Here is a 57,671-nt window from a genome sequence, read left to right on the forward strand (position 1 = left end):
GGTGCCATGTGGCCGGGGGGGTGTGGGGGGGCGGGGGGGGGGTGGGGCGTTGCCCCCCCCCCCCCCACGCCGGCTCCACAACGGAGCCGGGGCCGTGTCACGCCGCCGTCAGCGCTGCAGTGTCAGCAGACCCGGACGGTAGGGCAGGAGGCCGTAGTCGCCGCCGGAGTTGGGGCTGCGTCCTTGGTAGAGCAGCTGCAGATTGCAGGGATCGACGGTCATGGTCTGATCGGCGCTGGTGCGGAGCAGTTCGCCGTGGCTGATGTCATTGGTCCAGGTGGCGCCGCTGTTGGCCTTGCCGGCGAAGGGGTTGCTCTCGGTCGCGGCCTGGGGTGTCCACGAGCCGTTCAGGCTGGTGGCGGTGAACGAGCGGAAGTAGCGGCCCTGCGAGCCGATCGCCTCGACCATCATGAGGTAGCGGTTCTGGCCCTGGACTTTGTAGACCTGCGGGGCTTCGAACAGGTTGTTCGTCGTATCGCTCATGACCACGGTCGAGTTCGCGCCGAAGCTGCTCGGGAAGTTCCCGATCGGCATGCTGGCCCGGTAGATCTTGCCGTTGTCACCGGCGAAGAACAGGTACATGTTCGTCCCGTCACCGATCAGCGTCTGGTCGATGGGTCCTGTTCCGGAGCCGGTGATGCTTCCGGAGAAGAGCACCTGCGGTGATGACCAGCCGTTCGGGTTGGTGGGGTCGCTCGATGTCCGGTAGGAGAAGGCGGTCCCGCCCCACTGGTAGGTGAGCACCCAGATGTTCTTCGGCGCGAAGTAGAAGAGCGTGGGCGCGACGGTGGCGGAAGACATCGTGTTCTGGCCGGCCGATGACATGTCCGACCAGTTGGTGAACAGACCGAAGTTCATCGAACCCCAACTCGTCCCCGTGTCGTGCGTCGTCGCGTAGACGAGCTGCTTGCCGTTGTACGGGACGACGGTGAAGTCCTTGAGCGAGGCCCAGCCCGGCTTGGGCTGCGCCAGCGCGCCCGTGGAGCTCCAGCGGTACGTCGACGGAAGATCGCAGGCGCCGGGAGTGTCCCCGCCGACCTTGACGAGCTTCCACTGCTGGTTGGTGCCGCCCCAGTCGTCGTACTGGACGATGTTCGCGCCGTCGGCGGTGGAGGCGCCTTGTACTTCGAGGGCTTTGTTGCTGTGGCGCGAGATGAGCCTGACGTAGCCGTCCGAGCTGTCGGCCAGCCGCCACTGCTGATTCGTGGCGTTCAGGTCGGTCCACTGGACGAGCGCGCCGCCGTTCGCGGTGGACCAGTTGTGGACGTCCAGCACCTTGCCCGAGTGGCGGGACCTGATGCGGTAGTAGCCGTCCCCGGAATCGACGAACTGCCATTGCTGCTGGGGCTGATCGTTCCTGGCCCACTGAGTGATGCGGGCGCCGTCGCCGGTCGCCAAGTCGTAGACGTCCAGGGCCTTGCCGCTGTTGCGGTTGACCAGCACGTACGAGGCGTTGGGGGCTACGGTCGCCGCGCCGGCGGGATGGGCACCGAGGAAGGTGGCCACGAGCAGCAAGGGGGTAAAGACGGCGAGTAAGCGTCTCAGGCGGACCGGGGGCGGATGGCGGAACCACATCACAGAGACTCCTTGAGAGGCGGGGGCGGGGGCGGGGGCGAGGCGGCCCCGATGAACCGCGGAGCGGTCATGGGTAGGGGGCGAGAGCCATCCCGAAAATATTTCGGAAAGTTCCCGGATTCATTGACGCCACAAGCTAGGAATGCGAGACCCTCCGGTCAAGGCCTGGCGCCGGTCTGTCCATAAACGGCGCCTCCCGCCTTGGGTTGGTCAGGCTGGCGCGCCGACCGGAAATACCGCGCACAGTGCCGCAACCCGGCCGTGTGGCGTCCATCGGCAATAACGTCAGGAGTTCGCCGCCAGCTGGCTGGGCTTCCGGAAAGTTTCGGGAGAGGAACGGAAACTTCTTCTGCGGGGAGTATTGACGAGCCGTCGTCAATACCTCAATCATCACCATCCGAGGCATCAGTCAGAGTCCGGCATTTCGGCCTTGGACGCCCTGTGCTGCACAGCAGATCCATGTCCCCGCACAACTGCACGGCAGATCCGCGCACCACAGCACCTGCGCCGCCCCGTTTCGTTCCGGTGAGGTTCGCACCCACGCATCCCGGCTCTTCGCGCAGTTGGAGAGGTACGCGACGCCGCGTGGCGGTCCCCCGGCTGAGCCGCGATGGAGTCCTTCCGTGCCGGTCGACCCCTGCGCGTCAGTCCTTCCGTGATTTCTACCTTGGAGGCACAGTCATGGGCTCGTACGCCCTTTCCAGACCCGATATCCGCCGGAAGACCCGCGGTCTGCTGTTGGCGCTGGTCGTCGGCGTCCTGGTTGCGGCCGGCGCGCTGGTCGCCCCACCGAGAGCGCAAGCCGCCGAGAGCACGCTCGGTGCCGCGGCGGCGCAGAGCGGCCGCTACTTCGGCACCGCCATCGCTTCGGGCAGGCTGGGCGACTCGGCGTACACGTCGATCGCGGGCCGTGAGTTCAACTCGGTGACGGCCGAGAACGAGATGAAGATCGACGCCACCGAACCGCAGCGGGGCCAGTTCAACTTCGCCGCGGGTGACCGCGTCTACAACTGGGCGGTGCAGAACGGCAAGCAGGTACGCGGCCACACCCTGGCCTGGCACTCCCAGCAGCCCGGCTGGATGCAGAGCCTCAGCGGCAGCACCCTGCGCCAGGCGATGATCGACCACATCAACGGCGTGATGGGCCACTACAAGGGCAAGATCGCCCAGTGGGACGTCGTGAATGAGGCCTTCGCCGACGGCAGTTCGGGCGCCCGGCGCGACTCCAACCTGCAGCGCACCGGCAACGACTGGATCGAGGCCGCCTTCCGCGCCGCGCGCGCCGCCGACCCGGCCGCCAAGCTCTGCTACAACGACTACAACGTCGAGAACTGGACCTGGGCCAAGACCCAGGCCATGTACGCCATGGTCAAGGACTTCAAGCAGCGCGGCGTGCCGATCGACTGCGTCGGCTTCCAGTCGCACTTCAACAGCGGCAGCCCCTACAACAGCAACTTCCGCACTACCCTGCAGAACTTCGCCGCCCTCGGTGTCGACGTGGCCATCACCGAACTCGACATCCAGGGCGCCTCGTCCACGACCTACGCCAACGTGACCAACGACTGCCTGGCCGTCTCGCGCTGCCTCGGCATCACCGTCTGGGGTGTGCGCGACACCGACTCCTGGCGCCCGCAGGACACGCCACTGCTGTTCAACGGCGACGGCAGCAAGAAGCCCGCCTACACCGCGGTCCTCAACGCACTCAACGGCGGCTCCACCACGCCCCCTTCGGGTTCCGGACAGATCAAGGGCGTCGGGTCGGGCCGCTGCCTGGACGTGCCCAGCAGCAGCACCACCGACGGCACCCAGCTCCAACTCCGGGACTGCAACAACGGCACCAACCAGCAGTGGACGTACACCGACGCCGGTGAGCTCAAGGTCTACGGCAACAAGTGCCTGGACGCCGGCGGCACCGGCAACGGCACCAAAGTCCAGATCTACAGCTGCTGGGGCGCCGACAACCAGAAATGGCGCCTCAACGCCGATGGATCCATCGTCGGCGTCCAGTCCGGCCTCTGTCTCGACGCCGTCTCGGCCGGCACCGCCAACGGCACCTTGATCCAGCTCTACACCTGCTCGAACGGCAGCAACCAGCGCTGGACCCGCACCTGATAAAGACCTGCGGCGCGGCTCCCGCCCCTCCACGAAGGCATCGCTGATGGTCCCGGGTCGCCGCCATGGTGGTGGCGGCCCTCGGGAGCGGCCTGCTCACCGCGGTCGACGCCGGCCGCGGCGCGGATCCAGTCGAGGCGGTCGCCGTCCGGGACGAGCGGACGGTAACCGTGAAAGGTCGCGGTAACGGCAGCGGCCGACGGCTACCTGTCCCGGATGGCCGGCCAGGGCTACGCGGTGCCCGTCCCGGCGACGGCTACTTCTGGGGCTCGAACGGCGAGGTCGCCGACGACGCGATCGTCCTGGCCGTCGCCGAGGAGCTGACCGGCAACGAGCGCTACCGCACCGGCGCGCTGGAGACAGTGGACTACCTGCTGGGCCGCAACGCCATCGGCCAGTGCTACGTATCCGGCTACGGCGAGAAGTCCTTGCGCAACCAGCATCACCGTTTCTGGGCACACCAGTTGGACGCCTCGCTACCCAATCCTCCGGCGGAACCCCTGGCGGGCGGGTCCAACAGCGCGCTCGACAACGCCGCCAGATCACACGCAAGTTTCGACCCCACTCTTGACAGGTGCACCCCGCTACAGCACTTTGGGAGCGCTCCCACGACTTTCGGAGAGAGGAACCAGCATGACGCTGGCGCCCATAACCCCCGCCCGAAGACGGGCGTCTCGGAGCATCGCCGCCCTGATCGCCACCCTCGCCCTCGCGGCGGCCGCGATCGGGCTCACGTCGTCGACGGCGTTCGCGGCCGAGCCGCCTACGCTGCATCAGCTCGCCGACGCCAAGGGCAGGTACTTCGGCTCGGCGACCGACAACGGGGAGCTGTCCGACGCCCCGTACACCCAGATCCTGGGTTCCCAGTTCGGGCCGATCACCCCCGGCAACTCCATGAAGTGGGACAGCACCGAGCGCACCCAGGGGCAGTTCAGCTTCACGGGCGGCGACCAGATCGTGAACTTCGCCCAGGCGCACGGCCAGAGCGTTCGCGGCCACGCCCTGGTGTGGCACAGCCAGTTGCCCGGCTGGGTGGGGCAGCTGCCCGCCGCGCAGGTGCGCCCCGCCATGGAGAACCACATCGCCCATGTCGCCGGCCACTACCGCGGCAAGGTGTTCGCCTGGGACGTCGTCAACGAGCCCTTCGACGAGGACGGCAGCTTCCGCAACTCGCCGTTCCACAACGCCATGGGCAAAGACTTTATCGCTCACGCCCTGCGCGCCGCCCGGGCCGCCGACCCCGACGCCAAGCTGTACATCAACGACTACAACGTCGAGGGGCTCGGCGCGAAGAGCGACGCCCTCTACGCACTCGCCCGCGACCTGAAGGCGGCAGGCGTGCCGCTCGACGGCGTCGGGCTGCAGGCACACCTGGCGATCCAGTACGGATTCCCGAACCAGATGCAGCAGAACATCCAGCGCTTCGCCGACCTCGGCCTCGACGTGGCCGTCACCGAGCTCGACGTGCGGATGCAGTTGCCGAAGGACTCGGCGAAAGAGGCCACCCAGGCCGACTACTACCACCGGGTCACCGAGGCATGCCTGGCCGTCACCCGGTGCGTCGGGATCACGGTCTGGGACTACACGGACAAGTACTCCTGGATCCCCGGCGTCTTCGACGGCGAGGGCTCGGCCCTCCCGTGGGACGGGAACCTGCAGCCCAAGCCCGTCGTCATGGACGCGATCCGCAAGGCCCTCGGCGACACCGGCGCGGTCGACACCCAGGCCCCGAGCGCGCCGTCGGTGCTGCGGGTGACCGGCACCACCTCGGCCTCCGTCTCCCTGGCGTGGAACGCCGCCACCGACGACACCGGCGTCACCGGGTACGACGTCTTCCGCGGGGGCACGAAGGTGGGGACGGCCTCCGGTGCGTCCTTCACCGACAGCGGGCTCGCCGCTTCCACCACGTACGCCTACACGGTGCGGGCCCGCGACGCCGCCGGGAACGTCTCGGCGCAGTCCGCTCCGGTGAGTGCCTCGACGCAGCCTGGGGGGACAGGCGGCGGTGCTCTCAAGGTTCAGTACAAGAACAACGATCAGTCCGCCGGTGACAACTCGATCAAGCCCGGGCTGCAGTTGGTCAACACCGGCGACTCGGCCGTCGATCTCTCCGAGGTGACCGTCCGCTATTACTTCAGCGGCGAGTCCGGCGCCACGACGTACAGCACCTGGTGCGACTGGGCGGTGCTCGGCTGCGGGACGCTCACGCACCGGGTCGTCGCGATGAGCAGCCCGACGGCCGGCGCCGACCACTACCTGGAGGTGGGCTTCGCCGCCACGGCGGGCAGCCTCGCCCCCGGGGGCTCGAGCGGTGAGGCGCAACTGCGGTTCAACAAGAGCGACTGGTCGAACTTCAGCGAGGCCGACGACTACAGCCGCGGTACGAACACGTCCTTCGCGGACGCGTCGAAGATCACCGTCCACCTCGACGGTCGGACGGTCTACGGCACCGCCCCCTGAACCACGTTCCGGGCGGGCGGCAGGCCCCGCCCGCCCGGAACGTGCAACCACTCCCACCCGGACCCCTCTTGGAGGACTTGTGTCCGCACACCCCGAAGTGCCCGAAAGATCCGAAAGATCCGCGTTACTCTCCCGGCGTTCCTTCGTCGGCGTGACCGGCGGCGCACTCGTCGCCCTCGGCGCCGGTCAGGCGTTCGCGCAGGCTGCCGAGGCCCCGGCCGGGTCCGCCGCACAAGCGGCCGCCGCCGACGGCCCCTACACGGAGGCCTTCCTCACTCAGTACAACAAGATCAAGAGCCCCGACAGCGGCTACTTCAGCCCGGACGGCATCCCCTACCACAGCGCCGAGACCCTGATCGTCGAGGCTCCCGACCACGGCCACCAGACGACCTCCGAGGCGTTCAGCTTCTGGATCTGGCTGGAAGCGGCGTACGGCCGGGTGACCGGCGACTGGGCCCCGTTCAACAAGTCCTGGGAGGTCGCCGAGGCCTCGATCATCCCGCCGCACATCGACCAGCCCACCAACGACTCGTACACCCCCTCCAAGCCCGCCACCTACGCGCCCGAGCACCCGCAGGTCACCAGCTACCCGTCCGAGCTGAACTCCTCCGTCTCCGTCGGCTCCGACCCCATCGCCGCCGAACTCGCCTCCGCGTACGGGACGATGGACGTCTACGGCATGCACTGGCTGATGGACCTCGACAACGTCTACGGCTTCGGCAACAAGCCCGGCACCGGCGACGAGCTCGGCCCCGGCAAGATGGCGTCGTTCATCAACAGCTACCAGCGCGGCGCGCAGGAGTCGGTCTGGGAGACCATCCCGCAGCCCAGCACCGACCTCTTCAAGTACGGCGGCCCCAACGGCTACCTCGACCTCTTCGTCAAGGACTCCTCGTACGCGAAGCAGTGGAAGTACACCAACGCCCCCGACGCCGACGCGCGCGCCGTGCAGGCCGCGTACTGGGCGCTGACGTGGGCGACGGCGCAGGGCAAGGCGAGCCAGGTCTCCTCCTCCGTGGCCAAGGCCGCGAAGATGGGCGACTACCTGCGCTACTCGATGTTCGACAAGTACTTCAAGAAGATAGGCAACTGCACCAGCCCCACGGGCTGCCAGGCCGCCTCCGGCCGCGACGCGCAGCACTACCTGCTGTCCTGGTACTACGCCTGGGGCGGCTCCGCGGGCACCGGCGGCGGCTGGGCCTGGCGCATCGGCGACGGCATCGCCCACCAGGGCTACCAGAACCCCCTCGCCGCCTGGGCGCTGTCCACCATCCCCGCCCTCACCCCCAAGTCACCGACGGCGAAGGGCGATTGGCAGAAGTCGCTCACCCGGCAGCTTGAGTTCCTGCGCTGGCTGCAGTCCTCCGAGGGCGGGCTCGCCGGCGGCTGCTCCAACAGCTGGGACGGCCAGTACGGCACCCCGCCGGCCGGCACACCGACCTTCTACGGCATGGCGTACGACTGGCAGCCCGTCTACCACGACCCGCCGAGCAACAACTGGTTCGGCTTCCAGGTCTGGTGCATGGAACGCGTCGCCCAGTACTACTACGTCACCAACAACGCGACCGCCAAAGCGGTCCTCGACAAGTGGGTGGCCTGGGCCTCCGAGGAGACCACCGTCGGCGCCGACGGCAGCTACCGCTTCCCCGCCACCCTGCGCTGGACCGGTGCCCCCGACACCTGGAGCGCCGCGAACCCCGGTGCCAACACCGGCCTGCACGTATCGGTCGTCGACTACGGCGACGACGTCGGTGTGGGCGCGGCGCTGTCCATGACGCTGATCTATTACGCCGCGAAGTCCGGGGACGCCGACGCTGCCGGACTCGCCAAGTCCCTGCTCGACGCCATGGCCGAGCACGCCGACGCCAAGGGCATCGCCGTCCCCGAGACCCGCCGCGACTACGACCGCTTCGACGACCCGGTGTACGTCCCTGCGGGCTGGTCCGGCACCTCCCCGCAGGGCGTGAAGCTGGGCTCCGGCACGACCTTCATCGGGATGCGGCCGTGGCTCAAGCAGGAGCCGGGCTGGTCGAAGGTGCAGACGTACCTCGACGGCGGCGCCCCGCCGGTCTTCACCTACCACCGCTTCTGGGCGCAGGCGGCCCTTGCGCTCTCCTTCGCCTCGTACGCCGAGCTCCTCGGCGACGAGGGCGGCCCCGGCGGCGGTGACACCACCGCGCCGACCGTCCCGACCGGCCTGACGGTGACGGCGACGACCGGTACCAGCGTGTCGCTGAGCTGGACGGCGTCCACCGACGACACGGGCGTCGCGGCGTACGACGTCTACCGCGACGGCACCCCGGTCGGCACCCCGACCGCGACCACCTACACCGATACCGGGCTCTCCGCGTCCACCGCCTACCACTACCGGGTCGCCGCCCGCGACGCCGCGGGCAACGCCTCCGCACTGTCCGCCGAGGTCACCGGCACCACCAAGGCGGGCGGCGGTACGGGCGGGGCCAAGGTCCAGTACAAGAGCACCGACCCCAACGCCACCGACAACGCCATCCGTATGTCCCTGAAGGTCGGCAATACCGGCGGCGGCGCGCTCAGCCTCTCCACGGTGACCGTCCGCTACTACTTCACCGGCGACGGCGGCCCGTCCACGTACACCACCTGGTGCGACTGGGCGATGCTCGGCGCCGCCAACATCACCCACCGGGTGGTCGCGATGAGCAGCCCCAAGGCGGGCGCGGACCACTATCTGGAGGTCGGCTTCAGCGCCGGCGCGGGCAGTGTCGCCGCGGGCGGCGACTCCGGCGAGATACAGCTGCGCGTGCACAAGAGCGACTGGTCGAACTTCAACGAGGCCGACGACTACAGCCGCGGCATCAACTCGTCCTTCGCGGACGCCTCCAAGATCACCGCGTATGTCGGCGGCGAGCTCGTCTGGGGGACGGCGCCGTGATGGGACGGCACCTGCGCGGCGCCCTCGCCGCCACCGCCGCGGGCGTCCTGCTCGCCGGGCTCGCGCTGTTCACCGGCGCGGGCCCGGCGGCGGCCGCGCCGGTCACCGACTGCACCCAGTGGGGCACCACCGAGATGCAGGACGGCGCGTACACGTACCAGCAGAACGAGTGGAACTCCTCGGCCCGCCAGTGCGTCAGCGTGGACACCACGACCGGCGCCTGGAAGGTGACCGAGGCGAACTTCTCGCTCACCACGGCGGGGCCGCCCGCCACCTACCCGTCCAGCTACAAAGGCTGCCACTGGGGTGCGTGCACCGCGAACAGCGGCCTGCCGATCCGGGTGAGCGAACTGGGCAGCGCCCGCTCGACGTTCGACACCACGCAGGTCGCCTCCGGTGCCTGGAACGCCGCGTACGACCTGTGGTTCAACTCCACGCCCACCACCGACGACCAGCCGGACGGCACCGAGGTGATGATCTGGATCAACCACCGCGGAGGAGTCCAGCCCATCGGGTCCCGCACGGCGACGTTCACCGCGGACGGCCGGACGTGGGACGTGTGGACCGGTCCCGGCGCCTCCGGGTGGAAGGTCATCTCGTACGTGCTGCAGGGCGGCGCCACCGCGGTGGCCGACCTCGACGTGAAGCGCCTCGTCGACGACGCCACCGCACGTGGCCAGATCAATCCCGCGCACTACCTGATCGACGCCGAGGCCGGCTTCGAGATCTGGCAGGGCGGCCAGGGTCTTGGCGTGAACTCCTTCTCGTTCGACGCCAGTAAGGGCTCGGGCGGCGGGGACACCACGCCGCCGATCGCGCCCCGCAACCTGCGATCCACCGGGGCGAGTTCGTCGTCCGCCTCGCTGGCCTGGGATCCCGCCACGGACGACGTCGGCGTCACGTCGTACGACGTCTACCGCGGCGGCACGCGCGTCGGCTCCACGGGCGGCACGACGTACACCGACACGGGGCTGACGGCGTCCACCGCGTACAGCTACACCGTGCGCGCCCTGGACGCGGCCGGGAACGCCTCGCCGCCCACCGGCCCGGTGACCGTCACCACTGAGCCCGGCGGCGGGACCGGCACCGGCAATCTGAAGGTGCAGTACAAGACGAGCGATACGAGCCTGACGGACAACGCCATCGGGATGAACTTGCAGTTGGTCAACACCGGGAGCAGTGCGCGGAGTCTGAAGGATGTCGAGATCCGTTACTGGTTCGACGACTCGGCGTCCTCGTACACGACGTGGTGTGACTGGGCGCAGATCGGCTGCTCGAGCCTCACCCACTCGGTGTCGACGAATGGCACGACGACCGGGGCCAACCGCTACCTGAAGGTGAACGTCACCGGCGGCACGCTCGCCGCGGGTGCCTCGACGGGCGACCTTCAGTTGCGGCTGCATCGCAGCGACTGGTCGAACTTCAACGAGGCCGACGACTACAGCCACGGCACCGCGACCTCGTACACGGACGCACCGAAGATCGGCGTCTACTCCGACGGCCGGCTCCTGTGGGGCACCGCCCCTTAACCCGCAAGGCCTGACTCACGTACGGCGCGACGCGCCCCCGGAGCTTCTTCGCTCCGGGGGCGCGTGCCACAACTGGCGCTCAACTGTGCGCCTGCCGGCCGCGTGCGGGAGCGTGAACCACCTGCTGGTCACCTCGCTCGCACCGCGCCCAACTGGGGGCGGTCCAGGCCGGGATCGGTGAAGCCGCGGGCAACGGTGTGCAGCACTCGGGCCATCGCCTGGGCTGCGGGGGTGACGGCGCGCTGGGCCGACCTGGCCAGCAGAATGCGGCGGACCGGAGGGACTTCACCGGCCGCCTGCTCCTGGGGGGAACGGGCAGTGACCGTGGGAGACAGGGGAAGGAGACGTACATCGCTGCGTCGGTTGGTCAGGGCCAGCCGGGGAGCGAGGGCCAGGCCGAGCCCGGCGGCCACCATGGCCTGTGCCTCTTGGTAGTCGTGGGAGGCGTAGGCAATGCGCGGCTCGAACCCCGCTTGCCGGCAGGCCCGGCGCAGTACGTCCGCGACGGGATGGTTCTCCGCGCGGATGATCCACTCCTGGTCCGCCAGGTCGGACAGCCTTACGTGATCGGAGCTGACCAGTGGGGAACTGGTGGGCACGACGAGCACCGTCGGGTCCTCGAGAAGCGGCGTGAGGATCAACTGGTCGTCGTCGACGCGGTTCCAGTCGTAGTCCCACAGCAGCGACAGCTCCACCTCGCCGATGTGCAGCATCTCCCGCAGCTGCGCGAGAACCCCCGCACGCACGACCGTGCGCACCTGCGGGTGGGCTCGGCGGAAGCGGGTCAGGGCCAGCGGGAGCAGGGAGGCGCTGGCGGTCGGGAAGGAGCCGAGGGTCACCACACCCCGGTCCAGATGACCGAAAGCCTCCAAATCAGCTTCCGCCGCCTGCATTTCACGGCGGATGGCGCGGCCTCGCTCGACCAGCGCCGCACCTGCCGCGGTGGGGCGCACGCCGCGTGGCAGTCGCTCGATCAGCGGTTGTCCGGCCTCGCGCTCGAACAGGGACATCTGCTGGGAGGCCGCTGAAGTGGTCATGGACAGTGCCTCGGCGGCCGCGGTCAATGAACCGCGCTCGGCAACCTCAGCGAGGAGCAACAGGCGGCGAACGTTGAGCATGAAGTGAGTTTAGCTCAGCTAAACCCTACTCAAGAAACGAGACATTGTGCTCAAGCCAAAGGCTCTGCGAGAGTCTGCGCAACGCAGCGGCCCCGCACCCGATGCGCTGAGAGAAGGACGCTCTGACATGCACGTTCCCGCAACCCTGGTACGAGGTGGCACCAGCAAGTGCTGGCTCTTCCCCCAGGTCCACATGCCCACCGACCGCGACCGGATCGAACGCATCCTGGTCGGCGCCTACGGTGCGGAAGACCCCGTTCAACTCGACGGCATCGGTGGCGCCACCCCCACTACGTCCAAAGCGGCCATAGTGGGAGCGAGCGCCTGCGAGGGCGTCGACATCGACTACCTCTTCGCCCAGGTCGGCATCGGTACCGGCACGGTCGAGTGGGGCAGCAACTGCGGCAACTGCGCGACGGCCATAGCCCTCTACTCGGTGGCCGAGGGTCTGGTGCCGCTCAAGAAAGACCGCACCCCAGTCGTCATGCGCAACATCAACACGGGCGCGGTACTGGAAGCCGAGGTGGACACACCGGGTGGCCGGGTCCAGGAGTTCGGCGACCGCACGGTCCCGGGCACCCTCGCCGGCGGTGTGCCGGTGGGACTCTCCTTCCGCCATCCCGCGGGGGCAGCGACGGGCCTCCTCTTGCCGACCGGTCTGCCGGCCCAAGAACTTGCGGTCGGCGAGCAGCTGCTGAATGTGAGCATGGTGGACGCCGGGGCCCCGGTCGTCCTCGTGGACGCGCTGCGAGCCGACCGGACCGGAGTCGAGACGCTGGAGCAGGTACGCGCCGAGGTGCCCTGGCTGCGCGCGGCGCGGCATGCCGCCGCCGTCAGGATGGGCTTGGTGCAACCTGGCGCCGAGCCCGGCGACGCGGTGCCCAAGGCAGGGCTCGTCGGCCCTCCCCGCGCCTACACCACCACCCTGGGCGAGCCCGTGGCCGCGCACGAGTACGACGTATCCGTGCGCATGCTGTCCATGCACTCGCCCCACCCGGCCATCGGCCTCACCTCCGCCGTCGCCGTGGCGGCGGCCAACCTCATCGAGGACACCGTGGTGGTCCAGGCTTCCACGGCGCCCGGCAGCCATGTGCTGCGGATCGGGACCCCGGCAGGCGTCCTGGCCGTTGAGTCCTCGGGTGTCACGGCCGCCGGACCCGAACGGGTCACCGTCGCCCGTGCCGCGCGCATCCTGTGCCAGGCCCGCATTCTCGTACGCGACCTCGCCCTTCCGGCAGCTGCCTGACTCTGCTCGCCCCGGCGAGCGAACTGCTTCCGCCGGGTCTTATGGAGCCCTTCGAGGCTGTCTGTCACCGTGCTCGCCGTGCTTCCCTCACCGGCACGCCATCGGCCGATCAGGCCCTGCCCCACTTCGCCCCGCCCCGCAGGACAAAGAGGACAATGATGTCTCCTGAGCTGATCTCCGTCGGCGCATTGCTTGTCATGTTCGTCGTCGGCACTGTCCTACCGATCAACATCGGCATCCTCGCCTTCGTCGCGTCGTTCGCCGTCGGTACGACCGCGCTGAACATGACGGAGGAGCAGATATTCGAGGGCTTCCCCGTGGAGCTCTTCCTCACCATTGTCGGCGTCACCTACTTGTTCGCCGTCGCCCGCCGGAACGGGACGGTCGATCTGCTGGTCGCCGCAGGAGTCCGCCTGGTGAGGGGCAGGACCGCCCTGATCCCATGGGTGCTGTTCCTGCTCGCCGGAGTGCTGACCTCGCTGGGCACCTTCACTCCCGCTGCGGTGGCGATCCTGGTGCCCATCGCGATGAACTTCGCCTTCCGCTACGACATCAACCCGCTCATGACCGGGATGATGGTGATCAGCGGTGCCCATGCCGGGGCCTTCTCTCCCATGGCCGTCTCGGGCGCGTTGGTGCTCGGCATGGTCGACGACACCGAGCTGTCCGTCGCCCCGGCCACACTGTTCTTCGCCAGCTTCGCCGTCAATCTCCTTCTGTCACTGCTCACCTTCGCGACCCTGCGCCGCCGCACGATGGCGACGGACCCGACGACACGGCTCGAGCAGTCGACGGCAGGCGACGACGCAAAGACAGAGCGAGCTACCTGGCATCAGGGGGCAACTCTGGCCGCCCTCGCCGCCCTGGTCGTATGTGCCCTCGGTTTCCAGATGCAGATCGGCGTCCTGGCCCTGGCTGCCGGCGCGCTGCTGGCCCTCTTGGACATGAAGCGTCAGGAGCAAGCCGTGGACGGCATCAGCTGGCACACCTTGCTGCTGGTCGGCGGCATGATGACCTACATCGCGATGCTGGAGCACGCCGGGATCATCGAGCAGATATCGGAGCACGCGGCCGACTTCGGAACCCCGCTCGTCGTGGCCCTGCTCCTGTGCTTCACGGTCGCCGTCACATCGGCTTTCGCGTCCTCGACCGCGATCCTCACAGCGATCATCCCGATCGCGGTTCCACTGCTGCTGTCCAGCCAACTCAGCTCGACCGGACTGATCGCCGCTCTCGCGGTCTCCACCACGATCGTCGATGTCTCACCGTTCTCCACCAACGGGGCGCTGGTGCTGAGCAACGCGCGCGGCGTGGAACGGCGCGGCTTCTACCGCAAGGTGCTCGGCTACACCTGCGGCATCGTCGCTGCAGGCCCCGTGGTCGCCTGGGGCGCCCTCGTGGTGCCGTGGTCCTGACGGATACGACCCGTGAAGGACCCAGCGGCGCCGTACTTCCGCGTATAGCGTCGTACGGGCGCCAACGGGGCTTCAGAACTCCGAGCCGGAATCGTGCACTTGACTGGGGGGCAAGGGGGCGCGGGCTCAAAGTATGTGGACGCCGGTGTACGCGACTCAGTGGTCGGAATAGCTGAAGTCGCCCACGGTCCAGGCGTTGATGTCCTCGATCGCGACGCGGTACATGCCGCCGGTTTCGGGGATACCCACCGTGCCCTGCAGGATCCGGGCGACGTGGAAGTGCAGATGCGTGGGTGGCCCGTTCTTCTTCGCGGCGGTATCGAAGATGACGGAGAACTCTCCCAGGTGGGTGGAGTCCGTCAGGACCTCCGCGACACGCTGGCGCCACACCGTCTCGGGAGCCAGTCGGCCGGTGATGACGGCGCCGCCGGTGACGACGGTCAGGGACATCTGGTTGCTCTCCCCGGACTCCACCAGGGCGGCGATGGCGACGAGCAGCTCATCATCATGCTTCGGCATGGGCGAAGTGTATTCGCCGGTGGCGCTCCAGCGGCTTCAACGGCGGTGCTATCGGGCGAGACGCGCGCTCACTGTCTTGCCGCCGGAGGCCAGGCGCGTGACCGCGGTGGTGCGGGCGAGGCGGTTGACCATGGGCCAGCCGAAGCCTCCGGTGCCGCCGTTCAGGTCGGGCGCGCGCATGCGCGGAGCCTGCTGACTGCGGTCATGTACGGCTACTTCGATGCTGTCCGCGTATGGGATCAGGTCCAGGATGCACGTGCCGCCCCCGTGGCGCAGGGCGTTGGTCACGAGTTCCGAGACGACCAGGGTCACGGTGTCGGCGGCCTCGGCTGTCATCACCGGCACGAGCCCCCCGACGAAATCTCGGGCGCTCTGGCGTGCGTCGGCGACGCATGTCGTGGCGTGGGTGGTTGCGACGTTGACGCTCATCGTGTCCATCAGGCTGTTATTCCGGTCTATGGCGTGGTGTCCGGTCCTGTCCTTTCCGGACCTGTGCCCCGGCAGGTAGCCCGAAAACCAGGCGGTGGATGCCTCCCCCCACCCTGCGTCGCCGTTCGAGGTCGATTGCCTCACTGGCAGCCGTGCGGAAATCTATGTCGGCCGGAGTAGACATTGCGTGGTGGTGTGGTTATGGTTTCTCTCGTAACCCGGAGAGGCAGCAGGGCCCGGCAGGGATGAACTGCCGGGCAGCAGTACCCGCAAGTGCAGTTCGCAGGACGGTGCGGTGGTGGAGCTTCGAAGCCAGAGCGGTTGCAGGACGGCGACGGGGCTGACGACCGGACCGGGTGGCCCGCAGTGATCAGGGGCCGCCACGAGCAGGACCGCAGTTGAAGCAGGTGCAGTACCCGTAAGTGGAGGTTGCGGTACCCAGCAGTGAAGTTACTGAGCAGCACCTCGGTGAAGGCGTCGGCTGCGGGCGCGCGCACCGGGAGGTTCGGCAGTGGGGTTCTAAGCCGGAGCGGATGCAGGAGTGGCGACGGGGCTGGCTGCCGAAGCGTGACGCTTACTCAGGTCACCAGTAGTTCGCATCACCCAGCAGGACGCAGTTCGCGTAGGTAAGGCAAGTGATTCAAGAGGGAAGAACGGAGGAGCCAGGCGCCATCAGGATCGCCCGGGCGGAAGTCTTGAGCCCGGGTACCGCAGGACATCGATAGTGAGGTGGTCTCCGGTCAAGCAACCGCGATCCCCGCAACCCCGACGACTTCCAGGTCGGGTCGGCGGAAACAGAAGGCCGGCGCAGGATCAGGGCCGGCAGATGGTGTAGCAGTTCCTTCGGGGCCCGGGTGCCAGCAGCAGTACGGCACCCGGGCCCCTCCACGCGTTCCATAGGTATGTTTCCCAATGCGTTCTGTAGAGAGGTGCCGATGACAGCAGACGACTCGTTCAGCCGTCTCGATGACGACGACTACCCCGCCTACACCATGGGCCGGGCCGCCGAGATGCTCGGCACCACCCAGGGCTTCCTGCGCGCCATCGGCGAGGCCCGCCTGATCACCCCGCTGCGTTCCGCGGGCGGCCACCGCCGCTACTCCCGCTACCAGCTGCGCATAGCCGCCCGCGCCCGGGAACTCGTCGACCAGGGCACCCCGATCGAGGCCGCCTGCCGCATCGTCATCCTGGAAGACCAGCTCGAGGAAGCCCAGCGGATCAACGCCGAACACCGCCGCACCGCAACCGCTGGTTGAGACCTGCAACTCCTTCGCGGTGCCGGTCCTCAAGGTCGGTGAAACGGGTCTGGAACCACCCGGCCGGGCCGCCCCCCGCCCCTTTGCATGTCAGGCGGTGTTCCCCGCCGGTGCCCGTGCGGCATCAGGGACCGGTGCGGCGCCCGCGTCCTCGGCGACTGCGGTCTTCGCCGGTGCCCCGATTCCGAGCTTCTCGAGGATCTTCTTCTCGATCTCGTGGGCGAGGTCGGGGTTGTCCTTGAGGAAGTTGCGGGCGTACTCCTTGCCCTGGCCGAGCTGGTCGCCCTCGTACGTGTACCAGGCGCCGGCCTTGCGGACGAAGCCGTTCTCCACGCCCATGTCGATCAGGCCGCCCTCGCGGCTGATGCCCTGGCCGTAGAGGATGTCGAACTCGGCCTGCTTGAAGGGCGGCGCGACCTTGTTCTTGACGACCTTGACGCGGGTGCGGTTGCCGACCGCGTCGGCACCGTCCTTCAGGGTTTCGATCCGGCGGATGTCGAGCCGCACCGAGGCGTAGAACTTCAGTGCACGGCCACCGGTCGTGGTCTCCGGCGAGCCGAACATCACGCCGATCTTCTCGCGCAACTGGTTGATGAAGATGACCGTCGTCCTCGTCTGGCTGAGCGCGCTGGTGATCTTCCGGAGTGCCTGGCTCATCAGGCGGGCCTGCAGACCCATGTGGGAGTCGCCCATCTCGCCCTCGATCTCGGCGCGTGGCACCAGGGCCGCGACGGAGTCGACGACGATCAGGTCGATCGCGCCGGAGCGGATCAGGATGTCGGCGATCTCCAGCGCCTGCTCGCCGTTGTCCGGCTGGGACAGGATGAGGTTGTCGGTGTCGACGCCGAGCTTCTTGGCGTACTCCGGGTCCAGGGCGTGCTCGGCGTCGATGAACGCCACCGAACCGCCGGCCTTCTGCGCGTTGGCCACCGCGTGCAGCGTCAGCGTCGTCTTGCCGGAGGACTCCGGACCGTACACCTCCACCACGCGGCCGCGGGGCAGACCGCCCACACCGAGCGCCACGTCCAGCGCGGTCGATCCGGTGGGGATCACCTCGATGGGCTCATGGGGCCGCTCGCCGAGGCGCATGACCGCACCCCGGCCGAATTTCCGCTCGATCTGTGCGAGCGCGGTGTCCAGCGCCTTTTCGTGATCGGTTCCTGCCATGAGCTTTCACCCGGTCCGATGGTGTGGCACGCCGCACGTCGGAGGACGTGAGCGTCTACTGCCGACAACGGACGTCTCGGAGATCCCAGAAAACGAACATCCGATCGATTAACGTGTCCAGTGAAAGGTACCAAACCGAGGGGGAGCGGGACGGGACGCGCACGGGAACGCTGCGGACGCACCATCGGCACCGCTGACTTCACGCCCGAGTGCGGGGTGAAGGCGGCCGCTCTCGTTCCGGTGCGGCCCTCCGATGAGAGAGCTGTGTTCCGTCGCAGGGGGGCGTACGTCGTTCCGTGACAGGGGCGTACGTCTGAGCATGGGGATTGCCGGTAGCGTGATCGCCTGCCGCATGGAATGTCCATGTGTCCGGCCGGACCGTGCGGGGATTCCGGTGGCGAGCGATGGGACCGTGATGAGCGAACTGGACAAGCCGGGAGTTGAGGTTCCGGAGGGTGATCCGCCCACCGAGTTGGCGATCCGGGACCTCGTGATCGGGGACGGACCCGAGGCGCTGCCGGGCAGGGTCGTGCAAGTCCACTACGTGGGGGTCACGTTCGCGTCCGGGAAAGAGTTCGACTCCTCCTGGGAGCGGGACGCGCCGTTCAAGTTCGCCGTGGGCGGTGGCAGGGCCATCAAGGGCTGGGACAGGGGAGTGAGGGGAATGAAGGTCGGCGGCCGGCGCGAGATCATCGTTCCTCCGCGTCTTGGCTACGGCAAGCAGTCACCCTCTCCGTTGATTCCGGCGGGCTCGACGCTGATCTTCGTCGTGGACCTGCTCACGGTCGTGGGCGGGCCTGCCGGAGCGAAGTCCGCTTGACCGGAGCCAGGTCCGTTTGACCGGCTCGGTCTGAAGCTGGTGCCGCGGCGTGCCCGAGCCGGCGGATTGCCGGCCGGGGCGCGGACAACGGCGCCGATCGGTGACATCAGAGCCGACCGGCGTCAACGGAGCCGCCAGTCAGCAGACGCTGTCCGTCGGCTTCGGGTTGCCCAGGCCGAACAGCGGGCGCAGGCGTAGGCCGGCCCAGGTGCCGAGGATGGCCACGGCTGCCCAGATCCAGCCGTGGAGGGAACCTGAGGCGATGCCCGCCAGGTAGGCGCCGATGTTGCAGCCGCCCGCGAGGCGGGCGCCGACGCCCATCAGGATGCCGCCGATGACAGCGGCGAGCGCTGTGCGCGCCGGGATGTTGCGGTGCAGCTGCCATACGCCGCCGGCCGCCGCTGCGACGGCCGCGCCGACCACGATGCCGATGTCGGTGAGGCTGTTCTTGTCGGCGAGCACCGGCCCCGACAGCTGGGCCGCGCTGTCGGGCTGTTGCCAGAACGCCCAGGTCTCCGGCGTGCCGCCGAGTGCGCCCACGACCTTCGAGCCCCACAGGGCGAACGCGCTGGTGACGCCCCAGGCGCCACCCGAGACGAGCAGGACGCCGGCGCCGAGCACCGCGAGCACCATGGCTCCTGCGGCCAGCGGCCAGGAGCCCCTGACCGCACGGCGGAGGGCGCCGCGCGCCGACGGCGGGGTGCCGACCGGCGGGGGATTGCGGCGGGCCTGCACGGCGCGGGCGATGAACCAGATGGCGGCGAGCGCCGCGATCGTCACCGCCCAGGAGCCGAACCAGCCGACGTGGTCGGACAGCACGTACGGGTCGAGCGCCGGCAGATCGTTCCAGAGGCCGAACTGCCAGGCGGCGAGAGTGGAGCCGGTGATGAAGCCGAGGAGGGTGAGCACGATGGTGCCCTGGCCGGATCCGACGGCGAAGAGGGTCCCGGAAGCGCAGGCGCCGCCGAGCTGCATACCGATGGCGAAGAGGAAGGCGCCGATGAGCAGCGCCACTCCGATCGGCCCTGCGCTGGGTGCGGGCACTGAACCGAACAGGCCGCTGCCAGTGCCGATGATCAGGGCGAAGAGCGTCGCGGTGGTGCCGAGCAGCAGGGTGTGGGCACGCAGCCCGGTCCCGTTGCCGACTGCCACCAGCTGCCGCCAGGCGGAGGTGAAGCCGAACCGGGAGTGGAACAGGGCGACCCCGAGTCCGATGCCGAGCAGCAGCAGGGTGCCGGGCTTGGCCCCGTGCTGGGCGAAGACATAGCCGGTGAGCGCGACGCCGATGGCGCCCGCGACCGCCAGCGGCACGCGGCGGACCGGCGGCAAGGCCTCGGCCCGCGGTGCGGGGGCGGAGGTAGGGGAAGGGGGGAGCACGGCGATACGGGGCGGCGCCCCGGCATCGGGAGCGGTGGTCAAGGGGGTCTCCGGGAGCGGGAGGGGAGTCGGACAGGCGGTGATCGCGTGAGCGCGGAGCGCTGAGTGTGGCGTCAGCGGCGACCGAGCGCCGGATGCGGCGTCAGTGGCGAGAGCGCGCTGAGGGAGGCGTCAGCGGCGACAGAGCGCGTCGTCCACGCTCCACGGGGTGGCCGCGAAGAGCGCGAGAGCGAGCTGACGAGCGGGTCCGAACATGCGCACCACCATAAACATCCCGCGGAGATCCCGAAACGCCGTCTCACATAGAGAGCACATGAATGAGACGGCGGGGTGCGAGGGAGGGCGGAGGGCGGAGAGGAGGGGGTCACCGAGGCTCGGGCAGGAGCGGCACTGGCGGCCGACGTCCCGAAGCGGACTGAGCCGGTCTCTCCACTCCGACTGAGGCCGAGGACACGCTTCCGACCGATCGCGCCGATCGTCTCGCACCGATCCGTTCGCACCGATCCGTTCGCACCGATCCGTTCGCACCCGCGAGGCGGGCGGTTTCCGGCTCGTCATTGGAGTGTCGCGGTAGATGGAGCCGGGCTCGGCGTCGTGCTCAGGTGTGTCATCCGGCGTCGCTGACTTCAGCGTTCGGGACGGAGCAGGCTGTCCGCTACCCCGCCGTTCAGGACCTGGCGGGCCACGTCGGAGAGCTTGAGCCGTCGGTTGCGGGCGTACGTCCGCATGCGGATGAAGGCCTGGTCCGCGCTGCATCCGCGGGAGTTGGCGAGGAAACCCTTGGCCTGTTCGATGAGGATGCGGGACTCAAGGGCGTCCTGAAGCTGCGCGATCTGCGTCCGCTGCTCATGCAGTGTCTGCCGGGTGATGACGCAGGCCGTGGCGGTGTCCGCCAGGGCCTGGGCCAGGCGCAGCCGGGTGTCGTCGACTGGCGTCGGCCGGTCGTGGAGGAGGCTCAGGGCGCCGACCACCGTGCCCCGGCAGCGCAGCGGGACCGTCGCGACCGAGGTGAAGCCGAGCAGCAGGGCGCGCGGCGTGAACCGGGGCCACCGCGCGCAGGCGGGCTCGGTGTCAAGACGGAACTCGCTTACGTCTGCCTCGGAGCGACGGCAGTCCAGGAGCGGGCCCTCGTCCCATTCGAGGCCGAGAAGTTCCAGTGAGCGGGTGTACTCGTCGGAGGCCATCACTTCCACGAGCCGGCCGTGCGGAACGTCCAGCATGACCCCGGCCGCCGACACCTCCAGCAGATCCACACAGTGTTCGGTCAGTGCGTGCAGTGCATCGGGCACGCTCACTTCGCGCACCGGGGCAGCGAGATCCACGAACGCGGACGCCAGCCGTTCCTCGCGCTGCCTCTCGGACATGGCGGTCATGCCGCCTCTCCCTTCCGTGGACACACACCGTCCGGGCCCCCGGCGGTCGTACGCCGGCGGTGCGCTGCCCGAGGGGGACCGGTGTGAGGAGGTTCCTGCCCCGCTACTGCCAGAGTCGCGCCTCGTGGCAGACGCGAGTTCATCGTCTCCGCACGTCAACTTACGGTGCCTGCAATGGCCTTGAAAAGAATCCGTGGGGCGCTTCTTGCGGGCGGCGTAGCCATCGGCATCAGGGATGTCACGCACACCCGTCGTCGGATCGTCCGAGTCCAGGCGCGCCTCGCCGCCCGCCGGGCGTGCCGTGCAGCTGGTCGGCGAGCGCGGCAGGCAGCTCGGCGAGGCCCAGAAATCCGGCCACGGTCTTCGCCGTCAGGGCGTGCCAGACGCGGGCGCGTCTGAGCATGGCGTGGTCACCGCCGGGCATCAGCACGGTGGCCGCCTCTGCGCCCGCGGCACCGGCGCGCGACGCGAAGTCCAGGGAGGCCTCGGGGGCGGTCGTACGGTCCTGGTCGCCGTGCAGCAGCGCCACGCGCCGGTCACACAGGTGCGCCACCGGCTCCCCGGCCGGGCACCAGGGGGCCAGGCCGACCACCCCTCGGACCAGCGGGTTTCCGGCGGCGCGCAGTGCGGCGCGGGCCCCCATCGAATGCCCGACCAGGACGACCGGCACGTCCCCGGTGAGTTGCTCCAGCTCGCGCAGGGCTTGGCGGGCGTCCCGCGCAGGGTCCTCGCGCTCTCCGTTCCAGCCCCGGACGCGGTAGCTCACCCGACCCATCAGCACCGCGCCGCCCGCCGTGGACCGGCGGATCGCGCCTTCGAAGAGGCGCAGCCGCGCGCCCGGCAGGTTCCATGGCGGGGGTACGTCGGTCCCGTGTTCCCGGCCGCCGTGCAGCAGAAGCACGGCGGCACGTGGCTTCTCGACCGGTCTGCTCAGCACCAGCGCCGGGCGCGGGCCGTCGGGAAAGGACACAGGGACTCCTCGACTGTCGATGGCCGGCCGCACGAACGTAGCCGACCGCGCGAACGTAGCCGACCGCACGAACGCGGCCGACCGCACGAACGCGGTGGACGTGGCCGACGTGGCTGGTTCGGAGCCGCGCCGCTTCTCGGCTTGCTCGTACGGCGCGGTTGCCCCGGATTCTCCGTCCCCATCTGCCCGCGCCTCCGCGGCCGACCCTCCGGCCGCGCGTCGGCTCCGTCCGGTCCGACTAGCGCACGGAGCGCGAGCCGACCTCGTCCAGCCTCTCACCGTCCGTCAGGCGCGCCCGCACTGTCGTGTCGGGGTTCTTGGGAGCCTTGACGGCCAGCGTGCGCCCACGCTCGGTCGCTTCGACGTCACCGGTCACCTCGATCCCTTCGACCTCTCGGCTGCCCGCGGCGAGGAGGTAGTGGCGCCCGGAGGGCGCCGTCCAGGGAGCGCCGGCCACGATGTGCTGGCCGAAGCGGCTGCAGGCCGCGGTCGACCGTGCCCGCCCGACGACCTTCGCCGGTGCGGTGGGGGACGCCGTGGACGTGCGGAACTGCACGAGGACGTCGCCGGGGCCGCGCCAGGTGGAGGCACGCGTGCAGGACCACACCGCGCGGCCTCCCCGCTCGGGCAGGTCCTGCTCGGCGAACTCCCATTGGTTGACTGCCCGTACGCCGCTCTCCCGCAGTCCGGGGAGGCGGCACGCGGTGTGCGCCCAGCTCCGCAGTGCCGCGCTGCCGGTCGCCTCGCGGGGTTGCCGGGGCGGGGCTCCGGTGCCGGGCAGCGGGGTGTAGCTGAGATGCACGGGGGTGAGGCCGCCCAGGTCGGCCACGAGGAAGGCGTGCTTCTCGACGATCCGGCTCGAGGAGCGCAGTTGCAGCACTGGCAGGCTGTCGCACGCTCCGTTGCCCGGTGGCTCGGCGACGGCGTCGGTGAGGCCCTCGTCCGACACGTCGAGCGGACGCCCGGGGGACTCGGGGGCCAACAGGTCGCGCGTCCGCGCCTCGGCGATCCAAGGCGCGGTCAGATAGCGGACCTTGCCCGATGCACGGCTGACGGCGAGCGCGGCCGCCGTGGTCACGTCGGCCTCGTCGGAACGGGAGATGTCCAGGGACGCGTCGCCCGGCGAAGCGAGCGGCTCGCCGTAGCGCACCACGCGCCGGCCGTCGTGGAACAGCACGACAGCCTCCCGGCCGACGACATCCGCGTACAGCAACTGGGTGTTCCTGGGCGGAGGTTCGGCACTGGTGGCCTTCGCGACGCGGACCCGGGTGCCGGACGGCGGATCGGTCCAGGCGCCGAGCGCGCGCGTGATCAGCGCGTCGTCGTCGGTGCGCGCGCCCCGGGCCGGCCACGCGGTGAAGTCCACCCGCGAGGTGTCGGCCCAGGTGTCGCCGGAGGTACGGAGCAACTCGCCGGGGCCGAAGGCGAGGGGTACGTCGGCAGCTCGGGAGGGCTTTCCCGAGGGCGCGGAGCCGACGGTCGCCAGCAGCACCGCGCAACACAGGCCGACGATCCCTGCGGTGAGCCAGGCCAGTTGGTACCGGCGTCTGCGGCGCAGCAGATCGGTCGGACGGGTCTGTACGGAACAGGCGTCGAACTCCCGCGAACGCAGCAGCGCCTCCGCCGCCGGGCCCGCGGTCGTCGCCACGTCACAGGCGGCGAGCACCGCCTCGTCGGGCCGGGGCACCTGGGCGGCGGTGAGCAACTCGGCGACCTCGGAGCGGGGCAGCCCGTCCAACTGCAGCAGCACGAACGCCGCGCGGGCGGCCGCGGGAACCTCGGCGAGTGCCTGTCCCAGAGCGACCTCCTCGGTGCCGCCCGCGCGCGGGAACAGCCGCAGCCCCCAGACCACCGGGAGCATGGGGCGCAGCGCGCGGGGAGGCGGGAGGAAGCCGGGCCAGCCGCGCGGACGGCGGTCGTGCGCCAGCGCCGAGCGCAGCACGCGCGCCCGTGTGCTCGCCACCACGGGGTCGGGCGTGACCCTCCGCTGCTCGGGCACGCGGGGCGCGGCTCGGCCGACGCGGAATCCGGGCAGCGCGCGCTGTACCAGAGCGTGGGCGACCAAGACGCGCCGGTGCCTGCCCAGCGAGTGGGGGAGGGTGAGATAGGCGAGACGTACGAGCCGGGTGTACTGGTCGACGATGACGGCCTCGGCCTGGTCAAGGGCCACCCGCCCGGACCCCTTCGCCGAGGGCCGTTGCGATGTGCTCATTGATCAAGAAGCCTTCCAAAGGCTGACGACGTTGCGTCCTGACCACGTTCAAACGAGTGAATCGTGGGATGGTCACAGTCATCGCGTCGCCGGGGCCTCGGCCTGCCGTGGTCAGTCGACGTCGACCACCACCGAATGGCGGCCGCTGGCCCCGTCGGGAATCGTGCGGGTGCGCTTCTCGGTCTGGACCTCGCCCGTGCGGTCGGTGGCCCGCACCGTGAGCGTGTGACCCCCCGAGGTCGCCTTCCAGGGGAAGGACCACTGCCGCCAGGTGTCCCGGGTGTCCTCCGCGGCCAGATCGGCCTGCTGCCACGGGCCGTCGTCCACGCGTACCTCGACCTTGTCGATGCCCCGGTGCTGGGCCCACGCGACGCCCGCGACCATCACCGTGCCCGCCTTGGGCCGGGCGAAGGGCTTGGGGGTGTCGATCCGGGACTGGGTCTTGATCGGCGCCTTGCGCGCCCAGTCCCGCTTCACCCAGTAGGGGTCGTAGTCGTCGAACGTGGTCAGCTCGATGTCCTTGATCCATTTACAGGCGGACACGTAGCCGTAGAGGCCGGGGACCAGCATGCGTACGGGGAAACCGTGCACGAACGACAGTGGCTCGCCGTTCATGCCGAGGGCGAGCATCGCGTCGCGGCCGTCCATCACGTCGTCGACGGGGGTGCCGATGGTCATGCCGTCCACGGATCGGGCGACCAGCTGGTCCGCGGGTCCGCCCTTCGCCGGGGGCTCCACCCCGCACTCCGTCAACAGGTCGGCCAGGCGCACGCCGATCCATCGGGCGTTGCCCACGTACGGGCCGCCGACCTCGTTCGACACGCAGGTCAGGGTGATGTCGCGTTCGATCAGCTCCCGCCGCAGCAGGTCCTGGAAGGTGAGGGTCGTCGGCCGGTCGACGCCCTTGCCGTGGATGTGCAGACGCCAGGTGTCGGCGTTCACCTTGGGGACCACGAGCGCGGTGTCCACCCGGTAGAAGTCCTTGGCGGACGTCACGAACGGACTGATGCCGGGCACCCGGAGCCGGGCGCTCCTGGGCACCGGGTTCGCGGCCGACGCCGGGGCGGGCAGCTTGATCTGGTTCCGCGAGGCGATGGCGTCCCGGCCGCCCGCTGCGTTCAGCGATCGTCCGAGTACGCCGGCTCCGGCAGACGCGGCGGCAGCGGCGCCGGCCGCGATGATGAACCCGCGACGGTCCCACTCCGGCCGATCGACACCGTCCGGCGCTGACGTCGGCTCAGAAGCCTTGCCCACGGGGCGAAGGACGAGGCGGCCCGCGAGCCAGTACAACAGCGCGGCGCCGACGACGGACCCCGCCACCGAGGGCAGCGCGTCGGTGATGCCGGTGGAGTCGGGGCGTCCGGTGGCCGCCGTCGCACCGATCACCCCGAAGAGCAGCACTCCCGCCGCACCGACAAGGCGGTGGCGCAGGGAGAGGAGCCCCAGCACGAGCGCCAGCAGGGCGAGTACCGCGAGGATGCCTGATTGCAGGACGAGTTTGTCGTCCGTGCCGAACTGCTGGATGGCCCAGTCCTTGACGGGCGCGGGGGTGCGGTCGATCGCCGCGCCCCCGACCGCCACCACCGGGCCGGCCTCGGGCCGCACCGCCGCGGACACCAGTTCCGCGACTGCGAGCGCGGCGAACCCCGCAAGCAGCCCGCTCAGGGCGGCTGCCGGGAAACGCCACCGGTCGACCGGTCGGCGCAAGATTTCTCGCTCTGTCATCACATGAGGTATCCGGCACCGAAGACCTCATGGATTGCTCGACGCCCTCATTGATGGGAGAGAAGGGCCTGCTTGGCGCAACGCGGGCCCCGGGCGTGGGAGGAGGTGGCGGCGGCAGGCGTGTGCCGGATTGGTGCGGGTCGCGGGCTTACGCCCACCGCGCCACCACCCCCGGACGCCGGGAAAGCAACAGCGCCCCCTCGCGCGCCCCCGATCACGCCCTGATTCGCGCCCCCCGATGTTCATGGAACGCGCTTGCCGTGCAGGTCAGAACGCGCTTTCCGGAAGAAGGCGCGGCGGGGCCGGGTCGGCTGACTTGGCTGATTCATTACTGTTCGGCGCGGCATCGATTTCGGTGCCATGTGAACGAACCGGGGGTTGGCACGTGTATTCAGCACCTACCGGTGGCGGGAGAGGTGGCGACCCCTCTGATCGGCCACGGCGTCCCGGAACGCCAGGTTCCGTGGGCTCATCACTCATCCCATGTCCCTCATTTCGCACCGCTGAGGGTTCGCCAGCATTTTTCCGCCAGGTTTCACAGAATCCGCACAGGCCCCACAGGTGGGACGCACTATGTGACGCGTCAGAGCGACACGGACACGCACTGCGATGTGCCGGACGGGTCGTTGGGGGGGTGGGCCGTGGGGTGGAGACATCCCCTCGGTCCGACCGTGGAGGGGAACCACACACCGCATGAATCACACCGCACGAGCGACGGCTCTCGGCGCCGCCGCTCTGCTTCTCGCGCTCGCGCTGCCCGGCACGCCGGCATCGGCGGCCGAGCTGCCACGCATCGACCTACGCGTCCTGGTGGTGACCGACGGAGGCCCCGCCACCGCCGCGATCACCGCCGAACTCGACGGGCAGGGCACGCCGTACACGACGGTCGACCTGCGGCAGAGCGGACGGCCGGTGATCGACGCCGCGTTCCTCGCGGACACCGTCGACGGCAGGGCGCGCGCCAAGTTCCAGGCCGTCGTGCTGCCCAACGACAACCCGTTCACCGCCGGTTCGGCCGAGATGGCCGCCCTCGCCTCCTACGAGCAGACCTACGCCATCCCGCAGGTCGACGCCTACACGTACGCCAGGCCCGAAGCGGGGCTGCAGACACCCGAGTTCAGCGGTCCGCTCGACGGGGTGCGGGCCCAGGTGACCACGGCGGGCAAGGGCGGCCCCTTCGGCTACCTCGCCGGACAGGTGCCCTTCGAGGACAACGCCCCCACGACGAACGAGAGTTACGGCTTCCTGTCCGAGCCCGCACCGGGCGCCGACTTCACGAGTTACGTGGACGCGCCGATCCCCGGCACCTCGGACCGCGGCTCACTGGTCGGTGAGTACCGCCACGACGGGCGGCGCGAGCTGGTGGTGACCTTCGTCTACAACCAGCATCAGCAGCAGTTCCGGCTCCTCGCCCGCGGCATCGTGGACTGGATGACCCAGGGCGTCCAGCTCGGCTCGTCCCGCAACTACTTCGCCGTGCACGTCGACGACGTCTTCGGGGCCGACGACCGCTGGGACAGCGAGCTCAACTGCACCCCCGGCGACGTGGACTGCGCGCCGGGCCAGGGCACACCCGACCCGATCCGGATGACCGCCGACGACGCGGCCTACGCGGCCCAGTGGTCCAAGGGGCGCAAGTTCCCGCTCGACATGGCCTTCAACGGCGGTGGCAGCGAGCTCTTCCGCGAGGAGAACGGTGGCGCCGACCCCCTGGCGGACCGGCTGATCGCCGACCGGGGCGAGCACCGCTGGATCAACCACACCTACAACCACCCCTTCCTCGGCTGCGTCCAGGACGTCAGCGTCGTGCCGTGGGTCTGTGCGAAGAACGCCGACGGCGGCACGCGCTACGTCTCGCGTACGGAGATCTCCCAGCAGATCTCCGACAACCGCAACTGGGGGCAGCGCGCCGGACTCCCGCTCGACAACGACGAGTTGGTGACCGGAGAGCACTCGGGCCTCAAGGTCCTCCCGCAGCAGCCCGACGACAACCCGAACCTGAGCACGGCCCTGCGGGACAACGGCGTGACCTGGCTCGGCTCGGACAACTCGCGGGACCGGGGACAGCGCCCGGTGGGCTCGGCCCTGACCGTGCCGCGCTTCCCGATGAACGTCTTCTACAACGCGGGCCGCACCAGCGAGCAGATCGACGAGTACAACTGGATCTACACCCGCAAGGCGGACGGCGGCAGCGGTGTCTGTGAGAACTCCTCCGTCGCCACCTGCCTGGAAGGCCCCCTCGACCCCGCCACCGGCTACCAGGACCACATCGTCCCTGTGGAGTCGACGATCGCGATGGGGCACGTCCTGGCGAACGACCCCAGGCCGCACTTCATCCACCAGTCGAACCTCGCCGAGGACCGCATCGCGTACCCCGTGCTCGGCTCCGTCCTCGACGCGTACGGCGAGCTGTTCGCGGACAACGCCCCCGTGGTCAACCTCCGGATGGCCGGCATCGGCGGCGAGCTGCGCTCCCGCGCGGCCTGGGACACAGCCGTCAAGGCGGGCCGCGTCACCGCCTACCGGATCGGCGGCAAGGTGACCGTCCAGGCCCCGGCCGGCGTGGCGGTCCGTGCCACCATGCCCACCGGCACCGTGCAGCAACTCCTGCTTGGCACCGACCCGTTCGGGTCCGCGTACGCGGGAAGAACCTCCGGCTGGGTGTCCCCGTCGCTCCTCCAGAGCCGCGTCACGCTCAACCTGCCGTCCGCGCCGGCCTCGGCCAAGGCGGCCGGAGAGCCAGGCATCGCGAAGGCGGCCAAAAAGCTGCCGGTCCCGCCCGGCGCCGCCACGTACGTGAAGCCCGGCACCGACGGCCACACGCCACGCGCGCTGCCGACCCGGCGCTGACCTGACGGTCGCACCCGGTGGCCGGCCGGCCCCTCCCGGCCGGTCACCGGGCCCGAGAAGTCGCCCCGCACCGCCCCGGCGGTCAGGGGCACCACCGCACCACCATCCCCCCGCGCCGTACGACCCGCATGCCGCCGTTCACGGAACGCGCCCACCCCGGCCCACCGGGGCGGGCGCCGCCGTCGGCTCCCTCGCGTTCGTATCTCACCCGCGGAGCCCACCATGTCCGACTCGCCCTCACCCGTGCCGATACCGGCACCCTTCCCCGCTCCGTCGCGCCGGCCCGCACGGACCCGCGTCACCCTGCTGACCGAAGGCACGTACCCGCACAGCCACGGTGGCGTCAGCGTCTGGTGCGACCAACTCGTCCGCGGCATGCCCGACGTCGACTTCGGCGTGCTCGCCGTCACCGGCACCGGCCGCGAGAGCCTCGCCTGGGAGCTGCCACCGCACGTCGACGAGCCCGTCTGCCTGCCCATGTGGGGCCCGACCCCCACCGGTCACCCGCCGCGCGGCCGACGCCGACGCCAACTCCTCGGCTCCTACGAGCAGTTCCTCACCGCACTGCTCGACCCGGCCGCCGAGGACGGCTTCGCCCCCGCGCTGCACGACCTCGCCCGGCACGCCCGCGACGGCGCCCTGGCACCCGCGCTGCGCTCCGACCGGGCGGTACACGTCCTGACCTCCGTGTGGAACGCCCCCGGGCGCGCGACCGCCGAGGCGCGGCCGACGCTGCACGACGCGGTCACCGCCACCAGCCTGCTCGAACACGCGCTGCGCCCGCTCGCCGCCCGGCCTCCGGAGAGCGGCGTCGCACACGCGGTGAGCGGCGGCATCGCGGCCATGCCCGGCTTGGTGGGACGCCAACTCAACGGCGTGCCGCTGCTGTTGACCGAGCACGGCGTGTATCTGCGCGAGCGCTACCTCGGCTACCGCACGGGACCGTACAGCTGGCCCGTCAAGGCCTTGCTGCTCGGGTTCTTCCGGCTGCTCGCCGAGGAAACGTACCGCCAGGCCTCCCTGATCACCCCGGGCAACCGCTACAACCGCCTCTGGGAGGAGCGCGGCGGCGCGGAACCCTCCCTCATCCGCACCGTCTACAACGGCGTGGACCCCGAGGCCTTCCCGCCCGCGGGCCCCGAACCGCTGAGCCCCACCCTGAGCTGGGCGGGCCGGGTCGACCCCATCAAGGACCTGGAGACGTTGATCCGCAGCTTCGCGCTGGTCAGGCAGGAGATCCCGGACGCGAGACTGCGCCTGTTCGGTGGCACCCCGCGCGGCGGTGAGGCCTACCGCGAGCGCTGTGAAGCCCTGGCCGCCGAGCTCGGCCACGGCGACGCGGTGGTCTTCGAGGGCCGCGTGGAGCACATCAAGGACGCCTACTCGGCGGGCAACGTGGTGATGCTGTCCAGCATCAGCGAGGGCTTCCCCTTCACCCTGATCGAGGCCATGTCCTGCGGGCGGGCCACCGTCTCCACGGATGTGGGCGGGGTGCGCGAGGCCGTGGGTCCCACCGGACTCGTGGTGCCGCCGCGCGCGCCGGAGGCCATGGCGCGAGCCGTCGTCGAGCTGCTCCGCGACCCCGCACGCCGCGCCGCGATGGGCGAGGCGGCCCGGCTGCGCGTGATCGAGCAGTTCACGCTCCGCCAGACGGTCGACGCGTTCCGTTCGATCTACGAGGAGCTGGCCACTCCAGGTCAACAGGGCCTGTATCAACCGGAGTTCGTCAATCACCACCTCCCGGTCCCCGGCGAGGTGGCGGGATGAGCGGCCCCCTCCCTCTCAGACCGCGCGGCGGACACGCCCGTGGCGCGGAGCACGGCGAGGCCTACGGCGCCGACGACACCCTCGCCCTGCGCCTGGCGCGTCCACCCCGCACCGGCCCCCACGACAACCGGCCCCGCACACGCCCCGGCGTCGCGCTGCGCCCCGCCAGGGCCGACGACCCCGTGGACCGGCTCGCCGCCGAACTCGCCGAGGAGGCGGGCGCGGCCGTGCACGCCTACGAAGTCGCCGCGCTCCTCGAGTCGCAGGGCCTGACCGGCGACAGGATCCAGGAGACCTATGGGCACCCCGATCTGTTCTCGCTGGCCGACGCCGTCTTCCGGCGGGTGCCGCGCAGCCATCCGAAACCGCCTGTGCCGCCCGACCCCTGGCGCCCCGACCACCTGCGCTGCGCCCTGCGCGGGCTGCTCTTCGCGCTCCCCGGCACGGCCTACGTACTGGCGCAGGGCGCTTGGGGGCCGGCCTCCGGTCTTTACGGGCTGATCGCCGCCGCCCTGGTGTCCTGGGCCTGGTCCCAGGCGCTGAGCCACCGCGCGTACAGCAGGCTCGCGACCGGGCGGCACGAGGCGGGGCGCACCCTGCTGGCCGGCGCGCCGCTCGGCATCGTGGCGGCGTCGGTCACCGGCCTGCTTGTCGCGGGCCCGGGAGCCGCCGCGCTGTTCGCCGTCGGGCAGTCCTGCTACCTCGCCGCGGCCGGGCTGCTCCTGGTGCTCGGCCACGAGAAGATCCTCGCGGCGGCGCTCCTGCCGGTCGTGGCGGGCGCGGCCGCCCTGCCGTGGTGGCAGCCGCCGGAACTCCTGCGCGTCGGACTGCCGCTGCTCACCGTCCTGCTCGCGGCGGCCGCCGCCGGGCACGCCCTGCGCTCGGCGCTGCGGACGACACCGGTGCCGGGCCCCGCGCCACACCTGGCGCACTCGCTCCCGTACGGCCTGTTCGGGCTCGCGGCCGGCGCGCTGACCGCGGTGGCGGGACACCAGGAGCCGTACGCCGTCATCGTGCTGACGCTCAGCATGGGCCTCGCCGAGTGGCTCCTCTACCGCTACCGCGGTCTCGCCGTGGCCGCCCTGCACGCCTCGACCACTCCACGAGGCTTCAGGCTGCGCTCCGCGCGTGCGCTCGCCGTGTGCGGCACCGCCTATCTCGTGCCGCTCGCCCTGGGCGCCGTACTCGTCGGCGCGGGCGTGACCCGGCTCCTCCTGCTCGGGGCCGTGCTGTGGATCGCCCTGCTCCTCCAGGCGTTCGGCGCGGCCTGGCCGTCCGCCGCGCCCTGCCTCGCCGCCGCGGCCCTCGCGACGGCACTGCCGCTCGCCGGCACCGTCTCGACGCCCACCGCCCAACTCATCGGCTGCGGCGCCGCCGCGTCGGCGCTCCTCGCCGTCGCCGTCCACCACTTGGGCAGGCCCACGGCGCACGCCTGAGCCGACCCGCGCCGCATCCACTGGGCCCGGCCCCCGCCCGCCCGCACCACCTCCGTCACCGTCCCAGCATCAGGAGCACTCATGGCATCCGCACCACTCGTCGCCGTCACCGGAGCCGAAGGCTTCATCGGCTCGCACCTCACCGAGGCGCTCGTCGCGTCGGGTCACCGGGTCCGCGCGATGGCGCAGTACAACTCCTTCTCCTCCTACGGCTGGCTGGAGACCCTCGCACCCGAGGTGCTCGCCGAGGTCGAGATCGTCCTCGGCGACGTACGCGACCCCGGCTCGGTCCGCGGCCTGGTCACCGGCGCCGAGACCGTCTACCACCTGGCCGCCCTCATCGCGATCCCGTACTCCTACCAGGCCCCGCACAGTTACGTGGACACGAACGTGACCGGCACGCTCAACGTCCTCGAAGCCGTGCGCCACCTGGAGATCCCCCGCCTGGTGCACACCTCCACCAGCGAGACGTACGGCACCGCGCAGACCGTGCCGATCACCGAGGACCACCCCATCAACACCCAGTCCCCGTACGCCGCTTCGAAGGCCGGCGGCGATCGGCTCGCCGACAGCTACCACGCGAGCTTCGAGACTCCCGTGGTCACCCTGCGCCCCTTCAACACCTTCGGGCCGCGCCAGTCGATGCGGGCCGTCATCCCGACCGTCATCGGCCAAGTGGCCTCCGGCTCACGGGAGATCACCCTCGGCGACCTGCGGCCGACCCGCGACTTCACCTTCGTCGCGGACACCGCGCAGGCCTTCATCGCCGTCGGCACCGCGCCCGCGGACGCGGTCGTGGGCCGCACCTTCAACGCGGGCACGGGCGGCGAGATCTCCGTGGGCGACCTGGTGCGGCTCATCGGCAAGGTGATGGAGGCCGACCTCGACGTGCGCGAGGACGAACAGCGCATCCGCCCCGCGGCCTCCGAGGTGATGCGCCTGGTGGCCGACGCGAGCCGGCTGCGCGCGGCCACCGGCTGGGCGCCCGGGCACGACCTGGAACAAGGCCTGGCCCGCACCATCGAGTTCTTCCGCGACCCGGCCAACCTGGCCCGCTACAAGACGGACATCTACAACATCTGAACCCCCCGAACGGCACTGAAGGCCCGTCAGTACACCTGCGCATTTGGCCACTTGACCGCTTCTGGTCACTCACAGGGGAGACAACCATGCACGCAGTCATTCTTGCCGGGGGCAAGGGCGTCCGGCTCCGGCCGTACACCACCGCGCTGCCCAAGCCGCTCGTCCCGATCGGCGACCAGCACGCCATCCTGGAGATCGTCCTCCGCCAGCTGGCGAGCGCCGGCTTCACCAGCTGCACCATCGCGATCGGCCATCTGGGCCACATCATCCGCGCGTACGTCGGCAACGGCTCCCGCTGGGGCCTGCGCGTCGGCTACTCCACGGAGGACAGCCCGCTCGGCACCATGGGCCCGCTCCTGACCATGATGGACCGGCTGCCCGAACACTTCATCGTGATGAACGGCGACATCCTCACCGACCTCGACTACGCGGACGTCCTGAACAGCCACCGCACGTCAGGGGCGCCGCTGACCATCGCCACGTACGCCCGTCAGGTGCGCATCGACTTCGGCGTGCTGACCACCGAATCGGAGCGCGTGGTCGCCTTCACCGAGAAGCCGAGCGTGGACTACCGCGTCTCCATGGGGGTGTACGGACTCTCGCGCGACACGCTCGCCTCCTACACGCCGGGCCTGCCGCTCGGCTTCGACGAGCTCGTCATCGACCTGCTGAAGACCGAGACCCCGCCGCACGCCTACGCGTTCGACGGATACTGGCTCGACATCGGACGCCCGGACGACTACGACCGTGCCAACGCGGAGTTCACCTCGCACCGCTCCCTTCTCCTCAAGGGAGCGTGAGGGGACCGTGCGCATCCTCGTCCTCGGCTCCACCGGGTACCTGGGCGGGCACATCGCCGAGCGGCTGCACGCCCTGCCGGGCGTGCGGCTGCTCCGCGGCGGCCGCGCCCCCTCGGACGACCTCCGGGTCGACCTCGCCGACATGACGCCCGCCGCGCTGGCCGAGCAGCTGACCCGGGCCGAGCCCGACGCCGTGGTCAACTGCGTGGGCGCGGTCGGCGGCAGCGCGCTGGCCCTCGCCGAGGCCAACGCCCGTGGCCCGGCCGCCCTGTGCGAGGCCATGCAGTCGGCGGTGCCCGCCGCGCGCCTGGTGCACCTCGGCTCGGCGGCCGAGTACGGGCCGACCGGCATCGGCGAGCGCACGGCGGAGGAAGCCTGCGCCCGCCCGGTCGCCCCGTACGGAGCCACGAAGCTGGCCGGCACCCTGGCCGTCCTCGACGCGCGGCTCGACTCGCTCGTGCTGCGTGTCACGAACCCGGTGGGCCCCGGCGCACCCCGGGCCGGACTGCCGGGGCGGCTCACCGCCGACCTCGGCCGCGCGGTCGCCCGGACCCCGCACGCCACCGTCCACCTCGGCGACCTCTCCGCGTACCGGGACTTCGTCGACGTACGCGACGTGGCGCACGCCGTCGCGCTGGCCGTGAGCCTGCCGGGGCGGCTGCCGCGCCTGCTCAACATCGGCAGCGGCCGTGCCGTGCCGGTGCGCGATCTGGTGCACGGTCTGGTCGGCGCCGCGGGCTTCACCGGACGCGTCGAGGAGTCCCTCGGCAAGGTGGGCCGGTCGGTGGCCGTGCCCTGGCAGTGCGCCGACATCGGGGCCGCACAGCGGGAGTTGGGCTGGACGCCGACGCACTCCCTGCGGGATTCGGTGACCGCGTTGTGGACCGCGGACGGTGCGCCCCGGACCCGGCCGGAGCGCGCCGACGGCTCGCCGCCTCTCGCGCCGGCCGGCGGGGACGCGCGATGACCCTGCTGGTGCCGCTGTACGTCCACCCGGCCGCGGACCCCGCGGCCTGGCAGGCGTTGGTGGCGGCCGCGCCCCAGTTGTACGGCGTCGTCCTGAACGCCGCCGACGGCCCGGGCGCGGCACCCGACCCCGCCTTCACCGCCGCCTCGCGGGCCCTGCGCGAGGCGGGGGTGCGGGTGCTCGGGTACGTCGACACGGCGTACGGTGAGCGGCCGCTGGCCGACGTCGCCGACGACCTTGACCGGCACCGCGCTTGGTACGGGGTCGACGGCTGCTTCCTGGACCAGGTCGCGTCCGGGCGCCGTGAGCTGCGGCACTGCCGGCGCATGGTCCGCTCGCTGCGGGAGCGGGGCGCGGACACGGTGGTCCTCAACCCGGGCGTCCATCCGGCGCCCGGCTATGCCCGCGCCGCCGACCTGCTCGTCACGTTCGAGGGGCACTGGACGACGTATCTGCGCTCCTTCGCCGCCCCGCCCTGGACGGCCCGACACCCCCCTGAGCAGTTCTGCCACCTCGTCTACGGAGTGCCGCCCGCACTGGCCCGCCTCGCCGGGCGCACCGCCGTGCAACGGGGCGCCGGGGTGCACTGCGCGGTGCCCGGCGCGGGACCCAACCCCTGGACACAACCACCGCCCCCGCCCGTGTCCGGAGGGACGTCGTGAGGCGCCGCAGCACAGCCGGAGGGACGTCGTGAAGCACGTCGTGAGGCCCCGCGCCTCCTGGCTCGGCCCGCTCCTCGTCACCGTCCTGCTGCTCGCCGGCTGTTCTTCGGCGGAGCGGGACGGCGATACCCCCGACCGCTGGCGGCCCCGGCCCGGCACCGCCTGGCAGTGGCAGCTCGACGGGCGCGTCGACCCGCGCGTGGACGTCCCGGTCTACGACATCGACGGGTTCGAGAACCGCGCGTCCGACGTGGCCCGGCTGCACCGCGACGGGCGCCGCGTCATCTGCTACATCAACGCCGGTGCCTGGGAGTCCTTCCGCCCCGACAGCGACGACTACCCCGCATCCGTACTCGGCCGCGCCAACGGATGGAAGGGCGAGCGCTGGCTCGACATCCGGCGCCTGGACGTCCTGCGTCCGCTTCTCGCGGAGCGCTTCGACATGTGCCGCCGCAAGGGCTTCGACGCGATCGAACCCGACCTGCTCGACAGCTACCTCAATCGCACCGGGTTCCCCCTGACCGCGCGCCACCAGCTGGCCTTCAACCGCATGGTCGCCCGCCTCGCGCACGACCGCGGCCTGTCCGTCGGCCTGAAGAACGACCTCCCGCAGATCCCGCGGCTCGTGCGGGACTTCGACTTCGCGGTCAACGAGGAGTGCGCCCAGTACGGCGAGTGCGCCTCACTCACCCCCTTCGTCAAGGCGGGCAAGGCGGTGCTGCACGTCGAATACGCCGTGCCCAACGACAAGTTCTGCGCCCAGTCGAAGCGCCTCGGCCTGTCGTCCATGCGCAAGAAACTGGAACTGGACGAATGGCGCAGGCCCTGCTGAGGCGCGCGGGGGAAGCCGCGTAACCGATGATCTTGCTCTCGCGTTGGTGTGCCGGGGCTCGGCATGTCCTGCCGGGCCATGACATGAAGGCTTGAGGGTCACTCATCATGCACGACATCACCAGGAAGATCGCCGCGGGGATCGGGGCCATGGCCGCGGCGCTGGGCTGTGTCATCGTCTCGGGTCCGTCGGCGGTGGCCGACGGCAAGTGGTGCAACCACTCCGTGTGCATCGAGACGTACGACAGCGGCACCTACCTCGGCCGGGTCGAGGTGTCGGTCACCAACACCAACCAGCCGCACCGCATCAGCGCGCGCGTGTGGACGACCAACGGCTGGAGCGGCAACACCAAGGTCGAGGACGTCGACGCGTTCAGGACCTACCGCGACCAGGCCTACCCCCAACGCCACTTCCCCGCGGGCACCCGGCTCTGCGCGGAGGGCTTCCGCGGCGGCGCCAGCGTGGGCCTGCCCTGCGTCACCATCACGGGCTGACGGCGCATCGGCCGGGGCTGCCGTGTGCGGGGCCCCGGCTTCCGGAACGCCAGGTTCCTTGGGGGTCGCCTGCCGGGCCTGCTTCCTGTGTCGTACGCGCCCTGCGCGCGCGGCTCCTATCGTGAGGTCCGTGACCACCGCCTTCCGCTCCTGGCAGCGGCGCCTCCCGTGGCCCCTGACCCCGCAGCTCACGGACCTGGCCGTGGCCGCGGTCGTCGCGCTCCTCACGGGCCTGGACGCGGCGGTCAACGGCCCCGGCCACCGGCAGGCCGACTGGCTGACCTGGCTGCTGTTCGCCGTGTCCGTCGCGGCACTCCTGGTGCGCAGCCGGTGGCCGGTCGTCGTCACCGTCGTCACCGGGGCGGCCTGCGCGGGCTGGGCGCTGTACGGGCACATCGGGGAGCTGCTGAACCTGCCGGTGATGGTCGCGTTGTACGCCCTCGCCGTACGGGGCGACCGGCGCCGCACGCTGCGGACTGCCGTGCTCGCCGCCCTCGTGTCGGGGACGGTGTCGGTCATCGCGGGCAAGGACGTGGCACAGCCGCAGGGCGCCCCGCTCCTGGAGATGCTCTGGCCCCTCGTGCCGCTGCTGCTCGGCGAAGTGGTGCGCGGACGGCGGGAGTTGCTGCGGGAGTACGCCGACCGGGCCGAGCGGGCCGAGGCCGACCGGGAGCGGGAGGCGCGGCGCAAGGTCGACCAGGAGAGGGTGCGCATCGCGCGCGAACTGCACGACGTCATCGCCCACACCGTGTCGGCGATGACCGTGCAGGCGGGCCTCGCCCTGGACGCCCTCGACAGCAGACCCGAGGTGGCGCGGACGGCGATGAGGCAAGTGCGGGCGTCGGGCAAGGAAGCCGTGCGCGAGCTGCGGACCACGGTGGGGGTGCTGCGCGAGGCCAGGCGGACGGCCTCCGCCGACCCGGCTCCCCGCCTCGCGCAACTGGACGAACTGGTGGAGGGGGTACGCGGCACCGGGCTGCGGGTGTCCCTGCACACCGACACGGGTGGCCGGGAGCTGCCGCAACTGGTGGAGTTGGCGGCGTACCGCATCATCCAGGAGGCCCTGACCAACGTGATCAAACATGCGGACGCCCGGCACGTGGCGGTAGCGGTGTCGGTGGCGGGCGAGAGCCTGGCCGTGGAGATCACCGACGACGGCCCGGTGCGCTCCGGGGCCTCGGGCGAGGGGTACGGCCTGATCGGCATGCGCGAGCGGGCCACGACGATGGGCGGCGACCTGGAGGCGGGCCCGCTGCCGAGCGGTGGGTGGCGGGTGCGCGCGGTGCTTCCCGTCGAGGGAGGCGCGCGATGAGCGGCCGGATCCGGGTCCTGTTGGCCGACGACCAGACCGTCGTCCGTGCGGGGTTTCGCGCGCTGCTCGACCTCACCGACGACCTCGCCGTGGTCGGCGAGGCGGCGGACGGTGTCGCGGCCGTGGAGCTGACCCACACCACTCGCCCGGACGTCGTCCTGATGGACATCCGCATGCCGCGGGTGGACGGCCTCGAAGCCACGCGCCGCATCGTCGCCGACCGCGCCCTCGACGCCGTACGGGTCCTGGTCCTGACCACCTTCGAGGCCGACGCGTACGTCTTCGAGGCGCTGCGCGCGGGCGCCGCGGGCTTCCTGCTCAAGGACATCGAACCGGACGACCTGCGCACCGCGATCCGCACCGTGGCCGCCGGGCAGAGCCTCCTGGCGCCCGGTGTCACGCGCCGGGTGATCGAGGAGTTCGCCCGCCTCAAAGCGCCCGAGGCCCAGGCGCTGCGGCTCCTCGACCCGCTGACGGACCGGGAGCGCGAGGTGCTCGCGCTGGTCGGCCGCGGACTGTCGAACGACGAGATCGGCGCACGGCTCCTGATGTCGCCGCTGACGGCGAAGACGCACGTCAGCCGGTCGATGACCAAGCTCGGGGCGCGCGACAGGGCCCAGTTGGTGGTGCTCGCGTACGAGACGGGCCTGGTGCGCGCGGGCGAAGCCTGAGCCGGGCGGCCACCGTCCCGCCGGCCGTACTCCCGGGGGAGTAGTCGTCGACTCCCGTGGGCAGATGTGCGGGGCGTTCGGCCTCCGTAGCGTCGACGGCATGATCGAAGCACGGGAACTCACCAAACGGTACGGCGACAAGGCGGCTGTCGACCGGCTCACCTTCAGCGTCCGCCCCGGCCGCGTGACCGGCTTCCTCGGCCCGAACGGCGCCGGGAAGTCGACCACCATGCGCATGATCCTCGGCCTCGACGCGCCGAGCGGCGGCACGGTCACGGTCAACGGGCGGCGCTACGACCGCCTCGGCGCGCCCCTGCGCGAGGTCGGCTCGCTCCTGGACGCCAGGTCGGTGCACGGCGGGCGCACCACGCGCCGGCACCTCCTCGGCCTGGCCCGCAGCAACGGCATCGGTGCGCGCCGGGCCGACGAGGTACTCGAGGCGGTGGGCCTCGCGGATGTCGCGGGACGGCGGGCCAAAGGGCTCTCCCTGGGCATGGGCCAACGCCTGGGCATCGCGGCCGCGCTGCTCGGCGACCCCGGCGTACTCATCCTGGACGAGCCGGTGAACGGCCTGGACACCGAGGGCATCCGCTGGATCCGCGACCTGCTCAAGTCCCTTGCCGCGGAAGGCAGGACGGTGTTCCTCTCCAGCCATCTCATGAGCGAGATGGAACTGACCGCCGACCACCTGATCGTGATCGGCCGCGGCCGGCTCCTCGCGGACACGGACATGAGGGACTTCATCGAGACCAACTCCCAGGGCGCCACCCTGCTCCGTACGCCCGACGCCGAGGCGCAGCGGATGCGGGTCCTCCTGGAGACGGCGGGCGCCTCCGTGCGGCTGGACGCGCGCGGCGGCTGGCGGGTGGATGGCCTGCGGCCCGCCGAGATCGGCGAGCTGGCCCGCACGCAGGGCCTGGCCGTCCATGAACTCACCCCCGTCTTCTCCTCCTTGGAGGAGGTCTACACCGACATGACGCGGACCTCGGTGGAGTACCGGGGCACGACGGCGACGGCGACGCCGTACGAAGCCGTGGCGTCCAAGGGAAAGGAACCGGTCCGATGAAGACGACAGCGACGCCGACAGCGACGCCGACAGCGACGGCAACAGGGATGGCAACAGGGACGGCGCCGGGGAAAATGAGCACCGCCCCGCCCGCCCCCGGCTTCCGCGAGGCACTGGCCTTCGAGTGGACCAAGTTCGCGGGCCTGCGCTCCACACGCTGGACACTGCTCGTGACCGGCGCACTCACCGTCGTCGGCGCGGTGTTCGTCGGCCTCAGCGGCAGCCTGCAGCCCGACGACACGGTGCTCGGCGGCAGCCTCACCCTCAGCGTCGTCTCGCTGATGATCGCGGGCACGGTGGGGGCGCTGACCATGTGCGGCGAGTACGCGAGCGGCACCATCGCCGCCACCCTCACCGCCGTACCGCGCCGCGGCCGGGTGCTCGCCGCGAAGGCGACGCTGGTCGCCTGCCTGCTGTACGCCACCGGGCTTGTCTCCTGCGCGGTGGCCTATCTCCTCGGCGACGCGGTCCTGGAGGACGGCACGTACGCCCAGGGGGAGCCGATGCCCGCGCTGCTCGGCATCGCGGGGCTCTTCGCGCTCGTCGGACTCATCGGCCTCGCGGTCGGCACCCTCTTGAAGCACTCGGCCGGGGCCGTCGTCACCGTGGTCGGCGTACTGCTCCTGCCGTCCCTGTTCGGACCGCTGCTCGGTGACCTTCGGCGCTGGGTCGCGGGCGCGACGCCCACGGCCGCCCTCGAGAAGCTCACGCAGACCTCGGACGCGAGCCCGGAGGCCGTCGGCAGCCTCGGCGCCTGGCCCTCGCTCGGCCTGGTCGCCGCGTACACCCTGCTGCTCCTGGGGGTGGCCGGGTGGCGCCTGCGCCGAAGGGACGTATGAGCGGACGCTTTGCGATTCTTTTACAGTGGGTGTAGAAGTGAGACGTGCTTCTCCACCCGCTGTCGTCGTCAGACCGGGGTGCCGCGTCCGGCGTGGCGAGCTGCCCCGGTCCCGCCGAGAATGACCGGCACGCCCCTTCGTCGGAACGGAGCCACCGTTGCTGTCCGCCGTCCTCGGTCTGCTCGCCGTCCTCGTCCTGACCGCGGGCACCGGCTACTTCGTCGCGCAGGAGTTCGCGTACGTGGCCGCGGACCGCCTCGCTCTCGCCCGCGAGGCGGCAGCGGGCGACAGGCGGGCCGCCCGTGCGGTGCAGGTCCTCGGGCGCCTCTCGTTCATGCTGTCGGGCGCCCAGCTGGGCATCACCGTCACCGGGCTGGTCGTCGGCTTCCTCGCCGAACCGTCCGTGTCCGGACTCCTGAAACCCGCCCTGGACGGCACAGGCCTCTCGGACGGCGTCGTCTCCGCACTCTCCGTGGTCCTCGGCTTCGTCTTCGCCACGGTGCTCCAGATGGTCCTCGGCGAGCTCGCCCCCAAGAACCTCGCGCTCGCCGTCCCCGAGCGGCTCGCGAAATCCCTCGCCCCCTCCACACTGGCGTATCTGAAGGTCGTCGGCCCCCTCGTCCGCGTCTTCGACGGCGCGGCCGACCGGCTGCTGCGCCGGATCGGCATCGAGCCCGTCGAGGAACTGCACCACGGCGCCACGCTCGAAGAGCTCAGCCACCTCATCGGCGAGTCCCGCGAGCACGGCCGGCTGCCCCGCGAGAGCGCCGAACTGCTCGACCACGCCCTGGAGTTCACCGAGCGTACGCTGGACGAGGTGATGGTGCCGCGGGCGGACGTCACGTTCGTGCGCAAGGACGCCACAGCGGACGAGGCCGTGCGGCTCATCGCCCTCCACGGGCACTCGAACTACCCCGTCATGGGCGACCACCCGGACGACGTCGCGGGCGTCATCGGGGTGCGCGAACTGATGCGGCTGCCCGCCGCCCGCTTCGACCGGGCCACGGCGGGCGCCGAGGCCCGCCGCCCCCTGCTGCTGCCCGACACCCTGCCGCTGCCGGGCGCGGTGGCGCAGATGCGCGAGCGTGACGACGAGTTCGCGGTCGTCCTCGACGAGCACGGGGGAGTGGCGGGCATCGTGACGTACGAGGACATCGCCGAGGAACTCGTCGGGGACATCGCCGACGAGTCGGACACCGTCGTCGAACTCGCGGTCGCGGACGGCGCGGGCTGGCTCGTCGACGCGGGCCGCCGCCTGGACGAGGTGGCCGCCGCGACCGGCATCGGCCTGCCCGAGGAGGACGACTACGACACCGTGGCGGGGCTGATCGTCGACCGGCTCGGCCGCTTCCCGGCCATCGGCGACCGTCTGACCGTGGAGCTGCCCGACGGCAGCCGCGTCGCCGTCGCCGTACTCGGCCTCGATCGCCACGTCCCCGAGCGCGTACGGATCGAGCGCCTGCCCGCTGCGGACGCGCCGACCGCCGAGGAGGCCCCGGCATGAGCTTCCCCCTGGCCCTCTTCGTGACCGTCCTGCTGCTGATCGCCAGCGGCTTCTTCGTCGCCGCCGAGTTCGCCCTCGTCGCCGCCAAACGGCACCGCGTGGAGCGCGCGGTCGCCGCCGGGCAGCGCGGCGCCAAGTCCGCGCTCGCGGGCATGCGGGAACTGTCCCTGATGCTGGCCGGGGCCCAACTCGGCATCACCGTCTGCACCTTGGGTCTCGGCTCGGTCTCCAAGCCCGCGATCTCCCACGCACTCGACCCGCTCCTCGCGAAGCTGGGCCTGCCCGCCGGACTCAGCTACGGCATCGCCTTCGCGCTCGCCATGATCGTCGTGGTGTTCCTGCACATGGTCGTCGGCGAGATGGCCCCCAAATCCTGGGCCATCGCCCACCCCGAGCGCTCGGCGATGCTGCTCACCCCGCCCTTCCGGGCCGTGGTCAAGGTCGTGCGCCCGCTGCTCACCGTCCTCAACAAGGTCAGCAACGCGCTCGTGCGGCTGTGCAAGGTCACTCCGCGCGACGAACTCACCTCGGTGCACAACCGCGAGCAACTCGCCCATCTGGTCGAGGAATCGTGGCGGCTCGGCCTGATCAGCGACGCCGACTCCGGCCTCATCACCACCTCGCTCACCGTGCCGCTCACCGCGGTGGGCGACCTGCAGACCGCGGCCGCGCAGATCACGTCCGTCGCGGCCGACGCGAGCATCGACGAGGTCCTGGAGACGGCCGCCGCGAGCGACCGCACCCGCCTCCTCGTCACGGACGGCGCCACCGTCCTCGGCTCGGTGCACGCCCGTGACGCCCTGGTGGCCCGCGCCCGAAGCCGCGCACCGACCGCCCGGGAGCTGGCGCGCCCCGTCCCCGAGCTCGCCGCCGACGACACCGTCGCCCACGCCGTCGAGGAACTGCGCCGCCTCCGCGCCTCGCTCGCCGTGCTCTGCGACGAGTCGGGCCGGCTCACCGGCCTGGTCAGCCTGGACGACCTGCTCGCCCGCCTGATGGAACCGCGGCACCCGGTCACGGGCCGCCGATGAGTCCCGTCCGGTACGCCCGCACCGCCCATCGCCGGTCCGCCCGCCGCGCCTCTCCCCGGTCCGCACGAAGCGCCCCTCCTGGCACGAAAAGCCACCCGGTACGGGGATATACGGGGCACGTTCCCGGTGGCTAGTGTGCTGGCAATGTCCCGCGCCGACGAAGCCATCCGTCGCCACCCGGCCGCCCGCGTGAGTGCGGCACCGCGGTGAAGTTCCGAAGACCGCCTCCTCCCTGTCCGCAGGCGGTCACCTACCGATGCGCCCCGGCGACGGTGGCGGCCGGCCGCCAGGTCATCACGCTCCTCGACGCGGGCGGCCGGGAGATCGGACATCTCGTCCACCAGGTGTGCCACCTGTGCGCCGCCGCACGCGTCGAGACCATCGCGATCGCGGGCCCCTGGCAGGGCCTGGGCCTGGGGCGCGAGGCCCTGCACCGCGCCACGGACCCCTGGCCGGGTTACGCGTGGACCACCTCCCGGCAGTCCGCGGACGGCCGGAAGTTCTTCGCCGCGCTGGCGGAGGAGACCGGCATCGATTTCGTGCCGGGTGCCGCGGGATGCCCGCACATCAGCGCCCGATCACGGGAGTCGAGGACCGGGGGAACGTCCCTCTGAGGCACCTGCCTGGGAGGCTCGGGGGAACGAACCTCTGAGGCACCTGCCTCCGAGGCACCCGTCGGACCTAAATCCGCACGCGATAGCGTTCGTCGCCGTGACGATCGACACGGGTGGGATTACCGCCGACCCCGGGCACGCGAGGGTGACCGCAGGACAAGGGCGAACCGCGCGCCGCGCCGCCGACCTCGTCGTCCTTCTGACGCCGCCCCTGCTGTTCGTGGTGCCCGTACTGCTGATCAGGGCCCGGCTGATCGACGACGGATTCATCTTCCTCAACCTGGTCTCGCTCTTCATCAGTGGCCTGGTGGCCTCCTACGCCCACATGGGCTGGCACACGCGCCCGCACGACGGCGACCTGCTGTCGGCCCGCACCCTGACAGGGCGGCACACCGTCGACCTCTCGCGGCTCACCAAGGTCGGCCGCCTCGAAGTACCCGGCGAGGCCCGGATCGACGACCGGCTCATCCTCACCGACGCGCACGGCGTGCGGCTCGTCCTCGACAAGCTCGCGGGCGGCGACGACACGGTCGACTCCCTGGTGCGCGAGGCCCTGCTGCGCAGGCCGCCGGGCGCGGGCGTCGTCGTGTCGGACCGGGCCGCCGAACGCCTCGGCCTGCGCACGGAGGTGAGCCGCCCGCACGGCCGCCTCAAGGCGGGACGCACCATCCGCGAGGGGCTCACCGCGTGGGTCCCCCTGCTGTCGTTGCTCGTGGTAGCGCCGGTGGGCTTCGGCCTGCTGGTGGCCGCTTTCCTGCTCTCCGACCTCAGCTGACGTCCCTGGGGCGGAAGGCCGTCAGGCATGCTCGGCGGCTGTCGGGGGCACTCGGTGACCGGGCGCGTACCGCGCGCCCATGGTTCTGGGAGGACACGATGACGCAGTCTCGATTGCACATACGAGGCTTGACCAAGAGGCCCTTGGCCGGCCGCTCGGCGGAGAACGAATCGCTGACAGCGGCAGGCCGTGCGGGCTTCGTCGCACGGGGTGTCGTCTACGTCCTCATCGGCGCGCTCGCCCTTCGGATCGCCCTCGGCAGCAGCGATGAAGAAGCCGACCGGCAGGGTGCGTTGGCCCAGGTCCGCGAGCAGCCCTTCGGCGACGTGATGCTGTGGGCGCTCGTCGTCGGCTTCGGCTCCATGGCTCTGTGGCGGGGCGCCCGCGCGGTGGGGAGGCGGGGGCCCCACCGCAAGGCCCCGTCCCGGGCTCTCGACGGCGGCAGGGCGCTCTTCTACGCCTTCGTCTGCTGGGCGACCGCGGCGTACGCGAACGGGGAGAGCCAGGGCTCCAGCGGCGACGCCAAGTCTCAGGACTACACGAAGACCGCGCTGGAACTACCCTACGGTCGCTACCTGGTGGGGGCCGCGGGGGGTGTGCTGATCGGCGTCGGGGTGGTGCTCGCCGTACGGGCGATGATGCGCCGCTTCCTGAAGCAGCTGGACCTCGGCTCCCTCAAGGGCCGCACCCGGCAGGTCGTCACGGTTCTGGGGGTGACCGGCGGTGTCGCACGCGGCGCCGTGTTCGCCGCCGCGGGCGTCTTCATCGTGACGGCGGCCGTGCAGTTCGACCCCGACGAGGCCAAGGGTGTGGACGCGACGCTCCGCAGCTTCTCGCACACCCCCGCCGGCCCCTGGCTGCTTGCCGCCGTCGCGGCCGGTCTCATCCTCTTCGGCGTCTTCTCCTTCGCCTCCGCGCGCTGGCGTCGGCTCTGAGGGACACGGGGAGAACACCAGGACACCGCGGGCGGCGCCTAGACCGGCGCCGTCTCGTCGGCCTTGAACGCACCACCGTGGCCCGGCACGATCACGTCGGCGGCGGCAAGGACGCGCAGCCGTGACGTACGCAGCGTGGCGTGGTCCGGGGACACCGGGTCGTCCACCGGGCCGTTCGGCCGCCACCACAGGTCGCCCACGAACGCGATGGTGCCCTCGGCGGTGCCCGCGAGCAGCGTGATGTCCTCGCGGCTGTGCCCCGGAGTGCGGATGAGCCGCAGGGACGGGGCGAGTTCATGGCCTTCGGCGTCCCGGTCGGTCCACTGGTCGTTCTCGTAGATCGCCTTGTGGTCGTGGACCCGGGCCCGCCCGAACAGGCCCACGTTCATGGTGTTGTCCGGGTGGTGGTGGCTGAGCACCACGTCCGTGATGTCGTCCGGGCCGAGGCCCAACTCCGCGAGCGGGCCCAGGATCCGGTCCCGGCTCGCCACCATGCCCGGGTCGACGATCACGTGCCGGTCGGCGTCGCGTACGTAGGAGACCGTGGCGGCGACCCCGGGGCCGGTGGAGCCCGTGTAGCCGGTGGTCAGGATCGTGTAGGTGGCGCTCTGGCCAAGCGGTGCGTCTGTCGTCATGCCGATGAGTCTTCCGGTCCGGCGGCGTGGCAACGAGTGGCCCTTCTGCCACTGATCGCAGGAAACGTGCCACACTCCCGTATGCCGCCTTTCGTGACCATCGCCGCCTACGCTCCGACGGGCGTCGGCATCCTCGGCGCCGGCATCGTCTCCGAGGTGTTCGACGAGCGCGGCCCCGGTCTGCCCCGCTTCGACTTCGCCCTGTGCACCGACCGGCCCGGACAGGTCCGCACCGACACCGGGGTGCCGATCACCGTGGAGCACGGGCTTGACCGGCTCGCCGCCGCCGACCTCGTGATCGCCCTGCCCTGGGCCGACTTCCGTACGCCGCCCGCGCCCGCCGTCCTCGACGCGCTCACCGCGGCCCACGAGCGGGGCGGCCTGGTCGCGGGGCACTGTGTCGGGGCGTTCGCCCTGGCCGCGGCGGGGCTGCTCGACGGGCGGCGCGCGACCACCCACTGGCGGTTCGCGGAGCTCCTTGCGGGGCGGTACCCGGACGTCACCGTGGAGGCCGGGGCCCTCTACATCGACGAGGGGCAGGTCGTCACGGGCGCGGGAGCGGCCGCGGGCTTCGACCTCAGCCTCCATCTGCTCAGACGGGAGTACGGCGCGGCGACGGCCAACACCATCGCCCGGGACCTCGTCCTGCCCTCCCACCGCGACGGCGGCCAGGCCCAGTACCTCGCCGCCCCCGCTCCCGAGGACTGCGGGGACGACCGTCTCACCGAGGTGCTCGACTGGGCCCGCGCGCATCTGCACGAGCCGCTGCCCGTCGCGGAGTTGGCCCGCCGCGCCCTGATGAGCAGACGTTCCTTCGCCCGCCGCTTCTCGGCGGCGACCGGCACCACCCCGCACGCCTGGCTGGTCAACCTGCGGCTGAGCAGCGCCGAGGAGCTCCTGGAGACCACGGACCTGCCGGTGGAGGAGATCGCCCACCGGGTCGGCTACGGCAGCGCGGCCGTCCTGCGCGAGCAGTTCGTACGCCGTCGGGGAGTGCCCCCGCGGTCCTACCGCCGCGCGTTCACCCGGGCGCCCTAGGAGAACGAGGGCATCTCGCCCTCCGTGGTCGTCAGGTCGATGACGCTGAAGGTGGCGCCCTGCTGATCGGTGACCGTGGCGAACCGGCCGAAGGGGCTGTCCATCGGCCCGAAGAGCAGTCGGCCGCCGAGCTTGGTGACGGTGGCGATCGCGGCGTCACAGTTGTCCACGGCGAAATGGACGTTGACGAACGGCGGAGCGTCCGGCGGGAAGTCCTCGGTCATCTTCAGCCGGCCGAGCACCGGCTGCCCCTCGACCTCGAAGACGTTGAAGTCGACGTCGTCGACGTCCATCCTCTTCGTCCCGAAAGGGAAGACGGCAGGCAGGAACGCGTCCGTCGCCGCCGGGTCCCGCGTGGTGAGCTCCGCCCAGCAGTAGGCGCCCGCCTCGCCGGTCTTCTCGAAGCCCTGGTGGGTGCCGGGCTGCCAGACGCTCAAGTACGCGCCGCTCGGCTCCTGGGCCGTGACCATGGTGCCGAACTCGCCGACCTGCGTCGGCTCCACGGCGAGAGTCCCGCCGTTGTCACGGATTCTGGCGGCCGTCGCCGCGGCATCGGGCGAGGCGAAGTAGAGGTTCCAGGCGGCGGGCCCCTCCACGCCCTGCATCTGCGGGACGACGGCCGCCACCGCCTTGCCGTCCGAGCGGGCCTGCGTGTAGCCGCCGAACTCCTCCGAACCGGAGTCGAACGTCCAGCCGAGCAACTCGCCGTAGAAGCTCTTCGCGGCCGTCACGTCGGGGAACATCGCGTCCGCCCAACAGGGTGTGCCTTCCGGGTACGCCGACATCGCGAGGCCTCCAGTTCCGGCGGTTCCTGTTGCTTTCACGCTATGCGAGTGAAAGCGCCCGCGCCCGTCGAACGCAGCCCCGACGAAGCCCGCTCCGCCCGCCCCCGTGAGCCGAGGTCACCGCGCGCCGAAGTTCTGCGTCCACCACGGGCCGCCGCTGCCCTGCCGGTAGCCGACGCCGATCTCCTTGAAGGAGCAGTTGAGGATGTTGGCGCGGTGGCCGGAGCTGTTCATCCAGGAGTCCATCACGGCGGCCGGGGTGCGCTGGCCCGCGGCGATGTTCTCGCCGTAGGTGGTCCACTTGTAGCCGGCGGCGGTGACCCGGTCGCCGGGGTCCTCGCCGTCGGGGTTCGTGTGGTCGAAGAAGTCGCGCTCCGCCATGTCGTCGGAGTGGCCCTGCGCCGCGTCGTCCAGCTTGCTGTTGAGGGTCAGCGGGCCGCAGCCGCTCTTGGCGCGCTCGGCGTTGGCGAGCCGGGTGACCTGCTCGCCGTACGAGTTGCCCGCCGGGGCCTGCGGGGCCTGGGGAGGACTGCTGGTACGGGTGGGCCTGGGAGTGCTCGCCCTGGGCTTCGGCGCCTTGGTCTTCTTCGAGGGCGTGGCCTTGGGGGACGCCTTCTTCGTGCGGCTGGGGGAGGCGGAGGGGGACTTGCTCGGCGTGGCAGCGGTGGTGGACGGAGCCGCCGAGGAGGGCGGCTGCGAGGCGGTCAGGGGCTGCGCCTCGGTCTTCTCGTCGTCCGAGGGGCGCGTGGCCGAGTAGATGACGCCGGTCGCGACGACGAGTACGGCGACCCCCGCGGCCACGGTCCGGCCCTTGCGCGGCGTCCGGTGGCGCTTGGCGGCATGTCTCGCCGGGGCGCTCCGGGAGCCGGATATCTCGTACGTACCGGCGCCCGTGGAGTGCGCGTCGGGCGATGTGTGCGGTGAGCCGGCCGTCAGGTGGTGGGCGTCGGCCACGCTCACCGCGCGTATCGCACCGGGGGCGGCGAGCGCCGCGGACAGCGGCACCAGGGCGAGGCCCACAAGGAGCCGCTCGGCGAGCACCATGCCGGCGCCGTGGCCCGAGCACATCGGGCAGTCACGGACGTGCCGGGCCAGGCGCTTGCGCCAGAGGGCGGACGGCGTGCCGTCCCACGGGGCCACCACTTCACTCAGGTACGGGCACCGGGGCGCCGCGGTGAGCGCGCGGACCACGATCCGGGCCGTCTCCAGCTGCGTCTTCATCCGCTGCACGCGCACCGTGGCGTGCTGCGTGGGCAGCTCCATGGCGGCGGCGACCTCCGGCCGGGTCAGCTCCCCGGAGACCTCGAGCCACCACAGCGAGAGGAGCGCGCGGTCGTCGGTGTCCAGCCACCGGGTCGCCTCGGCCACCTCCTTGCGCTGCCCCACCAGGCCGAGCCGGATGATCGTCAGGTCGACGAAGTCGGCGCCGGGGTCCGCGACGTCGTGCGCCTCGTGGAGCGGGCTCGGGCTCTTCCGGCCGGACGCGCGCTGCTGCCAGTGCCTGCGTATCTCGTTCATGGCGATGGCCACGAGCCAGGACCGGAAGCTCGCCGGATCGCGGAGCGACGCCAGGCCGGCGAGCGCGCGCAGCATGGTCTCCTGCACGACGTCGTCGACATCGGCATGGCCGTCGAGCGCGCGCCCGACGATGTTGTAGACCAGCGGCAGGTATCCGGCCACCAGCTCGTCCTGCGCCTGCTGGTCCCCGGTCTGCGCCGCCGTCACCAGAGGATCGTGTTCACCGATCATGGACTGCCTCACTCGCTTTCTTCGTCGGCACGTTTCCCTTACACCTGGGAGATCGCGTGAGCGTACGGAGATAACAGAAATCCGCGAACAGATATCCGGGCCGAGTCGGTGAGCATACGCACCCGGTGGCCGGACGAGGGCACGCATGGCCTTCTGTCCGGCATAACGGATATCTGCCGCTCGCGCAGCGTTCGATGGGCTGAACGCCGTCATCAGGGCGGGGCGGCGCGGGACGAGGGCTCAGCGCGTGAGGAGGCCCCGCAGCGCACCGGCGATCTCGCCCGGCGCCTCCTCGGCCATGAAGTGGCCGCAGGTCACGGAGGTGTGCCGCAGGTCCGGCGCCCAGGCTCCCCACAGGGCCGCCGCGTCGAAGCCGAGCGCGGCACCCCAGTCCTGCTGGAGCACGGCGACGGGCATCTTGAGCGTGCTGCCGCTGAGCCGGTCGGCACGGTCGTGATCGACGTCCACGCCGGCCGAGGCGCGGTAGTCGGCCACGATCGAGGGCACCGCGGCGCGACAGGCGTCCAGATAGGCGGCGCGTACGTCGGCGGGGATCGCCCCCGGATCATTGGTCCAGATGTCGAGGAAGTGACCGAAGAACGTGTCCGGGGCGGCGGCGATCAACTGCTCGGGAAGACCGGGGGGTTGGGCCATCAGATACAGGTGGAAGCCGACGGCGGCGGTCACGCCGTGCATCACGTCCCACATGTCCAGGGTGGGCAGCACGTCGAGACACGCCAGGTGCGTGATCGTGCCGGGGTGGTCGAGACCGGCGCGGAAGGCGACCAGGGCGCCCCGGTCGTGCCCGGCCAGCGCGAAACGCTCGTGACCGAGGGCACGGGCCACGGCGACGACGTCGGCCGCCATGGTGCGCTTGGAGTACGTGGTGCCGTCGGTCTCCACGGGTTTGTCGCTCGCCCCGTAGCCGCGCAGGTCGGGGCAGATCACCGTGTGGTCCGCGGCGAGGTCGGCGGCGACGTGCCGCCACATCAGATGGGTCTGCGGGAAGCCGTGCAGCAGCACGAGCGGCGGCCCCGAGCCGCCGACGGCCACGTTCAGGGTGACGCCCTCCGTGACGCGCACACGGCGGTAGCTGAAGTTCTCGATGACAGGGGTCATGGTCGCGGTCCTTCGCGGTGGCGGAACTGGTGCTCCCGAGCCTGCCGGGCACCGATGAGCATCCGATGAGCGCGCTACCGTGACCAGGGACGATGCCCACGGGAACGGGTGGAAAGGCTGGTCAGGCGTGCAGGTCACGTACGGGGTGCTCGGGCCGGTGGCGGCCTGGGACGGCGATGGCGGAGCCGTCGCGCTGAGGGGGCCGAGGCACCGTGCGGTGCTCGCCCGGCTGATCGTCGCCCGCCGCCGCGTCGTCCCGGTCGCCCGCCTGGTCGACGACCTGTGGGTGGACCCGCCCGAGGACGCGGTCGGCACCGTACGCACCTTCGTCGCCGCGCTGCGCCGAGCCCTGGAACCCGGGCGCCCGCCCCGCACGCCCGCCCGGCTCCTCGTCACCGAGGGCCCGGGGTACGCCCTGCGAGCCGAGCCCGCCGCGGTGGACGCCTGGCGCTTCGAGCAGGCGGTGACCGACGCGGCGAACCTGCCGCCGCGGCAGGCCGTCGACCGCCTTGAGGAGGCGCTCGGGTGGTGGCGCGGCCCCGCCTACGCCGAGTTCCCCGAGGAGGCCTGGGCCCGCGCCGAACGCTCCCGCCTGGGGGAGCTGCGCCTGTACGCGGTCGAGCGCCGGGCCGAGGCATGCCTGGACGGCGGACGCGCCGCCGACGCGGTGCCGGACCTGGACGCGCACGTGGCCGAGCACCCTTGGCGCGAGGACGCCTGGCGGCTTCTTGCCCTCGCGCTCTACCGCACCGGCCGCCAGGGCGACGCGCTCGCGGTCCTGCGCCGGGCCCGCGCGCTCCTGGTCGAGCAGCTCGGGGTGGATCCAGGACCGGGGCTGCGCCGCCTGGAGGCGGACATCCTCGGCCAGGCCCGCCACCTCGACCCCGAGCCGTCCCGGGCCGGTGGCGCGGCGGAACAGGTGTGGGCGCGGGCCACCACCGCCTACGACCGGACCGTGGCGTCCGGCGCCCGCGCCCGACTGGACTCGACGGTGAGCCTGCTGCGCAACCTGGCGGTCACCGGAGGCGGCGGCCTCGAAGCCGCCCGCGAGCACCGTATGGCGGCCGTCGATGCGGCGGAGGAACTGGGCGACGCGGAACTCACCGCCCGAGTGATCGGCGCGTACGATGTCCCGGCTATCTGGACCCGCGTCGACGACCCACGCCAGGCCGCGCAGGTCGTCACCGCGGCCGAACGCACCCTGGCCGCGCTCAGCCCCGACGCGCACCCGGCGGCGCGGGCCCGCCTGCTCGCCACGATCGCCCTGGAATCACGCGGCACCAGGTCGGCGCGCGGGCCCCAGGCGGCCCGCCAGGCCGAGGAGACCGCCCGCCGACTCGACGACCCCGGGCTCCTCGCGTTCGCCCTCAACGGTCTTTTCATGCAGAGCTTCCACCGCACGGGCCTTGCCGCGGACCGGGACGCGATCGGCGCCGAACTCGTCACCCTGTCCGCCCGGCACGGGCTCGTCACCTACGAGGTCCTCGGCCACCTCATCCGGCTCCAGGCCCGCAGCGCGCTCGCGGACCTGCCGGGCGCCGACGGCCACGCGGCGGCCGCGGATCTCCTGGCGGAGCGTCATGAGCTGCCGCTGGCAGGGGTGTTCACCCAATGGTACGCGGCGCTGCGGCTCGCCGCGGCAGGTCGGGCCCCGGCAGCCGAGGCCGCCTACCGGGAAGCCGCCGGGCGGCTGGACGGCTCGGGCATGCCGGGCCTGGAGCGCGGACTGCTGCCGCTCGCGCTGCTGTCCCTGCGTCTCGGCCAGGAGACCTCCGCCGACCCACGCCTCGGTTCGGGGCTGGATGAGAGCACGGACTGGGGCCCGTACGAACCTTGGGCCCGCCCCTTGGTGCTGCTGTCCCAGGGCCGCCGCGGCGAGGCGGCCGAGGTGTTGCGCCGCATCCCGGACCCACCCCGCGACCTCCTGCAAGAGGCCCTGTGGTGCCTGGCGGGGCGGGCGGCGATCGCTCTGGACGACAGGGAGACGATGGAACGCGCCCGCAGTGAACTCTCCCCAGCTGCCCATGAGTTGGCGGGCGCGGGCAGCGGCCTGCTCACCCTGGGCCCGGTCGCACGGCACCTCGACGACCTGACCTCGGCCCTCCACCGTCCCGGGTGAAAGGAGGAGCGGAGGATGCCGCTCATCCTGAGGCCTCAAACGCCCTTCGCGGCTTGGACATTGGCCGGCCCGGAAGTGCGGAGCGCACTCAGCCCGGCCTCGCGGTGTCCGCGCGGCCGGGCTGAGGTTCGAACAGGCTTATCCCTTGCGGGTGTTGACCTCTTCGGTGAGGGCGGGGACGACGTCGAAGAGGTCGCCGACCACGCCGTAGTCGACCAGGTCGAAGATCGGGGCCTCGGCGTCCTTGTTGATCGCCACGATCGTCTTGGAGGTCTGCATGCCCGCCCGGTGCTGGATCGCACCCGAGATACCCGAGGCGATGTACAGCTGCGGCGAGACACTCTTACCGGTCTGGCCGACCTGGTTGGAGTGCGGGTACCAGCCCGCGTCGACCGCGGCACGCGAAGCACCCACGGCCGCACCCAGCGAGTCGGCGAGCGACTCGATGAGGTGGAAGTTGTCCGCGCCGTTCACGCCACGGCCGCCGGAGACCACGATCGCGGCCTCGGTCAGCTCCGGACGCCCGGTCGACTCCCGCGGCGTCCGCCCGGTCACCTTGGTGCCGGTGGCCTGCTCCGAGAACGACACGGCCAGGGCCTCGACCGTGCCGGCGGCCGGGGCGGCCTCCACCGCGGCACTGTTGGGCTTGACCGTGATGACCGGGGTGCCGGTGGAGACCCGGGACCTGGTGGTGTAGGACGCGGCGAACGCGGACTGCGTGGCCACCACACCCTCGCCGTCGGCCTCCAGGTCGACGGCGTCGGTGATGATGCCGCCCTTGACGCGCAGCGCCAGGCGCGCGGCGATCTCCTTGCCCTCGGCGGAGGAGGGCACCAGCACGGCGGCCGGGGACACCGCCTCGTAGGCGGCCTGCAGCGCGTCCACCTTCGGCACGACCAGGTAGTCGGCGAACTCGGCGGCGTCACTGGTGAGGACCTTGACCGCGCCGTGCTCGGCCAGCGCGGCGGCGGTGTCACCGGCGCCGTTGCCCAGCGCGACAGCCACGGGCTCACCGATACGGCGGGCCAGCGTGAGCAGCTCCAGGGTGGGCTTGCGGACGGCACCGTCCACGTGGTCGACGTAGACCAGAACTTCAGCCATGGGACTTCATCTCTCCTGCGGTTACGAAGAAGTGGGGCGGATTTCAGCGGTGGCTGAAGCTCAGATGAACTTCTGGCCCGCGAGGAACTCAGCGAGCTGCTTGCCGCCCTCGCCCTCGTCCTTGACGATCGTGCCCGCACTCCGCGCGGGACGCTCGGTGGCCGACTCAACCTTCGTCCAGGCACCCTCCAGGCCCACCTCCTCGGCCTCCAGACCGAGGTCGGAAAGGTCCCAGGCCTGAACCGGCTTCTTCTTGGCGGCCATGATGCCCTTGAAGGAGGGGTAGCGCGCCTCACCCGACTGGTCGGTCACCGACACCACCGCCGGCAGCGACGCCTCAAGCTGCTCGGAAGCCGCATCCCCGTCACGGCGCCCCTTGACCACACCGTCCGCCACGGAAACCTCGGACAGCAGCGTCACCTGCGGCACACCCAAACGCTCGGCAAGCAGCGCCGGCACGACACCCATGGTGCCGTCCGTGGACGCCATACCCGAGATCACCAGGTCGTAGCCGGCCTTCTCGATCGCCTTGGCCAGCACCAGCGACGTGCCCAGCGCATCCGTGCCGTGCAGATCGTCGTCCTCGACATGAATGGCCTTGTCCGCACCCATCGACAGCGCCTTGCGCAGCGCGTCCTTGGCATCCTCCGGACCCACCGTAAGCACGGTGATCTCCGCGTCGTCCGCCTCGTCCGCGATCTGCAACGCCTGCTCGACCGCGTACTCGTCCAGCTCCGACAGCAGGCCGTCCACGTCATCACGGTCGACGGTCAGGTCATCGGCGAAATGCCGGTCGCCGGTGGCGTCAGGCACGTACTTCACGGTGACAACGATCCTCAAGCTCACGCCGGCTCTCCTACCTGGTGTGGTTCGTTATGACGACGGTATGGCACTCAGTACCCCCTGTAAAGGTACGTAGTGCCATACAGGCCCTCACGATGCTACGTTCCCCGCATGACAGAGGCACGCGGACCAGCGAAGAAGGCCCCCATGCGGGAGGTGCTCGCGAAGGCGGCGTTCCAGCTGTTCCTGGAGCGGGGCTTCGAACAGACCACGGTGGACGACATCGTGGCGCGCGCCGGGGTCGGGCGCCGCTCCTTCTTCCGGTACTTCCCGTCCAAAGAGGACGCGGTCTTTCCCGACCACGAGAGCTGCCTGGCCGACATGACCGCCTTCCTCGAAGCGGCCGACGGCGCCGATCCGGTGGACGCCGTGTGCGACGCGGCCCGGATCGTGCTGCGGATGTACGCCACGAACCCCGAGTTCTCCGTGCAGCGCTACCGCCTCACGCAAGAGGTCCCCGGTCTGCGTACGTACGAACTCTCCGTGGTGCGGCGCTACGAACGCACCATGGCCGGCTACCTGCGCGGCCGGTACGCCGACGCCGAGGACGGCTCCCTGCGCGCCGAGGTGATCGCCGCCGCAGTGGTCGCCGCGCACAACAACGCCCTGCGCTCCTGGCTGCGTTCGGGCGGCGACGGTGACGCCGAGGCGGCGGTGGACCACGCGCTCGAACTCGTACGGGACGGGTGGGGGAGCGGCGCCACCGGCGGGGACGAGGCGGCTGGCGGCGCCGATGACGAGGTCGTCGTCATGGTGGTCTCCAAACGCGCCCCCATGTGGCGCGTCGTCCAGCGCGTCGAGTCGGCCCTCGGCCAGGACTGAGCCCCGGTCCAGCGGCCGATCGAGCGAGTAGCACTCAGTACCTTTACCGATTGGCACTCAGTGCCATATGGTGCGGATGCGTCGACGCCGAGCGCGGCGCATCCGAGCCGAGTGCAGGTCAATGCAGGGGGTCGAACGTGTCCCAGCAGGAATTGAGCATCGCGCCGACAGAGCACGAGCGAACCGGCATGATCTACCAGCGCTGCCGGTGGTGCGGCACCGCGTCCTTCCGGCGCATGCTGTGTCCGGTGTGCGCGTCCAGCGATCTGGAGGCCGAGCGGAGTGACGGCGAGGGCGTCGTCGTCCAGTCCAGCGTGGTCAACCGCTACACCGGCACCGCACGCAACGAGTCCCTCGTCCGCTTTCCCGAGGGGTTCGTGTTCCGTTGCCGTGTCGTGGGTGCCTCGCCGCATCTCGTATGGGTCGGCGCGCGCGTACGGCCCGTGGCCGGGTCCGATCCGGAGACCGGGGAGGCCGTCTTCGAGCTCTGCGAGACGAACGCGAGCGCCGAGTGGTAGTGCCGAGCGTCAGTTGACGCCGCGCTCGTGGCCCTCCCAATAGGGCCCGCGCAGCTTGTACTTCTGGAGTTTCCCGGTGGCCGTGCGGGCCAGTTCTTCGCGGAACTCCACCGAGGTCGGCGCCTTGAACCCGGCGAGGTGCTGCTTGCAGTGCCGGATGAGCTCCTCCTCGGTGGCCTGTGCGCCGGGGGCGAGGACGACCAGGGCCTTGATGGTCTCGCCCCACTTCTCGTCCGGCACCCCGATGACGGCCACCTCGGCGACCGCGGCATGGCTGAACAGGACGTCCTCCACCTCGATCGAGGAGACGTTCTCACCGCCGGTGATGATGACGTCCTTCTTGCGGTCGCTGATCGTCAGATGGCCGTCCGCGCCGATCGACCCGCCGTCGCCCGTGTGGAACCAGCCGCCTTCAAGCGCCTTCGCGGACTCCTCGGGCTGCTCCCAGTACCCCTCCAGGATCACGTTCGAACGGGCGAGGACCTCGCCCTCCTCCGACGTGCGCAACGTGACGCCCAGCGCGGGGGCCCCGGCCTGGACCAGCTTCTCCGCGCGCTGCTGCGAGGTGAGGCCGTCCCACTCGGCGCGGGTGCGGTTGATGGTGAGCAGGGGAGAGGTCTCGGTGAGACCGTAGATCTGGATGAACTCCCAGCCGAGCTCCGACTCGACCTGCTCGACGGTCTGGGTGGGCGGCGGAGCCCCCGCGACGATGATGCGCACCCGGTCCCGCCCCGGGATCTCCCCTTCCCACGTCCGCGCCGCGGCGAGGACCGCGTTGACCACGGCGGGCGCCGCGCACATCACCGTGACGCCGTGCTCGGCCACCCGGCGCAGGATCTCCGCGCCGTCCACCTTGCGCAGCACGATCTGGCGCGCGCCCATGCCGGCCATCGCGAACGGCATGCCCCAGCCGTTCGCGTGGAACATCGGCAGGGTGTGCAGGTAGACGTCCCGGTCGGTGACCCCGGCGTGCAGCGCGAACGTCAGGGCGTTCACCCAGATGTTGCGGTGCGTGATCTGAACGCCCTTGGGGCGCGCGGTCGTTCCGCTGGTGAAGTTGATGGTCGCGGTGGCGTTCTCGTCGTGCTGCCAG

At 71.2% G+C, this 57,671-nt stretch carries 47 protein-coding genes and 1 pseudogene (1 of these 48 running past the window's edge); 31 read left to right on the forward strand and 17 right to left on the reverse strand.

The features are described 5' to 3' along the window. Window positions 1-108: 108 nt before the first annotated feature. The gene (locus ACWGIH_RS27505) at window positions 109-1,575 is read right to left on the reverse strand and encodes a non-reducing end alpha-L-arabinofuranosidase family hydrolase (protein WP_453450456.1); all 1,467 of its coding nucleotides are present in this window, start codon (window positions 1,573-1,575) and stop codon (window positions 109-111) included. Window positions 1,576-2,256: 681 nt separating this feature from the next. On the opposite strand from ACWGIH_RS27505, the gene ACWGIH_RS27510 reads away from it, so the two are divergent. From ACWGIH_RS27510 to ACWGIH_RS27530, 5 genes and pseudogenes are all read left to right on the forward strand, one after another. Beyond that, window positions 2,257-3,687 carry an endo-1,4-beta-xylanase gene (locus ACWGIH_RS27510; RefSeq protein WP_453450457.1) on the forward strand — a complete coding sequence of 477 codons (1,431 nt, stop codon included), beginning with the start codon at window positions 2,257-2,259 and terminating at the stop codon, window positions 3,685-3,687. Window positions 3,688-3,752: 65 nt separating this feature from the next. Then, window positions 3,753-4,142: pseudogene (locus tag ACWGIH_RS27515) on the forward strand (glycoside hydrolase family 9 protein); the annotation flags it as partial. 178 nt (window positions 4,143-4,320) lie between these two features. Continuing rightward, on the forward strand, window positions 4,321-6,147 hold the full coding sequence (locus ACWGIH_RS27520; RefSeq protein ID WP_453450458.1) for an endo-1,4-beta-xylanase: 1,827 nt from the start codon (window positions 4,321-4,323) through the stop codon (window positions 6,145-6,147). A gap of 151 nt (window positions 6,148-6,298) precedes the next feature. Next, a complete protein-coding gene (locus ACWGIH_RS27525) occupies window positions 6,299-9,055 on the forward strand; it encodes a glycoside hydrolase family 48 protein (protein ID WP_453450459.1) in 2,757 nt (918 codons plus the stop codon). Next, entirely contained in the window at window positions 9,055-10,584 is a 1,530-nt protein-coding gene (locus ACWGIH_RS27530; protein ID WP_453450460.1) for a GH12 family glycosyl hydrolase domain-containing protein, read from the forward strand. The genes ACWGIH_RS27525 and ACWGIH_RS27530 overlap by 1 nt, the downstream gene beginning before the upstream one ends. Before the next feature lie 128 nt (window positions 10,585-10,712). On the opposite strand, the gene ACWGIH_RS27535 is transcribed toward ACWGIH_RS27530, so the two are convergent. Next, entirely contained in the window at window positions 10,713-11,702 is a 990-nt protein-coding gene (locus ACWGIH_RS27535) for a LysR family transcriptional regulator (protein WP_453450461.1), read from the reverse strand. 127 nt (window positions 11,703-11,829) lie between these two features. Between ACWGIH_RS27535 and ACWGIH_RS27540 the strand changes: the two genes are divergently transcribed. Further along, window positions 11,830-12,948 carry a PrpF domain-containing protein gene (locus ACWGIH_RS27540; RefSeq protein WP_453450462.1) on the forward strand — a complete coding sequence of 373 codons (1,119 nt, stop codon included), beginning with the start codon at window positions 11,830-11,832 and terminating at the stop codon, window positions 12,946-12,948. 155 nt (window positions 12,949-13,103) lie between these two features. Beyond that, window positions 13,104-14,363 carry an SLC13 family permease gene (locus ACWGIH_RS27545; protein ID WP_453450463.1) on the forward strand — a complete coding sequence of 420 codons (1,260 nt, stop codon included), beginning with the start codon at window positions 13,104-13,106 and terminating at the stop codon, window positions 14,361-14,363. A gap of 156 nt (window positions 14,364-14,519) precedes the next feature. Here ACWGIH_RS27545 and ACWGIH_RS27550 read toward each other — a convergent pair whose 3' ends face one another. Beyond that, on the reverse strand, window positions 14,520-14,882 hold the full coding sequence (locus ACWGIH_RS27550; RefSeq protein WP_453450464.1) for a hypothetical protein: 363 nt from the start codon (window positions 14,880-14,882) through the stop codon (window positions 14,520-14,522). Window positions 14,883-14,930: 48 nt separating this feature from the next. After that, window positions 14,931-15,320, reverse strand: coding sequence for an ATP-binding protein (locus tag ACWGIH_RS27555; protein ID WP_453450465.1), 390 nt, complete (start codon window positions 15,318-15,320; stop codon window positions 14,931-14,933). 926 nt (window positions 15,321-16,246) lie between these two features. Here ACWGIH_RS27555 and ACWGIH_RS27560 point away from each other — a divergent pair. Beyond that, window positions 16,247-16,567 (forward strand): MerR family transcriptional regulator, encoded by a 321-nt coding sequence (locus ACWGIH_RS27560; RefSeq protein ID WP_453450466.1) that lies wholly within the window; start codon window positions 16,247-16,249, stop codon window positions 16,565-16,567. Window positions 16,568-16,657: 90 nt separating this feature from the next. On the opposite strand, the gene recA is transcribed toward ACWGIH_RS27560, so the two are convergent. Beyond that, entirely contained in the window at window positions 16,658-17,734 is a 1,077-nt protein-coding gene (gene recA, locus ACWGIH_RS27565) for a recombinase RecA (RefSeq protein ID WP_453450467.1), read from the reverse strand. Between the two features lie 415 nt (window positions 17,735-18,149). Between recA and ACWGIH_RS27570 the strand changes: the two genes are divergently transcribed. Beyond that, the gene (locus ACWGIH_RS27570; RefSeq protein WP_453450468.1) at window positions 18,150-18,554 is read left to right on the forward strand and encodes an FKBP-type peptidyl-prolyl cis-trans isomerase; all 405 of its coding nucleotides are present in this window, start codon (window positions 18,150-18,152) and stop codon (window positions 18,552-18,554) included. Between the two features lie 138 nt (window positions 18,555-18,692). Here ACWGIH_RS27570 and ACWGIH_RS27575 read toward each other — a convergent pair whose 3' ends face one another. From ACWGIH_RS27575 to ACWGIH_RS27595, 5 genes are all read right to left on the reverse strand, one after another. Then, on the reverse strand, window positions 18,693-19,973 hold the full coding sequence (locus tag ACWGIH_RS27575; protein WP_453450469.1) for a YeeE/YedE family protein: 1,281 nt from the start codon (window positions 19,971-19,973) through the stop codon (window positions 18,693-18,695). Window positions 19,974-20,557: 584 nt separating this feature from the next. Then, window positions 20,558-21,304 (reverse strand): ANTAR domain-containing protein, encoded by a 747-nt coding sequence (locus ACWGIH_RS27580; RefSeq protein WP_453450470.1) that lies wholly within the window; start codon window positions 21,302-21,304, stop codon window positions 20,558-20,560. 238 nt (window positions 21,305-21,542) lie between these two features. Continuing rightward, window positions 21,543-22,274, reverse strand: coding sequence for an alpha/beta hydrolase (locus ACWGIH_RS27585; protein WP_453450471.1), 732 nt, complete (start codon window positions 22,272-22,274; stop codon window positions 21,543-21,545). A gap of 238 nt (window positions 22,275-22,512) precedes the next feature. Beyond that, window positions 22,513-24,486, reverse strand: a complete 1,974-nt coding sequence (locus ACWGIH_RS27590; protein WP_453450472.1) for a hypothetical protein — start codon at window positions 24,484-24,486, stop codon at window positions 22,513-22,515. 111 nt (window positions 24,487-24,597) lie between these two features. After that, window positions 24,598-26,211 carry a molybdopterin-dependent oxidoreductase gene (locus ACWGIH_RS27595; RefSeq protein ID WP_453450473.1) on the reverse strand — a complete coding sequence of 538 codons (1,614 nt, stop codon included), beginning with the start codon at window positions 26,209-26,211 and terminating at the stop codon, window positions 24,598-24,600. A 693-nt stretch (window positions 26,212-26,904) separates the two neighbouring features. Here ACWGIH_RS27595 and ACWGIH_RS27600 point away from each other — a divergent pair. The 18 genes from ACWGIH_RS27600 (at window position 26,905) to ACWGIH_RS27685 (ending at window position 45,849) form a co-directional block, all read left to right on the forward strand. Further along, window positions 26,905-29,061 (forward strand): hypothetical protein, encoded by a 2,157-nt coding sequence (locus ACWGIH_RS27600; protein WP_453450474.1) that lies wholly within the window; start codon window positions 26,905-26,907, stop codon window positions 29,059-29,061. 222 nt (window positions 29,062-29,283) lie between these two features. Then, window positions 29,284-30,828: a GT4 family glycosyltransferase PelF gene (pelF, locus tag ACWGIH_RS27605; RefSeq protein ID WP_453450475.1), complete on the forward strand. Its 1,545-nt coding sequence runs from the start codon at window positions 29,284-29,286 to the stop codon at window positions 30,826-30,828. Then, window positions 30,825-32,264, forward strand: coding sequence for a hypothetical protein (locus ACWGIH_RS27610; RefSeq protein ID WP_453450476.1), 1,440 nt, complete (start codon window positions 30,825-30,827; stop codon window positions 32,262-32,264). Before pelF ends, ACWGIH_RS27610 begins: the two co-directional genes overlap by 4 nt. A gap of 81 nt (window positions 32,265-32,345) precedes the next feature. Continuing rightward, window positions 32,346-33,347: a GDP-mannose 4,6-dehydratase gene (locus ACWGIH_RS27615; protein WP_453450477.1), complete on the forward strand. Its 1,002-nt coding sequence runs from the start codon at window positions 32,346-32,348 to the stop codon at window positions 33,345-33,347. Window positions 33,348-33,433: 86 nt separating this feature from the next. Further along, entirely contained in the window at window positions 33,434-34,147 is a 714-nt protein-coding gene (locus ACWGIH_RS27620) for a nucleotidyltransferase family protein (protein ID WP_453450478.1), read from the forward strand. Window positions 34,148-34,154: 7 nt separating this feature from the next. Continuing rightward, window positions 34,155-35,114 (forward strand): NAD-dependent epimerase/dehydratase family protein, encoded by a 960-nt coding sequence (locus ACWGIH_RS27625; RefSeq protein WP_453450479.1) that lies wholly within the window; start codon window positions 34,155-34,157, stop codon window positions 35,112-35,114. Beyond that, a complete protein-coding gene (locus ACWGIH_RS27630) occupies window positions 35,111-35,776 on the forward strand; it encodes a spherulation-specific family 4 protein (protein ID WP_453450480.1) in 666 nt (221 codons plus the stop codon). Before ACWGIH_RS27625 ends, ACWGIH_RS27630 begins: the two co-directional genes overlap by 4 nt. 28 nt (window positions 35,777-35,804) lie before the next feature. After that, window positions 35,805-36,608 carry an endo alpha-1,4 polygalactosaminidase gene (locus ACWGIH_RS27635; RefSeq protein WP_453450481.1) on the forward strand — a complete coding sequence of 268 codons (804 nt, stop codon included), beginning with the start codon at window positions 35,805-35,807 and terminating at the stop codon, window positions 36,606-36,608. A 107-nt stretch (window positions 36,609-36,715) separates the two neighbouring features. Continuing rightward, window positions 36,716-37,102, forward strand: a complete 387-nt coding sequence (locus ACWGIH_RS27640; protein ID WP_453450482.1) for a hypothetical protein — start codon at window positions 36,716-36,718, stop codon at window positions 37,100-37,102. A 130-nt stretch (window positions 37,103-37,232) separates the two neighbouring features. Beyond that, complete coding sequence (locus tag ACWGIH_RS27645; RefSeq protein ID WP_453450483.1) at window positions 37,233-38,414, forward strand: sensor histidine kinase; 1,182 nt, start codon at window positions 37,233-37,235, stop codon at window positions 38,412-38,414. Next, window positions 38,411-39,085: a response regulator transcription factor gene (locus tag ACWGIH_RS27650; RefSeq protein ID WP_453450484.1), complete on the forward strand. Its 675-nt coding sequence runs from the start codon at window positions 38,411-38,413 to the stop codon at window positions 39,083-39,085. Before ACWGIH_RS27645 ends, ACWGIH_RS27650 begins: the two co-directional genes overlap by 4 nt. Window positions 39,086-39,185: 100 nt before the next feature. Further along, entirely contained in the window at window positions 39,186-40,151 is a 966-nt protein-coding gene (locus tag ACWGIH_RS27655; RefSeq protein ID WP_453450485.1) for an ATP-binding cassette domain-containing protein, read from the forward strand. Window positions 40,152-40,225: 74 nt separating this feature from the next. Continuing rightward, window positions 40,226-40,990 carry an ABC transporter permease subunit gene (locus ACWGIH_RS27660; protein WP_453450486.1) on the forward strand — a complete coding sequence of 255 codons (765 nt, stop codon included), beginning with the start codon at window positions 40,226-40,228 and terminating at the stop codon, window positions 40,988-40,990. Between the two features lie 160 nt (window positions 40,991-41,150). Then, the gene (locus ACWGIH_RS27665) at window positions 41,151-42,494 is read left to right on the forward strand and encodes a hemolysin family protein (RefSeq protein WP_453450497.1); all 1,344 of its coding nucleotides are present in this window, start codon (window positions 41,151-41,153) and stop codon (window positions 42,492-42,494) included. Then, complete coding sequence (locus tag ACWGIH_RS27670; RefSeq protein ID WP_453450487.1) at window positions 42,491-43,525, forward strand: hemolysin family protein; 1,035 nt, start codon at window positions 42,491-42,493, stop codon at window positions 43,523-43,525. The genes ACWGIH_RS27665 and ACWGIH_RS27670 overlap by 4 nt, the downstream gene beginning before the upstream one ends. 272 nt (window positions 43,526-43,797) lie before the next feature. After that, the gene (locus tag ACWGIH_RS27675) at window positions 43,798-44,139 is read left to right on the forward strand and encodes a GNAT family N-acetyltransferase (RefSeq protein WP_453450488.1); all 342 of its coding nucleotides are present in this window, start codon (window positions 43,798-43,800) and stop codon (window positions 44,137-44,139) included. A gap of 97 nt (window positions 44,140-44,236) precedes the next feature. Continuing rightward, window positions 44,237-44,914, forward strand: a complete 678-nt coding sequence (locus ACWGIH_RS27680) for a hypothetical protein (protein ID WP_453450489.1) — start codon at window positions 44,237-44,239, stop codon at window positions 44,912-44,914. 98 nt (window positions 44,915-45,012) lie between these two features. Next, entirely contained in the window at window positions 45,013-45,849 is an 837-nt protein-coding gene (locus ACWGIH_RS27685) for a DUF1206 domain-containing protein (protein ID WP_453450490.1), read from the forward strand. Window positions 45,850-45,887: 38 nt separating this feature from the next. On the opposite strand, the gene ACWGIH_RS27690 is transcribed toward ACWGIH_RS27685, so the two are convergent. Then, window positions 45,888-46,484, reverse strand: coding sequence for an MBL fold metallo-hydrolase (locus ACWGIH_RS27690; protein WP_453450491.1), 597 nt, complete (start codon window positions 46,482-46,484; stop codon window positions 45,888-45,890). An 81-nt stretch (window positions 46,485-46,565) separates the two neighbouring features. Here ACWGIH_RS27690 and ACWGIH_RS27695 point away from each other — a divergent pair, with 81 nt between their 5' ends. Then, entirely contained in the window at window positions 46,566-47,522 is a 957-nt protein-coding gene (locus ACWGIH_RS27695; protein ID WP_453450492.1) for a GlxA family transcriptional regulator, read from the forward strand. On the opposite strand, the gene ACWGIH_RS27700 is transcribed toward ACWGIH_RS27695, so the two are convergent. The 3 genes from ACWGIH_RS27700 to ACWGIH_RS27710 form a co-directional block, all read right to left on the reverse strand. Beyond that, window positions 47,519-48,307: a VOC family protein gene (locus ACWGIH_RS27700; RefSeq protein ID WP_453450493.1), complete on the reverse strand. Its 789-nt coding sequence runs from the start codon at window positions 48,305-48,307 to the stop codon at window positions 47,519-47,521. The two genes, ACWGIH_RS27695 and ACWGIH_RS27700, sit on opposite strands and share 4 nt — an antisense overlap. 117 nt (window positions 48,308-48,424) lie before the next feature. Then, window positions 48,425-50,056, reverse strand: coding sequence for a sigma-70 family RNA polymerase sigma factor (locus tag ACWGIH_RS27705; RefSeq protein WP_453450494.1), 1,632 nt, complete (start codon window positions 50,054-50,056; stop codon window positions 48,425-48,427). 240 nt (window positions 50,057-50,296) lie between these two features. Beyond that, complete coding sequence (locus ACWGIH_RS27710) at window positions 50,297-51,175, reverse strand: alpha/beta fold hydrolase (RefSeq protein WP_453450495.1); 879 nt, start codon at window positions 51,173-51,175, stop codon at window positions 50,297-50,299. Between the two features lie 127 nt (window positions 51,176-51,302). Here ACWGIH_RS27710 and ACWGIH_RS27715 point away from each other — a divergent pair, with 127 nt between their 5' ends. Beyond that, window positions 51,303-53,294, forward strand: a complete 1,992-nt coding sequence (locus ACWGIH_RS27715; RefSeq protein ID WP_453450496.1) for a BTAD domain-containing putative transcriptional regulator — start codon at window positions 51,303-51,305, stop codon at window positions 53,292-53,294. Between the two features lie 138 nt (window positions 53,295-53,432). On the opposite strand, the gene ACWGIH_RS27720 is transcribed toward ACWGIH_RS27715, so the two are convergent. Both ACWGIH_RS27720 and ACWGIH_RS27725 read right to left on the reverse strand, forming a co-directional pair. Next, window positions 53,433-54,395, reverse strand: a complete 963-nt coding sequence (locus ACWGIH_RS27720) for an electron transfer flavoprotein subunit alpha/FixB family protein (RefSeq protein ID WP_453691707.1) — start codon at window positions 54,393-54,395, stop codon at window positions 53,433-53,435. A gap of 60 nt (window positions 54,396-54,455) precedes the next feature. After that, on the reverse strand, window positions 54,456-55,241 hold the full coding sequence (locus ACWGIH_RS27725; protein WP_453691709.1) for an electron transfer flavoprotein subunit beta/FixA family protein: 786 nt from the start codon (window positions 55,239-55,241) through the stop codon (window positions 54,456-54,458). A 108-nt stretch (window positions 55,242-55,349) separates the two neighbouring features. On the opposite strand from ACWGIH_RS27725, the gene ACWGIH_RS27730 reads away from it, so the two are divergent. Beyond that, entirely contained in the window at window positions 55,350-56,060 is a 711-nt protein-coding gene (locus ACWGIH_RS27730) for a TetR family transcriptional regulator (protein ID WP_453449055.1), read from the forward strand. Window positions 56,061-56,248: 188 nt separating this feature from the next. Beyond that, window positions 56,249-56,578, forward strand: coding sequence for a Zn-ribbon domain-containing OB-fold protein (locus tag ACWGIH_RS27735; protein ID WP_453449060.1), 330 nt, complete (start codon window positions 56,249-56,251; stop codon window positions 56,576-56,578). 9 nt (window positions 56,579-56,587) lie between these two features. On the opposite strand, the gene ACWGIH_RS27740 is transcribed toward ACWGIH_RS27735, so the two are convergent. Beyond that, window positions 56,588-57,671: the 3' portion of an AMP-binding protein gene (locus tag ACWGIH_RS27740; protein WP_453449054.1), read on the reverse strand. It continues 452 nt past the right edge of the window; 1,084 of the gene's 1,536 nt are visible here — the last part of the coding sequence; its start codon lies beyond the right edge, outside the window; its stop codon occupies window positions 56,588-56,590.

The sequence above is a fragment of the Streptomyces sp. NPDC054872 genome, assembly GCF_053610705.1.

Excerpts from the sequence above, each read along its gene's own strand:
- ACWGIH_RS27535 (WP_453450461.1), bottom strand. The coding sequence starts at position 11,702 with ATGCTCAACGTTCGCCGCCTGTTGCTCCTCGCTGAGGTTGCCGAGCGC.
- ACWGIH_RS27730 (WP_453449055.1), top strand. The coding sequence starts at position 55,350 with ATGACAGAGGCACGCGGACCAGCGAAGAAGGCCCCCATGCGGGAGGTG.
- ACWGIH_RS27550 (WP_453450464.1), bottom strand. The coding sequence starts at position 14,882 with ATGCCGAAGCATGATGATGAGCTGCTCGTCGCCATCGCCGCCCTGGTG.
- ACWGIH_RS27580 (WP_453450470.1), bottom strand. The coding sequence starts at position 21,304 with ATGACCGCCATGTCCGAGAGGCAGCGCGAGGAACGGCTGGCGTCCGCG.
- recA (WP_453450467.1), bottom strand. The coding sequence starts at position 17,734 with ATGGCAGGAACCGATCACGAAAAGGCGCTGGACACCGCGCTCGCACAG.
- ACWGIH_RS27555 (WP_453450465.1), bottom strand. The coding sequence starts at position 15,320 with ATGGACACGATGAGCGTCAACGTCGCAACCACCCACGCCACGACATGC.
- ACWGIH_RS27685 (WP_453450490.1), top strand. The coding sequence starts at position 45,013 with ATGACGCAGTCTCGATTGCACATACGAGGCTTGACCAAGAGGCCCTTG.
- ACWGIH_RS27600 (WP_453450474.1), top strand. The coding sequence starts at position 26,905 with ATGAATCACACCGCACGAGCGACGGCTCTCGGCGCCGCCGCTCTGCTT.
- ACWGIH_RS27530 (WP_453450460.1), top strand. The coding sequence starts at position 9,055 with ATGGGACGGCACCTGCGCGGCGCCCTCGCCGCCACCGCCGCGGGCGTC.
- ACWGIH_RS27640 (WP_453450482.1), top strand. The coding sequence starts at position 36,716 with ATGCACGACATCACCAGGAAGATCGCCGCGGGGATCGGGGCCATGGCC.
- ACWGIH_RS27560 (WP_453450466.1), top strand. The coding sequence starts at position 16,247 with ATGACAGCAGACGACTCGTTCAGCCGTCTCGATGACGACGACTACCCC.
- ACWGIH_RS27510 (WP_453450457.1), top strand. The coding sequence starts at position 2,257 with ATGGGCTCGTACGCCCTTTCCAGACCCGATATCCGCCGGAAGACCCGC.
- ACWGIH_RS27650 (WP_453450484.1), top strand. The coding sequence starts at position 38,411 with ATGAGCGGCCGGATCCGGGTCCTGTTGGCCGACGACCAGACCGTCGTC.
- ACWGIH_RS27690 (WP_453450491.1), bottom strand. The coding sequence starts at position 46,484 with ATGACGACAGACGCACCGCTTGGCCAGAGCGCCACCTACACGATCCTG.
- ACWGIH_RS27735 (WP_453449060.1), top strand. The coding sequence starts at position 56,249 with ATGATCTACCAGCGCTGCCGGTGGTGCGGCACCGCGTCCTTCCGGCGC.
- ACWGIH_RS27660 (WP_453450486.1), top strand. The coding sequence starts at position 40,226 with ATGAGCACCGCCCCGCCCGCCCCCGGCTTCCGCGAGGCACTGGCCTTC.
- ACWGIH_RS27670 (WP_453450487.1), top strand. The coding sequence starts at position 42,491 with ATGAGCTTCCCCCTGGCCCTCTTCGTGACCGTCCTGCTGCTGATCGCC.
- ACWGIH_RS27710 (WP_453450495.1), bottom strand. The coding sequence starts at position 51,175 with ATGACCCCTGTCATCGAGAACTTCAGCTACCGCCGTGTGCGCGTCACG.
- ACWGIH_RS27610 (WP_453450476.1), top strand. The coding sequence starts at position 30,825 with ATGAGCGGCCCCCTCCCTCTCAGACCGCGCGGCGGACACGCCCGTGGC.
- ACWGIH_RS27570 (WP_453450468.1), top strand. The coding sequence starts at position 18,150 with ATGAGCGAACTGGACAAGCCGGGAGTTGAGGTTCCGGAGGGTGATCCG.
- ACWGIH_RS27630 (WP_453450480.1), top strand. The coding sequence starts at position 35,111 with ATGACCCTGCTGGTGCCGCTGTACGTCCACCCGGCCGCGGACCCCGCG.
- ACWGIH_RS27655 (WP_453450485.1), top strand. The coding sequence starts at position 39,186 with ATGATCGAAGCACGGGAACTCACCAAACGGTACGGCGACAAGGCGGCT.
- ACWGIH_RS27540 (WP_453450462.1), top strand. The coding sequence starts at position 11,830 with ATGCACGTTCCCGCAACCCTGGTACGAGGTGGCACCAGCAAGTGCTGG.
- ACWGIH_RS27700 (WP_453450493.1), bottom strand. The coding sequence starts at position 48,307 with ATGTCGGCGTACCCGGAAGGCACACCCTGTTGGGCGGACGCGATGTTC.
- ACWGIH_RS27520 (WP_453450458.1), top strand. The coding sequence starts at position 4,321 with ATGACGCTGGCGCCCATAACCCCCGCCCGAAGACGGGCGTCTCGGAGC.
- pelF (WP_453450475.1), top strand. The coding sequence starts at position 29,284 with ATGTCCGACTCGCCCTCACCCGTGCCGATACCGGCACCCTTCCCCGCT.
- ACWGIH_RS27620 (WP_453450478.1), top strand. The coding sequence starts at position 33,434 with ATGCACGCAGTCATTCTTGCCGGGGGCAAGGGCGTCCGGCTCCGGCCG.
- ACWGIH_RS27595 (WP_453450473.1), bottom strand. The coding sequence starts at position 26,211 with ATGACAGAGCGAGAAATCTTGCGCCGACCGGTCGACCGGTGGCGTTTC.
- ACWGIH_RS27705 (WP_453450494.1), bottom strand. The coding sequence starts at position 50,056 with ATGATCGGTGAACACGATCCTCTGGTGACGGCGGCGCAGACCGGGGAC.
- ACWGIH_RS27545 (WP_453450463.1), top strand. The coding sequence starts at position 13,104 with ATGATGTCTCCTGAGCTGATCTCCGTCGGCGCATTGCTTGTCATGTTC.
- ACWGIH_RS27505 (WP_453450456.1), bottom strand. The coding sequence starts at position 1,575 with ATGTGGTTCCGCCATCCGCCCCCGGTCCGCCTGAGACGCTTACTCGCC.
- ACWGIH_RS27720 (WP_453691707.1), bottom strand. The coding sequence starts at position 54,395 with ATGGCTGAAGTTCTGGTCTACGTCGACCACGTGGACGGTGCCGTCCGC.
- ACWGIH_RS27695 (WP_453450492.1), top strand. The coding sequence starts at position 46,566 with ATGCCGCCTTTCGTGACCATCGCCGCCTACGCTCCGACGGGCGTCGGC.
- ACWGIH_RS27590 (WP_453450472.1), bottom strand. The coding sequence starts at position 24,486 with ATGAGCACATCGCAACGGCCCTCGGCGAAGGGGTCCGGGCGGGTGGCC.
- ACWGIH_RS27615 (WP_453450477.1), top strand. The coding sequence starts at position 32,346 with ATGGCATCCGCACCACTCGTCGCCGTCACCGGAGCCGAAGGCTTCATC.